A 56,588-nucleotide genomic window follows, 5' to 3' on the forward strand; every position below is an offset into this window, starting at 1 on the left:
CCCCAACCCTCTCCCCGTAAAAACGGGGAGAGGGGGAAGACAAAGCTCCCGTACTCAATTCCGGCCGTCGCAGGCCGATCCTCCCGTTAGGGAAGGCGAAGGATCATCCCCATGACCAAACCCAAAGTTCTCATTTCCGACGCGCTCTCTCCCGCCGCCGTGCAGATCTTCAAGGACCGCGGTGTCGAGGTCGACTTCCAGCCCAATCTCGGCAAGGACAAGGACAAGCTCGCCGAGATCATCGGCAATTACGACGGCCTCGCGATCCGCTCCGCGACGAAGGCGACCGCGAAGATCCTCGACAAGGCGACCAACCTCAAGGTGATCGGCCGCGCCGGCATCGGCGTCGACAACGTCGAGATTCCCGCCGCTACGGCAAAAGGCATCATCGTGATGAACACGCCGTTCGGCAATTCGATCACGACTGCCGAGCACGCCGTCACGCTGATGCTGGCGCTGGCGCGCGAGATCCCGCAGGCCGACGCCTCGACCCAGGCCGGCAAGTGGGAGAAGAACCGCTTCATGGGCGTCGAGATCACCGGCAAGGTGCTCGGCGTCGTCGGCTGCGGCAATATCGGCTCGATCGTCGCCGACCGCGCGCTCGGCCTGCGCATGAAGGTCGTCGCCTTCGATCCGTTCCTATCGCCAGAGCGCGCCAAGGACATCGGCGTCGAGAAGGTCGATCTCGACGAGCTGCTCAAGCGCGCCGATTTCATCACGCTGCACACCCCGCTCACCGAGAAGACGAAGAACATCATTGATGCTGCCGCAATCGCCAAGATGAAGAAGGGCGTGCGCCTGATCAACTGTGCCCGCGGCGGCCTGGTCGACGAGCAGGCGGTGGTGGATGCGCTGAATTCCAAGCACATCGCGGGTGCCGCCTTCGACGTCTTCGTCGAGGAGCCCGCGACCGCGAACGTGCTGTTCGGCCACCCCAACGTGATCTGCACGCCGCATCTCGGCGCCTCCACCACCGAGGCGCAGGAGAACGTCGCGCTCCAGGTCGCCGAGCAGATGTCGGACTATCTGCTGACCGGCGCGATCTCGAACGCCGTCAACTTCCCCTCGATCACCGCGGAAGAGGCGCCGAAGCTGAAGCCGTTCATCGCGCTCGCCGAGAAGCTCGGCTCGTTTGCCGGCCAGCTCACCGAGACCGGCATCCTCAAGGTCGAGATCACCTATGAGGGCCATGTCGCCGAGATGAAGATCAAGGCGATCACGTCAGCCGTGCTGTCGGGCCTGCTGCGGCCGATGCTGGGCGAGGTCAACGTGGTGTCGGCGCCGGTCGTCGCCAAGGAGCGCGGCATGGTGGTCGACGAGATCGTGCGCGCCGCCCAGAGCGACTATGAGAGCCTGATCACCGTGACGGTCGCGACCGAACGCCAGGAGCGCTCAGTCTCCGGCACCGTCTATCACGACGGCAAGCCGCGCCTGGTCGACATCAAGGGCATCCGCGTCGACGCCGAGTTCGGCAAGTCGATGATCTACGTGACCAACGAGGACAAGCCGGGCTTCATCGGCAAGTTCGCGAGCCTCTTGGGTGACGCCAAGATCAACATTGCGACCTTCCATCTCGGCCGCGTCGAGCAGGGCGGCGACGCCATCGCGCTGGTCGAGGTCGACGGCGCGGTGCCGGCGGACGTGCTCGCCAAGGTGCAGGCCCTGCCGCAGGTCAAGCAGGTCAAGGCGCTGACGTTCTGACACTCCGTCATTCCGGGGCGATGCGAAGCATCGAACCCGGAATCTCGAGATTCCGGATTCGGCTCTGCGAGCCGCCCCGGAATGACGGGCATCATACCATAAATTCCGACCTGCGGAACAACGACGCCGCCCTCTTCGCGAGGGCGGCTTTTTGTTGGTGCGGTGCCGCGCTTTATTTCTCCCCCGGCCTTCCAACTTTGTGTACCAATAGCGCCAAGACGCTCCGTACCAATCGTTCGAAAAAGGGAGAAAACAATGCGTGAAGCCGTCATCGTTTCCTATGCACGCACGGGCCTGGCGAAGTCCGGCCGTGGCGGGTTCAACATAACGCCGCCGATGTCGCTCGCGGCCCATGCCATCCATCATGCGGTCGACCGCGCCGGTGTCGAGAAGGACTATGTCGAGGACTGCTATCTCGGCAATTGCGCCCATGGTGCGCCGAACATCGGCCGTCAGGCCGCGCTGCTCGCGGGCCTGCCCAAATCGACCGGCGGCGTGTCGGTGAACCGCTTCTGCTCGTCGGGCCTCCAGACCATCGCCATGGCCGCGAACTCGATCCGCTCCGACGGCTCCGACTGCATCGTCGCAGGCGGTGTCGAGAGCATCTCGATCCCGGGCGGCGGCTCGCCGAAGGAATGGGTCGATCCGGATCTGCTCAAGACCGCGCCGGACATCTTCATGGCGATGATCGATACCGCCGACATCGTCGCCGAGCGCTACAAGCTCAGCCGCGAATACCAGGACGAATATTCGCTGGAGTCGCAGCGCCGCATGGCGGCCGCCCAGCAGGCGGGCAAGTTCAAGGACGAGATCGTCCCGATGAAGACGAAGATGAAGGTGGTCGACAAGGCGACCAAGGCCGAGAGCATCGTCGACTATGTCGTCGATCGCGATGAATGCAATCGCCCTGAGACCACGCTGGAAGGATTGGCAAAACTCGAGCCGGTGAAGGGCCCCGGCAAGTTCGTCACCGCCGGCAACGCCAGCCAGCTCTCGGACGGCGCGGCGGCCGTGGTGCTGATGGAAGCCAAGGACGCGGAGAAGCGCGGGCTCAATCCGATGGGCCGCTTCGTCGCCTGGGCGGCGGCGGGTTGCGAGCCGGACGAGATGGGCATCGGACCGATCTTTGCCGTGCCGAAGCTGTTGAAGCGTCATGGCCTCAAGATCGACGACATCGATCTCTGGGAGCTCAACGAGGCCTTCGCCAGCCAGTGCCTCTATTCGCGCGACAAGCTCGGCATCGATCCCGAGAAGTACAACGTCAACGGTGGCTCGATCGCGATCGGCCATCCCTTCGGCATGACCGGCGCCCGTCTCACCGGCCACCTGCTCCAGGAAGGTGCGCGCCGCAAGGCCAAGTGGGGCGTGGTGACGATGTGCATCGGCGGCGGCCAGGGCGGCGCCGGCCTGTTCGAGATCTATAGCTGATCCAGGCCACGTGAATGAGAAAGGCACGGCGCCGCAAGCGCCGTGCCTTTTTCGTTGCAGATCGATCGTCACGAAACTATATGTCTTCTGTCGGAAAAGGCAGACTTGGTCTGGTAAGCCCAAGTCCTTTCGGTAACGAAAGCTCTGGTCTTTGGCCTTGTGCACGAGATCCCCGCGACGAACATCGGACGCCACCAAGGCGCCCAATCGTTCGTCCGTGTGATTCTCAAGCCCAGGGAACGCTCCGGTCGAACATCGACCACAGGAGCGTCTCATGCACGATCAATCTTCGATTCCATACGACGTCGTCATTGCCGGTGCCGGGCCCGTCGGCCTTTATCTCGCATGCGAGCTGCGGCTCGCCGGTCTCCAGGTGCTGGTGCTGGAGCAATCGCAAGATTCGCATTCGGCCCTGAAGCAGCTCCCGTTTGGCCTGCGCGGTCTTTCGATCCCCACACGCGAGGCCTTTCACCGGCGCGGCCTGCTGGAGGAGATCGTGGCCGCGCAGCAGCTTGCCTCAGGCGCGATCAAGAGCGCAGCCCACTGGATGCAGCAGACGCGGCGGCCCGCGGGTCATTTCGCCGGCATCCAGTTCTATCAGGACAACGTCGATGTCGCGAAGTGGTCCTGGCGTCTGCCAACGTCGGCCGATGCCAACCTCGCCGTCGATATGGAAACGCTCGAATCCGTTCTGGCTGCGCGCGCATGCAGCATGGGCGTCGAGATCCGGCGCGGTTTTGGCGTGAATGCCATTGTCGCCTCGAGCGAAGACGTGACAGTGCAGGCGGCCGGCGCGACCTTCCGGGCACGCTGGCTTGTCGGATGCGACGGCGGCCGCAGCACGGTGCGCAAGATCGGCGGCTTCGACTTCGTCGGCACCGACCCCGAGTTCACGGGCTATTCCATCGATGTCGAGCTGGCCGATCCGGACAGGCTTCGCCAGGGTCGCAACTACACGCCCGCCGGCATGTATACCTATGCGCAGCCCGGGACGATCGCGATGGTCGATTTCGACGGCGGAGCTTTCCACCGGACCGAGCCGATCACGCGCGAGCATGTGCAGAGTGTCCTGCGTCGCGTCTCCTGCACCGACGTCACCGTCACGGCGCTTCGGCTCGCCGCCACCTGGACGGATCGGGCCCATCAGGCAACCACGTATCGCAAGGGGCGGGTGCTCCTGGCGGGCGACGCCGCCCACATCCATTCGCCGCTGGGCGGCCAGGGCCTCAATCTTGGTCTCGGCGATGCGATGAACCTGGGCTGGAAACTGGCGGCCACGATCTGCAGGCAAGCACCGGCCGATCTCCTCGACAGCTATTCGCGCGAGCGGCATCCTGTGGGCGCGCAAATCCTCGACTGGTCGCGCGCGCAGGTCGCGATCATGCGGCCGACGCCGAGCACCCGCGCGCTCCAGGCCATCATTCGCGATCTCATCGAGACGCGGGACGGTGCGACCTATTTCGCCGAGCGCGTGCGCGGCGTTTCGCTCCGCTACGATCTCGGTGGCAGCCATCAGCTTGTCGGCCGGAGTGCTCCCGATTTTGAATTGCTTGACGGGACGACGGTCGCAGAACGTCTCAGGCCGGCGAAAGGGATATTGCTGGACTTCGGCGCCCGTGCACCGCTTCGGATGCTTGCAAGCCGCTGGAGCGACCGGATCACATATGTCGCCGATGACGCAAAGGACCGGCTGGGCCTGAGTGCTGTGCTGGTGCGCCCCGACGGCTTCGTCGTGTGGGCCTGCGACGGCACGCCCGACTATGAGGAGGTGGCTCACGCCGCGTCGCGATGGTTCGGTCAATCCATGGAGGCGCGAGGATTTCCCTGAGCACCACGCAGGTCAGCGCCAACATCAGCAGCGTACGCCAGGGGCGCCACCGAGACCGGCTCGGCCTCGTCGCAGGCGCGCTCCGCGGCGCAGTCGCTGTCGAACGACAGCAATCGCCTCAAGCTCGAGCTCGGCAGGTTCCTGGACACGGTGCGCGCGGCCTGATCGTGCGCCGCCCGCGACAGCAAGACGTATCCTGGACTAGGCCGCCGACATAGTCTTCACGGTCGTCTCGGCTTGCTCAGCGAGCCAATTCACGAACAATTCGACGCTGCGATCGCCGATCAGATCGGCTGGCCACTGCGCAACCTGAATTTTCGTGCACTCGACCGTGGGGTAATTGGCGAGCGCGGACATGAGGCGTCCAGACGAAACCGCATCTGCAACCAGAAGCGAGCGCCCCAATGTCACGCCGGCCCCCTCGGCCGCAGCCGACATGCACATTCCCATGTCGTCCAGCGTCAGGCTGCCAGCGGCGGCGCCCGATTTCGGCAATCCCAGGCGTCTGAACCAGGAGGGCCAACCCCAGTCGCCGGTCGCGTTGTCGCCCTTGTGGATGAGCGGCAGGGCCAGCAGGCCGTCGGGGTCGGTCAAGGGACGCCGCCGCGGCAACAGGTGTGGCGCACAGACGGGAAAAATCCGCTCCCAGAACAGCGGCAATTGCGTCGACGTCCGCCGTGCGTCTTCGCTCGCGTTCCAGACAATTCGCACGTCGAGCGGCCGCCTTGAGCTGTCCCCTGTCTCCAGTGGCTTGAGATCAACGTTGATCGACGGATATCGCGCCGTAAAGTCCGGCAGGCGGCGGACGAGCCACCACGTTGCCAACGCCGAGCTCGCGCCCACACGCAACGTCGTTCGGTTCGAGCGCCGCCGCACCTGAGCATCCAGCGCACCAAGCGCGTCGAGTGCTGCCGCAAGCTCCTGCCTGAGCTGCGCGCCGGCGGGTGTTATCCCGATCCCCGGGTTCTGCCGCTGCAACAATGCGACCCCGAAATGGTCCTCCAGCTTTCGGATCTGATGGCTGACCGCACTCTGTGTGACGCCCAGCTCCGCCGCGGCGCGTGTGAATGAACCATGGCGGGTGACGGCGTCGAACGCGACGAGCGGTGCGAAGGGCGGCAAGCGGCGTGGCATCTCGGTCTCCTCAAGCCATGATACAGATTCATGAGCTTTTGAGGAACCATCATTCGACCAGAGCCTGTTGCCCGGCCATCCATGCGCCATGGAGGCCGCAACGACCATGCTCGACAAACCTCAGAACGACGATGAAGCGCGGAGCGCCAGTTGGCGTGCCGACGACCGCGGCAATCGCATGTCCCTCGAAACGGCGACGCTGCTTGCGGCATGCTTGAGCGGCTTTCTGTTTCAAGTCGACCTGACGGCCTTGGCAGCTGCCTTGCCCGACATTGGCCGCGACCTCGGCGCCGCTTCCGCGCGAGCGGCCTGGGCCATCGACGTCTACAGCCTCGCCTTGATCTTCTGTCTGCCGATTGCAGGCAGCCTTGCCGACAGATACGGACGCGTTCAGATGTTCACTTGGGGGGCGGGGCTGTTTGGCCTGGCTTCCCTGCTGTGTGCGTGCGCGACAACGTTCGACGTTCTGCTGACATTCCGCACATTGCAAGGTATCGCCGGTGCCTGCCTCACCAGCACCTCGTCCGCCCTCCTTGCCGGTGCCTACGAGGGGCCTCGCCGCGCGCGGGCGTTTGGACTTTGGGGCACGATCGTCGGTGCCTCGATGGTCGCTGGCCCGCCGCTCGGATCGTTGCTGGCCGATACGATCGGGTGGCGCTGGATTTTTTGGGTCAACTTGCCGCTTTGCGCGGTCCTGGTTGTGCTGGTGCTGTGCAGAATTGGCAATGGGCTCGACCAGCAGCGTTCGAGCGCCAAGGTCGATTGGCTCGGTGCCGGCCTTCTTGCGATCACGTCGGCGGCGCTCGCGTTCATGCTGCTGGAAGCGCCCGCGCTTGGCGGCATCGCGTCGGCGACGTTCCTGGCAGGACTCGCGGCTTCCGGGATTGCGCTGCTTCTGTTCGTTTGGGTGGAACACCGACACCCCAACCCGGCGTTCGATCTCAAGCTGTTCGGATCCCGGCAGTTCATCGCGATGTGCCTCGTCCCGATCGCGGGATCGACCGGATTCTGGTCGCTGCTCGTCTACGTGCCGCAATTGGCACGCGGACCGTTGGGTCTCAGCCCGCTTGGGGCGGGCTGGCTCCTGGTCGCGCTCACATTGCCGATGATGGTGTTGCCGCGCTATGGCGCGGCCTTGACGACCCGCATCCCGTCACGGACGTTCTTCTGTGGTGGTCTCGCTCTGATCGGGATGGCTGACCTGGCACTCGGTGCGATCTCCGGCGCAAATGCGGGGCCGCACACGCTGGCAATGACCGTCATCGCGTTGCTGGTCAGCGGATCAGGCTGTGCCGTGATCAACGCTCAGATCACCGCCGCCGCCGTGTCGGCGGTTCCAGGCGATCGTGCGGCGACCGCATCGGCCATTTGCGTCACGATGCGCCAAATCGGTTTCAGCTTCGGGATCGCGCTTCTGGGCGCGGCGCTGCAGCTCAGCCCGAATGGCGACTATCTCGCCGCCTTCATCGTTGCAGGCGCATCGACCCTCGCCCTGACCGCCATCGTCTATTGGCTCATGGACGGGCAACAGGCTGCATAGCGGCGGGCGCCGTGCTCTTTTTTGTGCGGCTTCTAGCTCGCGGAGGGAAGCGGACATCGCCTGACTTCGCAGATGGCCAAAGCCAGGCCTCGCGCCCACGAAGCAACTTGCACCACCCCTCACCATTAAATCGCGTAATCAACCACACGATGTCATTCTTATAAAGACAACCGCAATGGAAGATGCTAAAGTCTGCTGGCGATCAAGCTTGCAATGGGGAGGGGCGCCATGGCCTTATCGGACCCGAGCTCGGCGATCCAAACCATCATAGACGCTGCCGTCAGTGATTACATGGGGATGGCCGTGTACGTCTTCACGGACTTTGACGGCTCCGGCACCCCCTCCGCAAAGTTCTTCTCTCCCTCCCAGACTGAAGTCTGGGACTCGAACCACAACGTCGTGGCCGCTGCGAACCTGCCAAATACGCTGTTCGAAATCGGGTCCATTTCCAAAGTCTTCACATCCAGAATTTTTTACAGCCTTCAGGGCACATATGATGGGAATACGGTCGGGTCCTGCATGCCCTCGATTTCCCTGCCGGCCGCGATCAGCGGGATTCCGGTCGCCGACATCGTCACCTATGCTTCTGGATTTCCGCAGGATAACGGCTTGCCTCCCGATCCGCGGGGACCATTCTGCCCGCCGAGTAACTTGCAGAACTTCACCGAGCTCGTCGCTTGGTTCAACAGCGGACAGCACTCGGCTTGGATCTGTCCGCCGGGCCAGTGCTACACGTATTCAAACCTTGCCTGGTCCCTCCTGGCTATTGCCGGCGCCAACCCGCAGAACACCTATGTCGACGTCTATGACGAGTACAACACGCAACTCGTGGAGCTGTGCGCGGGTCTGGGCATGAACAACACCGCGTTGTTCAGTACGGGCCAGGTGCCCAGCATGGCGTGTGGATACGACGGGACGCAGCCTTTCGACGTAGGTCATAGCTATTTGCCGTGCCCACCGATGGAGTTCGGGAGCGGATCGATCGTCAGCTGCGCCTCGGACATGCTGCAATGGCTGCTCTACAACATGGGCCAACTGCAGCCTTCACCGACGGAATTCGCCATCCTGCAGACGCAGCAGCAGACCGGCTGGACCCGGGGCAAATGCGGTACGGCGACGGGCATCTGCGGGGGGCCGACGAACGGCCCCACGGTCGGAATTGGGTGGTTCTTTCCGAACATCGCCGGCGCGGCGGGACGTGTCCTGTCGAAAGATGGCGGCGTACCGGGCTTCAGCTCGTGGATGGGGTTTGAGAGCTGGGTTCAGAACGGCGCAAACGCTCCGTCGGGCAATGGCGTCGTGGTTCTGTCCGCCGGCAGCCTCGCCTCGCCAGTGGGACAGAAAATCATGTCCATTCTTCTCAACGCCGAGGTCGAGGCTGGTTTGTCGTCGAGTTGACCCAATGTCGGGCTCGTCTTTCGACGAGAGGATGACGGAGAATCTTGCGAAGGGGCCTGATCGTCGATGAGTTCGACGATCAGGGGCGGAGCGCAACCTGCCTCGTGGCAGCAATCGATCTGGCCTGATCTCGCCTCAAGCCCGCGCCAGCGCCGGTGCGAACACCACCTCGATCAGCGTGCCGGTGTTGGCCGTGCTCTTGATGTTGAACCGGGCGCGGTTGGCCTCGACCAGCGCCTTGGTCAGGGACAGGCTGAGCGCGGAATTGTCCGAGGCATCGCCCGGCGGCGGGGTGCGGAACGGCTCCATCGCGGCCGCGACTTCGCGCTCGGTGAGGCCATGGCCGGTGTCGCGGATGCGCAGCGCGATCTCGCCGCGGTCGGTGAGCGCGGTCGAGACGATGACCTGGCCGCCGGCGCTGGCAAGCCGGATCGAGTTGGAGATCAGGTTCATGGTGACCTGCCGCATGGCGCGCGCGTCCACCGTGACCTGCGGCAGCGCATGGGCGAGCGAGGTGCGGATGATGATGCGTTCGCGGTTGGCCTGCGGCTGCATCACCACGACGCAGGCTTCGACCAGGTCGTTGAGGCTGAGGTTGGCGAAGTTGAGGTCGAGCTTGCCGGTCTCGATGCGCGACAGCTCGAGCAGATCGTCGATGATGGTGATGACGCGCTCGCCGGAGGCGCGGATGTCCTTCATGTACTCGCCGTAGCGCTCGTTGCCGAGCGTGCCGAAGCGTTCGGAGATCATCACCTCGGCGAAGCCGATGATGGCGTTGAGCGGCGTGCGGATCTCGTGGCTGATCCGCGCCAGCATGTCGGCCTTGGCGTTGGCCGCGCCGTCGACGAGATGGCGGGCCCGCGTCAGCTCGCTCTCGCCCTTCTTGCTCTGCGACAGATCGCGGAACACCGCGAAGAAGTTCGGGCCGTCGGGCCGGGTGCGGCCGAGGATCATGGCGAGCGGAATGACGCCGCCGTTCTTCTCGCGGCCCAGCACCTCGCGGCCATGGTCGAGCAGGCTCGCGATGTCCTGGCTCCTGACGCTGTCGAGATAGTCGACGACGACCTGCTGGCTCTCGGGCGCGAACAGGCTCACCAGGTTCTTCTGCAGCAGGGCTTCGCCGTCATGGCCGAACAGCGCCTCGGCGCTGCGGTTGCAGGCGTGGATGTTGCCTTCGGCATCGAACATCACGATGCCCTCGGCCGTGGTGTCGAGGATCGCGGCGAGATCTTCCGCCTCGGCATCCCCGGCCTCGAGCTCCGGCTCGGGCGCGACCGGCGCCGCCACCACGGTTTCGACGATGGCGGGCGCGGCGACGACTTGTGCTGCCTGCGGCAGCGCGCAGATCAGCGCATGCGCGGGATTGCCGTCCCAGTCGATCGTGTGCAGATGCGCCTCGGTGGTCGCGAGCGGCTGTTCGCCGTTCGCCACCGCCGCGCTGATCGTCACCGGCGTGCCCGCTTGCGACGTGCTGCTGGCCGCGGACACGCCGGGCTCGACATAGAGCGCATCGAGCCCGCCGGCATCCTCCAGCGCGGTCAGGCCGGGATAGCCCATGCGCGCGAGGAAGGCGGGGTTGGCATAGAGCAGGCGGTCGAGCCGGTAGATCAGGATGCCCGTCGGCAAAAGGTCGAGCAGCGCGCGGTCGCGCACGCTGTGGCCGTGCGCGGGCGGCGCGGGCTCGGTCAGCCATTCGGCCGGCGCGTGTGGCGCATCGAGCTCCCGCATCGGCGGTTCGGGCGGACTCGCCGCGGCCGGCGGCTCGGAGGTGACGGCTGCGATCGTCTCTCGCTCGCGTTCGAGGCGCTCGGACAATTGCCGCGCGAGCTCGTTGAACGCGCTGTTCTCGACAGGGGTCAGCGTCGGCGATCGCGTGTCGCCGGGGGCGCGGAACGGCACGACATTGGGAGGCGTTTCCACTGATGTTTCCAGATCGGTTGGGTGTGAATTCGCTTCGGTGACGGGTTCGGGCAGTTCAGCTTCAGGCTCAGGTGCGGGCGGCTCGATCGGCGGAGGCGGCGCCTCCGGTTCGGGATCGGGCTCGACCCATTCGGTGGACACGCCATGCTGTGCGGCCGGCTCGGCGCGCAGCTCAAAGCGCCGGAGCGCATCGAGCCGGTTGAGGCTGTCGAGATCGCGGCAGACGCCAAAGCCCTTGAAGCCGGCAAAATGGCGCGCGTGATCATAGACCGGAAGCCCCGCGAGCTCGACCGGCAGGCGCTCACCGCCATCGGCCGGCCAGTTCACGGTGATCCCGGCCCAGGTATCGTGGCTGGCCAGCGCCTGCGCGACGCGCCCCTCGGGATCGAGCGAAAACGCGTCGGCGATCTCGCGCCAGGGGCGGCCGAAGCCCGCGGCCGTGTGTGGGCCGATCAGGCGGATGAACTCGCCGGTTGCGAGCACAAAGCGGCCCTCCACATCCACCTGCCACAGGAAGCGCAGCGGATGCTGGCGCGGTGCGGACGGCTCCGCTTGGCCCGACGGCGGCTCGACCATGCCGGCTGTGATCGGCTCACCCTGGGGCGACACAATGGCTTCGGCCAAGTTTTCAACCGGAGTTTTGGATGCGGCTTCGATCGTCTGGTCGACGGTGTCTTGGACATTGTCTTGGACCGGTGCGACGTCCGGCGCCGCTTCGCTGGCGGGCAGCGCAGGCGTGTGCGTGATCGTCTCGGTCGGCGCCGGTGGGTCGACCGGCTCGGCAAACGCGTCGAACAGCGCGATAGCGGCCGGCGCTGGGTTCGGCGGCGCGGGCTGCGGGTCGTCCGGCGGCGCGGATGCAACTGGCGGCACTGCGGCTTCTGCCGGTGGAGCGGCCGGCTCAGGCATGGTCTCCTGTGCCGTCTCGGGCGCGGCATCGTGCGCGGCCTGCGCCGGCGCGGGCTCGATCAGCGCGACCAGGCCGATATCGGCACCGAGGCCGACCCGTTGCAGCACCATGTGGCCGATGCCGATCGGCAGCTCGGCGCGGCCAAGGCTAAGCGCATCGCTGCGCGCCTGCGCGAGGCCGGCCTCGTCGAGATCGCGAAAGCCGAGCAGCGCGCGGGCGGCTTCGCTGGCGCCGGCGAACAGGCCGTCGGGCGCGAACGCCGCCATCGGCACCGCTGCGCCTGCGACCAGCCGGTGCAGGCGCTCGACCAGCGGCATGGTGCGGCCGGCTGGATTCATCGCGGTGACCAGCACGCCATGGCTGCCGTCGGCAAATTCGAGCCGCGCGCAGGCGCAGGTCATCAGGACGCCGAGCCGGGCGCCAAAGCCGCGCAGCCGTTCGAGCCTGACCGCGCCGTTGGCCGAAAGGTGGCGGGCGAGGCGGGCGACCTGGCGGCGATGGCTGTCCGCCGGCCCGAAGCTCTTGCCCGCCAGCGCGGCGGCATGGTCCGCGCCGAAGAATTTTGCGCCGACCGGATTGGCCCAGAGCACCCGCGTGCCGTCGATCGACCACAGCCAGGCGGGCAGCGGAGAGGTCGCATGCACGGCCAGCCGCGGATCGCCCACGCCTCGCAACTGGAAATCCGAACTGCTCATCCGACCGGCTTCAAGTCTCACGCATCTGGTAGGGCGGCTGCCGGGAATGACAGCCTTAAGAAAGGGTTAGTATCGCCCGCGGCTGCGGGCAGGTCCACGGCCCCGGTCTAGCGGGAAAGGCCTAAAGCCGCGATAACCTTAATGTGCCTGAGCCCGCAAGAAGCACCAGCGCAGCATCCGCAGGATTCGCGGGGGGATGGTCAGCCGCGATGGACGCGGCCAAGCCGACGCACGAAGGCCGGGATGTCCATTGGCTTGAACTGAGTGGGGCCGCCGACTCGGTCCAACCTCTCCCGCTTGCGGGAGAGCGCAGGCCGCTTTCGGCGGCCGTCTCTCAGGAAACGCCGAGGCGAAGCCTCGGCTATGCCGAAGGCGCGGGTGAGGGCTCTTTCCTCATTGGGACTGTCCCATTGCGGAAGCACCCTCACCCCAACCCTCTCCGCAAGCGGGAGAGGGAGCGGACCGCCTTCATGGGTCGCATCTTGGTACCGCAACCATGGGTTCCCGCTGGCAGGAACCTCATCCTCCCCGGGATTAAATTTTCACCGCGCAGCCCGGATCGCGTTGCGATGCACAATGTTGACATGTTACGCGGGGATACTGCTGGGCGCTGGGCGAGCCATCTCGTTTGTTTTGCGTTTCCAGTCTTCGTACCCGCTGAATTTGAAAGGCCCAGACCGGGGGCCGGCGGGCGCGCCAGAAGGCTCACTCCATTTTCCATAATCGTGAGGGACATCCATGACAGGTGCGACAGATCCATTCACTGCCTCGATCATTCCGTTCGAGGTCCCGGAACAGATGCGGGCGTTCGCCGAAAAGGGCGTTTCGCAGGCCCGCGAGAGCTACGCCAAGTTCAAGGACGCGGCTGAAAGCCAGAACGGCACCATCGAGGCGGTGTTCACCACCGCCAGCAAGGGCGCGAGCGAATACTCGGCCAAGCTGATGGAGTTCATGAAGGCCAACACCCAGGCCCATCTGGACTTCACCCAGGAGCTGCTCGGCGTGAAGTCGCCGTCGGATGCGTTCGCGCTGTGGAGCAGCCATTCCAAGAAGCAGCTCGAGACCTTCCAGGCCCAGGCCAAGGAGCTCGCCGAGATCACCCAGCGGGTTGCGAGCGCCACCGCCGAGCCGCTCAAGGCCAGCGCCGCGAAGCTCTACCCGCCCGCCGCCTGAGCGGCCGGGCCAAGGCATGATCCGGACCCGAAGGGGCCGCCAGCGCAAAGCGTGAAGCGGTTTTCCGCTAAGATCATGCCCAAACAATAGAAACCCGGGCCGCAGGGCCCGGGTTTTGCTTTGGAAATAACCTCGTCTGAAGGGCGATTCTCGGGTTTTGCGGCCTTGCCAAAAACGGCCGTTGCACCTAGTTTCCGCCCCGTCCAGCCCCCCTCGGTGACCGGCCCTTATCAAGGGCGCCCCCAGGGCGGCTCGCAAGGATGCAGTTGTAGCTCAGTTGGTTAGAGCGCCTGTCTGTGGAACAGGAGGTCGGTGGTTCGAGCCCACCCAACTGTACCAGCGTTGCTGGGCGTTTCGTCTCCAACTTTTCTACTGTGGCTATGTCATCGCTAGTACAGCGATGATCTTCCGCCGTTTCCCGGGGATAGCGAAACTCGGTCGTTGCTCGGTTTGCTGTTTTCGTGATTTGTTCTTCGCCTCAACCTTTAGGTGATGAGATGGCGGAAGAGACGTTCAAGGTTACAATCAAAGGTCCTGGGCTCGACTTCAATCAGTCCATCGAGAAGGCTGACGCTACTTTGATCATGAGCTTCGTGATGACCGGCTCCTCTTTGCCAAGTCACGGCTCGACGGGAGGCGACGGCCGCGCGGGCGCTGGTGTTAGTGGAGGTGCAGGTGGCGCAGCGAACGGCGCAAATCTCGCCGGTTTGAATCCGAAGCAATTTATCGCGCAGAAAAAGCCAAAGACGCAGTACGAGCGGATCGCCTGCCTAGGCTATTTCCTGCACGCGGCCAGACAAGTAACGGAATTCGGCGCTGAGGAGATTAAGGCTATCAATAAGGAAGCTGCTCAGCAGCCTATCCTGAATCTTCCCACGATCCTAGGCGACACGAGTTCGAAGTACGGCTACCTTTCGGCTGCTGGCGGCGGGAATAAGCAGATGACGGTCCGCGGTGATGCCGTCGTAGAGGCTTTGCCGGATCGTGAGGCGGTTAAGSCAGCCATTGCCGAGCACCGTACAAGCAAGAAGAGGAAAAAGCGCACGACAAAAAAGAGCAGCAAGTAACTCGAAATGCTCGAGCAGATCGTATCTGACCTTAAGGCGCACTTTCCAGACAAGCTCGTTGATGAGCTTCTATCCGCTTATCAGGATGCTAAGCACAACTTCTTCCTCGGCGGCTTGCGCCTAAGTGCCGTTGAGGGGGGGCGCTTTTGTGAAGCCGCCATGCGAATGCTCGAACATGCGACGACTAAGAAATTCACTGATCTTGGTCGGATGGTGGCTAGTGACAAACTATTCGAGACGTTGTCAAACTATCCGAAGGCTCAATTTCCTGAGAGCATTCGTGTGCATATTCCGCGCGCTATCCGCGTTGTGTACGATATTCGCAACAAACGAGACACTGCGCATCTAGCGGATGACATCGATCCTAATTTGCAAGATGCGACACTCGTAGTGTCCAATCTGGATTGGATCCTCGCAGAATTCATCCGCCTCTATCACCAAGTGAGTGCGGACGAAGCGACGAAAATCATCGATGATCTTGTTACGCGCAAGGTGCCGGTGATCGAGGACTTTGATGGCTTCCTAAAAGTGCTCAATCCCGAACTGAAAGTCTCCGGCTATGTGCTGGTCTTACTGTATGAGCGCGGATCCGACGGCGCGACTTTTTCCGAGTTAGAAAGGTGGGTTCGACCGCCTATGCGTAGAAACCTGCGCCGTACTCTCAATGGAATGGTGGATGATGCTTTCCTTCATGAGAATGACGCAGCGTCCTACTTTTTGACGAAGCGCGGTCGCCAAGAAGTCGAGAGGCGTAATCTCCATAATATCGAGTGATTAAATTACAGTGACAGTGCGCGGCGGGCTTCGCTGAGGTCGGCAAATGCCTTGCCGTTGATCTGTTCAGCCTTGAGCGTTTTCATGAAGCTTTCAGCCTTGGCGTTGTCGAAGGGATTGCCCGGCCTGCTCATGCCGATGGTGATGTCGCGATCGGCAAGCCGTTGGCGATAGGCGATGGACGCGTATTGCACGCCGCGGTCGGAGTGACGGATCAGGCTGCCGGGGGCCGGTGCCCGAGCCGCGATGGCTTTCTCCAGCGCGGTGATGGCAAGCGAGGGAGTCGAGCGTGTGCTCGAAAGCCCAGCCAACAGCCTTGCGCGAGAACGCGTCGAGAATGACCGATTGGTAGGCAACCGTGTCAGGTTGGCTTGCGGTCGCCACTTCCGCACTGGCGACGTTGATTTCGTTATGTTACTTAAGGGCGCATTCAATTTATTGTGCAACCTATTTTAGGATCAAATTCCATGTCCGATGCACCAAAGTATCAGAACATAGGAGGTAATGTTGGAGCGATGGGAGACGGGGCTCGTTCCGACAACAACACATTGGTCGTGCAGGCCGCTAGCGCGATAGACCTCGGTAAGTTGGCCGTAGAATTAGGGCAAGTGCGAGCGGCGATGAAGAAGCAGGGCGATCCCGATAATCCCTCGCAGGACGAGGAGATCGGCACAATCGCTCAAGCGGAGAAGGCGGCAAAGTCTGGCGACAAGTCCAAAGCCCTGGAAATCCTAAAAGGAGCCGGAACGTGGACTCTGGAAGTCGCAAAATCTGTTGCGGCCGGGCTCGTTAAAGACGCGATCGAAGGCAAGATCGGTACCTAGGCAATAAATCTCATTGTCCTTCTGAGGATTGCAAAATGAGTGAAGATTGGGACGAACAAGGATCCCGTGCCGTCGCCGAAGCTCAGCGCCCCGGAGAGTTTGTCCGACAGCACGTCACGCCATTGCTCAGTCAACGAACTAGGGCTCCAAAGGAAAAGACAAGAGAGAAGAAGGGTGATCCACCTTCGCCAGGAGATCGGGTCTTCCAATCTGAGGAGCAGTTCTGGGAGGAGGCCCAGCTCCTAACTTTTCATACCGTACAGCTTCAAGAATTTCGCCTTTCCGACTGGTTTCCTCGCACGCCTGGAGTGTACTGGTCGCGGCACGGCACCATGGCCCGGGAGTCTACCTACAGAAATTCTACTACGGTTGATCCCAAGCTTGGTCGAATTTTTTCACCGCAGTCGAAAATGTCTCTAATCGAAAAAGGAGGGATCGGAACGATACGGCTTCGGCCTCGTCGAGTGGACAATACTGATAGTTGGTTTGCCACTGCCGTGAAAGGCCCTCAGTGCGCCGGCGGAATTCCCTTATTGATTCCGCACGCCTTTGTAGAAAGTGGGGAGATCGAGTGGGGTGATGTTGTCAACATCGTCGGTAAAGTGCGATTTTTGCAGGACGCCAAATTGGACGATGTGGCGGCATATGTGCATCATGCGAGTCCTGCAATCATTTTCGTTGAGGAGATCGAGCAGAGTTTCTCGAAGAAGCGAGACAGAGAAGAGCAGAGGAAGTATTCGGGAAAGTACTTGACGATCACGCCGGTCGCGCTTTTCGACTGGTCGTCCAGTTCAAGCAGAGAAGATAGCCCGCGCCGACATGTTGACTATGGATATACGTTTGTTCATTCAGGAACTGCCGTCGGCCATCTGGACAATGCAGCAGAGTGGATAGAATTGTATGCCGAAAAACATGGCGGTAACGTTCTGACGAATTTCGACGAGCGTTCTCCAACTCTCGCAAACGCGCCACTAAGCTACCAGCGTCTGGTCGATAAGACTTACGATCGTGCGATAATAAACAATTTTCATTTGGAAAGGTTAGCTGACCGCATCGACTCGGTTAGTACCCAATACGTCAACTATGGAAACGTAGAGGCAATGGGAGATGGAGCCCGCTCTGTTAGAAACACAATTCGAAAAAACTTCCGTGGCGAGGACGATGCGCATTAGCAGACGCTTTGTCGTAGTCGATCACTCTTAGCCTATTTGGACGCGGCTCGACCCAGCTACGCTCTCCCGACGGCTCACGGCCCTACCTCACCCCCGCCCCCGCCACCACCGGCAACGTCACCGCCGCCAGCAGCGTCCCCAACGCCACCGCGCCCGACACCGGGTTCACCAGCCGCTGATACTGAACCGGGATTACACCATTACGCCATTACGGTAACAGCACACAAAACTCTCGACGCGGGGAGTGCCTCATCCGCACCGCTGCTCAAAGCCAGTTTTGTCCGCAGTCACCGTAGCTCCTCGGTTCGCAATGCGCTATCGGTAGCGAGCCAAGGACGTTCATGGACAAGCAAGCCGGGCGGAAAAGATCGTGAGTTTCTTCGAGCGTCTCAAGACAGAAGCATCCGTTGAGTGGCGGGCCTACACCGAGCATCCCTTCACGAACGGATTGGCGGACGGCTCGCTCCCCGAAGCGGCGTTTCGTCACTACCTCGTTCAGGACTACCTGTTCCTCATCGAGTTTGCCCGCGCGTACGCGCTCGCGGTCTACAAGTCACCCAGACTTGCCGACATGCGTGAAGCAGCAGCCGGCCTTTCGGCCATCCTCGATGTCGAGATGAACCTGCATGTGAAGCTCTGTGCCGATTGGGGTCTATCCCCGGCCGACCTTGAACAGACCCCTCCAGCGGCCGAGACGCTGGCCTATACACGCTACGTGCTCGACACGGGAATGCGCGGCGATCTGCTGGCACTCAAGGTGGCGCTTGCCCCCTGCGTGATCGGGTACGCGGAGATCGCAACGCGGCTCGCCTCGCTCCCCCTCGCGGACGCCGCGACGAACGCCTACCGCGTCTGGATCGCCGAGTACGCCGGCGCGCCGTACCAGGAGGTCGCTGCCAAGGCGCGGGCGCACATGGAGCATCTCGCCGATCTCTACGCCACGCCGGCCCGCGAGGCAGAGCTGATTGCGATCTTCAAGGAAGCCACCCGACTCGAAGCAGACTTCTGGGAGATGGCCTGGCGCGCGGGCCAGCCTGTTCAATAACCCTTTCGGCAGTCGTCAGGCTCATGACCTGAAGAGTTATCGAATTACGATGACGGTGCTCCTCGATCTGTCGGGTCGAGCTTCCGTCACGATTCCTGAAAGCCTAACAGAAACCACGTCTGTCGGCCGTCCCCGCTAGACCGCATTCATCATTTCGCGTAGTCTTTTCGCACAGCAACATGTTAGCGGAGGTCCTCCGTGGAACATCGCGGCGTAAGCTTCTCGATCGTTGAAATGAGCTACCCTTCCGGTTGGAAGTGGACTGTGGGAAAAGGCCGAACCGTGTCGGTCGGTGTCTGTGCCACGAGGGTGGACGCGATCCGCCAGGCTCAGACTTTCATTGACGCGATTATGGACTGGGCTGCGTAAGCGGCGCTACTTCACCCCCGCCACGATCAGCACCACCACCGGCAACGTCACCGCCGCCAGCAGCGTGCCCAGCGCCACCGCGCCCGACACCGGGTTCACCAGCCGCTTGTACTGGACCGCGAAGATATACGCGTTCGCGCCGGTCGGCATCGCCGCGAACAGCACGATCACGCCGGCTGCAACCGGGGGCAAACCGAGCAGCTTGGCCAGCAGCAAGGCGGCCGCGGGCATCACCAGCAGTTTGAGCGCGCACATCACGAGGATGCCGAGCTTCTCGCCCTTCACCTCGAACCGGAACAGATTGATGCCAAGCGCGATCAGCGCGGCCGGCGATCCCGCCTGCGCGAGCAGCTCGATGGTTCTGTCGGCCACGGGGTTGAGGCCGAGCCCCGTAAAGCGCCAGAGCACGCCAAAACCGATTCCCAGCATCAGCGGATTGCGGGCGAGATCCGCGAGCACGGGGCGGATCACCGCCAGAGGCGAGCCGCTCCCCTTGCGGCTGACAAGCTCCATTTGCAGGATGCCGCAGAGCCAGAGCAGCGGCGTGTTCACCGACAGGATCAGCGCCATCGGCCCCGCGGCCTCGTTGCCCAGCGCCGAGAGCGTCAAGGGAATGCCGAGCATCACGATGTTGCCGTAGACCGAGCCGATCGCGAACACGACGCCGTCCTCGCGGTCCTCGCGCCGCTCGCGCAGCAGGGCCGACAGCGCCAGCGCCGCGATCCAAATGATGGCGAGCGCGCCGTAATAGGCGCCCCACATCCGCCAGGGGCTGACATCGGGGAATTCCGAGACGACGATGGTGCGGAACAGCAAAGCGGGGATGGCGATGCTGAAGGCGAATTCGGAGATGCCCTTGTGCGCGGTCTCGGAGACGAAGCGAAACAGCACGGCGGCATAGCCGGCCGCGATCAGGGCAAAGACCGGCGCGACGATCAATACGGTGGCCATGCACCCCCACTCACGGGGATCCCGGCCGGCCACCCCACGCATCCTCGATCATGGCATCATGCCCCTGTTTTGCCCGACGAGTCAAACTCACTTCGTAAAATCCGTAGAGGCGATTTCACAAGGCATATCAAGGCCCCCGCTACTGTGCATGGGGTTGTTTTCGCGTTTTTTTTGCCGGACGGTCGCCGGAGGCTCGGGCCTGACCCGATCTCGCCAGTTCCGCCAACGGGTTAGCCGTACACCGCGGAGCAGCCCCACCCACCGCCGTCATCCCCCGCGAAAGCGGGGGATCCAGTACGCCGCGGCTCCTCTGGGAACTACAGCCGCCTCTGGAATACCGGGTCACCCGCCCCAGTGCGCAATTGCGCACAAGGCGGGTGACGACAGCGGAGAAACGAAATGACCCCTTTCGGGGCCTCTGGTCCGGCTGTCGTCCGCCTATCCCGCCTGTTGCCGAGACCGCACACGTCCCGGGTTTCGCTTCCGCCCTCGTTGCCAACGAACAGGCGTTCACCCACTATCCCATCGACTCGACATTTGGGGGGGATCGATGCCGGCGTTCCGCTTTAAGAAATCCTTGGGCACCGCAATCCTCGGGATTGCCCTGGCCGTCCTGGTCCAGCCGCGCGCCGGCTTCGCCTACACCCAGGAGGAGCAGCAGGCCTGCTCGCCGGACGCGATGCGGCTGTGCGGCGAGTTTGTTCCGAACGTCGATGCCATCACCGCCTGCATGATCAGGAAGAAGGCGCAGCTGTCGCCGCAATGCAAGGTGTTCTTCCGGCAGGGACCGGAGCCGGGCGAGGCCCGCGCCGGCAAGCCGACCAACATTGCGCCGAAGACCGCGAAGAAGAGCGCCAAGCCGGCGACCAAGAAGAAAAAGACCAGCGAGGGCTGAGCGCCGCCTCCGTCGAGAAGACGCGATCACCAGCTTGCGACAGCCTGGGACTCCTTTTGTTCACGGGCCAGCGCACATCCTTGCAGCAATTGCGACGCGAACGACGGAAGAGACTCGCTCCGGGATTTGCCCGGTCAGGTTGCGTTGCGGTTTTTCCCGCGGCGCTGCTCGAAAAGCCACGATTTCCTGGGTAAAAGGCGCTTCGTGACAGTTTGTGTCGAGCGTCGCGCGAAGCAGTGTGACTCAAAAGCCGCCACGCCTTGTTATTTCGTGGCTACAACGCAACTCTCGATAAATTTTTCTTTCACGAATCAGCGCGGTGATTCATTTTCGCGGCCTAGGGTCAATCTGGAGGCCAAGGTATGAACGTTATTGTTTTTGCATCGCGTAAAGGCGGCTCGGGCAAGAGTACCCTGGCTGCACATCTCGCCGCGCAGATCAAGGCGACGAAGCCTATCCTGCTCGTCGATGCGGATCCGCAGGGGTCGCTCACGCTGTGGCACRAGCTGCGTGGCACCAACGAGCCGCCGATCAAGTCTGCGGTGAATTCGGTCAGCGGCATCGTCTCCGCTGCCAAGCGCGACGGATATGAATGGGTGTTGATCGACACGCCGCCGAATCTGTCGGCCGTCGTCGACGACGCGATCAGGAACGCCACCATGGTGGTCATTCCTGCGCGCCCCGGCGTGTTCGACGTCAATGCGGTGCAGGAAACCATCCAGATGTGCCGCGCGGCGCGCAAGCCCTATGCGGTCGTGCTCAACGGTGCGCCGGCGCGCCGTGACGAGTCCGAGAGCCCGATCGTCACCATCGCCCGCGAGGCGCTGGCCAAATTCCGCGCTCCGGTGTGGGGCGGCCAGATCACCAACCGTTCGGATCTGCTGATGGCGCTGAGCCACGGCGAAGGCGCGCGGGAATATCAGGCCGAGAGCCGGGCGGCTCAGGAAATTGCAAGGCTGTGGGCGGCGATCGAGCGTTCGGTCAAGGCGATCCGTGGCACGGCGTCGGCTTCCGGCACGATGCACAAGCAGGCCGCGTAATTTTCAATAGTCCATTTGCCCGACAAGAAACGCGCGGCGGTCCGCGCGTTTTGCGTTTCTGCCTTCACCCGTCATTCCGGGATGGCGCGAAGCGCCAGACCCGGAATCTCGAGATTCTCAGGTGCGCAATTGCGCACCGTAATTCGCCCTTCGGGCGCTCCGGAATGACGAGATCAACGCTACGCCACCATCAGCATGTAGAACACGATGACCGGCGACATCGTCAGGATCACCGACCAGATGCCGACGGCCCAGAGAATGTCCCCGGTGGTAAAGCTCTGCTGTCCGGCGTCATAATGTGACGCCACATCATTCTGACTATTCACAAACGCCCCCGCGATTTCTTCGCTTATGGGCGTCAACGCTAGGCGGGATGTTTTAAAATTCCGCGTCGCAATCCCGCGCGCATTTGGACACAGGCGCTACCACGGATTAACCATCCCAGCGCGGCCGGCGTCAGCCGACCAGCCAGACGCGAAACAGCAGCACCGGCATCAGGCCGAGCATCACGGCCCAGAAGCCGAACGACGACACCACCAGAATTCCCCGCAAGAGATCGGCCGGCGCGAAATTGTCCGCGGCCGTCGGCCGGGTACGATGCCCCATGGTATTCCCCCTCTGAAAGACTTTGGACGAAAACGCTAGGCGCGATCGCGTAAACGAGTCGTGGATGCGCCATGCGGCAGCTGCGAAGGCCATTCGGGGGAGGTTAACCACGGGCACGCTCTATCACTCCCTCGCCCCGTTCTTACGGGGAGAGGGTGGGGTGAGGGGCTGCTTCGGCAAATGCGGTGAGAGTCGGATTCGCGGAGAGTCCCCCTCACCCGGAATTTGCGCATCGCGCAAATTCCGGCCTCTCCCCGCAAGCGGGGAGAGGCGAAGACAGCACCTAAAACCATCCGCTGTGCTTGCGTTTGATTTCCTCAATCCGGTCCCACGCCGATGTCATCACGTCCTCCGTCAGGCCGATGTCGCGGCGCAACCAATCGGAAGCCGGATATTTGTCGACCCATGTGTAGCGATCGGTGCGTGACAGGCGTTGCCATGTGGCCTTGAGCGCTCGGGACCACCGGCGGATTCCAGGACTGCCGGCGTGAACGCCAACAGCCTCGTTCGAGGCGTCGCAAGCTGCGCGGGATGGCGGGGACATTGGCTACGCCGCTATTTGCATGCGCCGTTCGATCTCGCGATCGAGCGTGGCGGCGAGTTCGCTGCTCACTTCCACCATCGGCAGCCGCACTTCGGGGCTGTCGATCAGGCCGCTTCGCCACAGCCAGTACTTTGCAGGCGCGGGGCTCGGCTCCGCGAACAGCAGCCGCGTCAGCTCCGCGACCTCCCGCCAGCGCGCCAGCGCCGCATCGGGATTGCCGCGCTTCAGCTCGGTGTGGACGGCGGCGAACGTCGCGGTCTCGACATGTGCGGACAGCACGATGCCGCCGTCGGCGCCGTCACAGAGCGCCTCGTGATAGCTGGCGTCCTCGCCGGTGAGCACGCGAAAGCCCTGCGGCCGGTCGCGCAGCAGCGCGACGGATTGCTCGCGGCTCGCGCCGCAATCCTTCAGCCCGACGATGTTTGGATGCTCGGCGAGCCGCAGCAGCGTCTGGTTGGTGATGGTCACCGCGGTGCGATAGGGAATGTTGTAGAGCGCAAGCGGCCAGGCGGCGTGCTCGGCGAGCGCCTCGAAATGCGCCAGCAGTCCGCGCTGCGACGGCCGCACATAATAGGGGCTCGCGATCAGGTAACCGTCGATCGGCCAGTCCGCGGTCTCGTCGAGACGGTCCTGCAGCCGCGAGGTGTCGGCGCCGGACAGTCCGAGGCAGATCGGCACCGTGCGGCGGCCGGCCGCCATCTCGTCGCGCACGATGGCGACCAGGCGTTCCAGCTCGGCGTCCCTCAGCGTCATGCCTTCACCGGAGGTCGCCCCCAGGATGAAGCCGTCGACGGCCTGCGCCGTGTAGTGCCGCGCCAGCCGCCGCAGCGACGTCTCATCGAGACGGCCGTCGCGAAACGGCGTCACCAGCGGCAGCCAGAGCCCGTGCAAATGGTTTCGTAGGTCGGTCATGTTCCTTCTCCTTCTCAAGACGACCTGAGACGGAGGGCACATGAAAAAACCCCGTCCAGGCGGCGGGGTTTTCGAAATTTAGCTCGCGATGACGAAGCCTAGTTAGCGCGCGCAAAAATCCGAGGTCCCCGGAAGGGGGCCTTTTTTCGAGACGCGTGCGCACGACTTCGTGATCATTGGCAAATGATGAGGGGGACGCGTGGAACTGTCAATACACGCGGAAAGCGAAAGCCGAATTGTCAGAAAAAAAGCCGGGCTCGAACGAGCCCGGCTTAAGGTATTGGCCACGTGAGGCCGACACAATCACCTTCCAAGAGGGATTACTGAACTCCCGCGCCACTGGAGGAGGGGGACAAATGCGCAACGCGAAGGCTCAGCGTGGAAACATTATGGGCTCGCCTCGCGCCATGCATCAACCGTCCAAGCCGCATGTCAGACATGCGGAAATCAGGACGGCCAGCGCTGCGCCTTGCTCACCACGAAGTCGCGGAACACCTGCACGCGCGCGACCGTTTTCAATTCCTCGGGATAGACGAAATACGTATCGAGCTGGATCGAATCCGACTCGCCGAACAGTTGCACCAGGCGGCTCTGCTCCTCGATCAGGTAATCCGGCAGCGCGGCAATGCCGAGGCCCTGCTGGCAGGCGCGCACGAGGCCGAGGATGTTGTTCACCCTGAAATAGGCCTCGCGCGGACCCGAGCCGTTGCGGCCGGCTTCGACCAGCCAGTTGCGGTTCTGAAGATGCGGCGCGAAGTTGCCGTCGGAGAGCGTGATGATGCGGTGGGAGTCGAGCTCCTCCAGCGTCCGCGGCGTGCCGAAGCGCTTGATGTAGTCCGGCGAGCAATAGGCGTGGAAGCCCATCGCGAACAGCTTGCGCTGGATGAGGTCCGGCTGCGTCGGCTTGCGGGTGCGGATCGCGACGTCGGCCTCGCGCATCGACAGGTCGAGTTCCTCGTCGGTGACGATCAGCGAGATCCGGATCTCCGGATAGAGCGCGGTGAATTCGCCGAGCCGCGGGATCAGCCAGTTGATGCCGACGCCGGGCGTGGTGGTGATCTTGAGATCGCCGCTCGGCCGCTCGCGGCTGTCGGTGAGTTTGGCGCGCGCCGCCTGCAGCTGCATGAACACGTCATGCGCGGTGCGGAACAGCAGGTCGCCCTGCTCGGTGAGGATCAGGCCGCGGGCATGGCGGTGGAACAGCGAGACCGAAAGCTCCTGCTCCAGTGCCGAGACCTGGCGTGAGACCGCTGATTGCGACAGGCCGAGCTGCTCGCCTGCATGCGTGAAGCTGCCTGCTTCCGCCGCCGCGTGAAATACCTTCAGCTTGTCCCAGTCCATATCGGTAAATCCGTCGCGTGTTCGAGGCATGATCTTTATTCCGCTGCCGCGCGCTCGCTGGCGCGCAGGGCCAAGAATCGTTCGGCTTCGAGTGCTGCCATGCAGCCGAGGCCTGCGGCCGTCACGGCCTGGCGATAAGTCTCGTCGGCGACGTCGCCGGCGGCGAACAGGCCGGGCACCGAGGTGGCGGTCGAGTTCGGGGCGACCTCGACATAGCCCGACGGTTTCAGCTTGACCTGGCCCTTCACCAGCTCGGTCGCCGGCGCATGGCCGATGGCGATGAAGACGCCGTCGGTCGGCACATTGGTCAAGGCACCGGTCTTGACGTTCTTCAGCCGCACATGGGTAACCTTGTTCGGGTTCTCGGTGCCGCAGATCTCGTCGACGGCCGAATCCCAGACCACCTTGATCTTCGGGTGCTTGAACAGACGCTCCTGCAGGATCCGTTCGGCGCGGAAGTGATCGCGACGATGCACGATGGTGACCTGCGAGGCATGGTTGGTGAGGTACAGGGCTTCCTCGACCGCGGTATTGCCGCCGCCGACCACCAAGACGTTCTTGCTGCGGTAGAAGAAGCCGTCGCAGGTGGCGCAGGCCGACACGCCGCCGCCCTGGAATTTCCCTTCGGACGGGAGCCCGAGCCAGCGCGCTTGCGCGCCGGTGGCGAGGATAACGGTGTCGGCGAGATAGACGTCGCCCGAGTCGCAGGTGAGGCGGAACGGCCGGTACGCAGTCTCCAGCTTGGTGACCAGGTCGGAGACGATCTTGGTGCCGACATGGACCGCCTGCTTCTCCATCTGCTCCATCAGCCAGGGGCCCTGGATCACGTCGGCGAAGCCCGGATAATTCTCGACGTCGGTGGTGATGGTGAGCTGGCCGCCCGGCTGGATGCCCTGGATCAGGATCGGCTCGAGCATCGCACGCGCGGCGTAGATCGCCGCTGTGTACCCGGCAGGGCCGGAGCCGATGATGACGACCTTTGCATGGATAGGGGCGGACATGTTCACGGACGCCTTTCACGGGGGATTGCAGCGCGGGCGCGGACAGTGCCGGGAGGCCTCGCGGAGGCGCTGAAATATCAGAGCCAATCTAAGCCTTCTGGTGAGCCATGCAAGAATTGCATTCCCAATCAGCGGAATTTTCCAACAGGGAACAAAAGTCGATTGCGCTGCACGCGCAATAAAATTGCGCACCCGGCCGGGACTCGGCTATGAGGATTGCGAGAAACCCACCCGATACCGCCGCAAGGCCAGGAGTTCCAATCACGTGTCGCGGAACCTAGACGAGATCGACCTCAAAATTCTCGCCGAGATCCAGGCCGACGGTCGAATCACCAATGTCGAGCTGGCCAAACGGGTCGGCATTTCGCCCCCGCCCTGCCTGCGCCGCGTCCGGGCGCTGGAGGAGGAGGGCTATATCCACGGCTACCGCGGGCTTTTGGACGCGCGAAAGCTCGGTTTTGACGTCACGGTGTTCGCCGCCGTGCACCTCTCCAGCCAGGCCGAGGCGGACTTGCGCGCCTTCGAGGAGTTCGTCCGCGCCGAGCCGCTGGTGCGGGAGTGCTGGATGCTGTCGGGCGAGGTCGACTTCATCCTGAAATGCGTCGCGCCCGACATGGCGACCTTCCAGGATTTCGTCACCCACCTGACCGCAGCACCTCATGTGCGCAACGTGCGGACGTCGCTGGTGCTGCATAATTCGAAGTACGAAGCCGCCGTGCCGCTGGACGTGAGGGGGCGAAGGTAGCGCGCTGCATCTTCTCCCTCTCCCCGTTCTTACGGGGAGAGGGTTGGGCTGAGGGGCTGCCTCCGCAATCACGGTGAGAGTTGGACTCGCGGAGACTCCCCCTCACCGAAAATTCAAGCTGCGCTCGAATTTCCGGCCTCTCCCCGCAGGCGGGGAGAGGCGAAGAGTCACCGCCGCAGCGCATCCAGGCTCACCGGACCGCTGCCGGCGGAGGCGAGATAAAGGCAGGCGAAGCAGAACAGGATTGCCAGCGTGCCGTCGTTGACGAGCGGGAAGAAGCTGTGCGGCAGGTGTTCGATGAAATAGGCGAAGGCCATTTCACCGGAGAGAATGAAGGCGACAAACCGCGTCAACAATCCCAGCATCAGAAGGCCGCCGAGCACGAGCTCGATCATGCCGGCGACGCCAAACAGCGAGAGCGGCGTGACCTCGGCGAACATCTCGACGGGCGGAAACTTGAACAGTTTTGCCACGCCGAACTGAAACAGCAGCAGTCCGGTCACGAACCTGAACAGGCTGAGCAGGTAGGGTTGGCTCTGCGCGGCGATACGGTCGATGTCCATCGTGTCCTCCCTTGGGCCTCGGCGTGTGGCGACGCCGAGCATGACGGAGACGCGAGGCGTTCACAATCGCGGGTAGAAACCGGCAGACACGAAAAAGGCCGCGCGGGGCGCGGCCTTTTCAACACGTCATCAGAGCTGACGGCAAATCCTTACCGCCACTCCACCTTGGTGATCTCATACGCCTTGGCGCCGCCGGGTGCGTTGACCTCGACGGTTGAACCTTTCTTCTTGCCGATCAGGGCGCGCGCGAGCGGCGAGGTGATGGAGATGCGGCCCTTCTTGGCATCGGCCTCGACCTCGCCGACGATCTGCCACACCGCCTTCTTCTCGGTGTCCTCGTCGACCAGCGTCACGGTGGCGCCGAACTTGATGGTGTCGCCGGACAGCTTCGAGATGTCGATGATGTCGGCGCGCGCGAGCTTGTCCTCGAGCTCGGCGATACGGCCCTCATTGTGGGACTGCTCTTCCTTCGCGGCATGATATTCCGCGTTCTCCGACAGGTCTCCGTGCGAGCGCGCCTCCGCGATGTGCTCGATGATGCGCGGACGGTCCTCCGACTGGCGCTTCTTCAATTCTTCCCCGAGCGCGGCAAACCCGCCCGCTGTCATCGGAACCTTTTCCATCTTCTCTCTCGTCCTTCGATCGTGCGCCCCAAATCGCGTATGGGCGCCCGAAACCTTGATTCGTCGGTCTGCCGGGGCTCAAGACACGGGCCGCCGGATGTCGACAGATAGGGGCTTGGCAACGGAACAGAACTGCCACACGCCCGGACAGTTCCTCCGGCCATTGTGGCTTCATCGCCAGTCACTTRGCGGAGGCTTTGCCCCCGCTAATGATCAGGTGTCCGAAAAATAGCTCTGCAGGGTACGAACCTCAAGGTCCCCGCCCAGATAGGCCCGGATGCCCTGCGCGGCCGCCACGGCCCCGGAAAGAGTGGTGTAATACGGCACTTTATGCAAGAGGGCCGCACGCCGCAGCGACCGGCTGTCGGCGAGCGCCTGCGGGCCTTCGGTGGTGTTGAAGACCAGCTGGACGTCGCCATTGGTGATGGCGTCGACGATATGCGGCCGTCCCTCCAGCACCTTGTTCACCTTCTCGGTCGGGATGCCCTGGTCGGTCAGGAAGCGTTGCGTGCCCGACGTCGCCAGCACCTTGAAGCCGAGCGAGTGCAATTCGCGAACCGCCTCGGCGATGCGCGTCTTGTCGCTCTCGCGTACCRAGACGAACACCGTGCCCTTGCGCGGCACCCGCGTGCCGCCGCCGAGCTGGCTCTTGGCAAAGGCCACCGCGAAGGAGCGGTCGATGCCCATGACCTCGCCGGTCGAGCGCATTTCCGGACCCAGCACGGTGTCGACGCCGGGGAAGCGGGCGAATGGAAACACCGATTCCTTCACGCCGACATGCTTGAAGTCGGCCTTCTTCAAGTTGAAGTCGGCGAGCCTCTCGCCGGCCATGATGCGCGCGGCGATCATTGCGACCGGCGTACCGACCACCTTGGCGACGAACGGCACCGTGCGCGAGGCGCGCGGATTGACTTCGAGCACGTAGATCTCGCCGTCCTTGATGGCGTACTGCACGTTCATCAGGCCGACGACGTCGAGGCCGAGCGCCAGCTCACGCGTCTGCCGCTCCAATTCCTCGATCATCTTGCCATCGAGCGAGTGCGGCGGCAGCGAGCAGGCGCTATCGCCGGAATGGATGCCGGCTTCCTCGATATGCTCCATGATGCCGACGATGAAGGTGTCCTTGCCGTCGCAGAGACAGTCGACGTCGATTTCGGTTGCGTCCGACAGGTAGCGGTCGAACAGCAGCGGGTTCTTGCCGAGTACGGTGTTGATCTGCCCAGTCTTGTCGTTCGGGTAGCGCGCCTTGACGTCGGCCGGCACCAGCTCCGGCAGCGTGCCGAGCAAATAGTCGCTGAGCTGGTTCTCCTCGCGGATGATCTGCATCGCGCGGCCGCCGAGCACGTAGGACGGGCGCACCACCAGCGGCAGGCCGAGATCGGTCGCGACCAGGCGGGCCTGCTCAACCGAATAGGCGATGCCGTTCTTCGGCTGCTTCAGGCGGAGCTTGTCGAGCACGCGCTTGAAGCGGTCGCGGTCCTCGGCGAGATCGATCGCGTCGGGCGAGGTGCCGAGGATCGGCACATCGGCGGCTTCCAGCGCACGCGCCAGCTTCAGCGGGGTCTGGCCGCCGAACTGCACGATCACGCCGTGCAGCGTGCCGTTCGTGCGCTCTTTCGCGATGATCTCCAACACGTCCTCGGCGGTCAGCGGCTCGAAATAGAGCCGGTCCGCGGTGTCGTAGTCGGTCGACACCGTTTCCGGGTTGCAGTTGACCATGATGGATTCGTAGCCGGCGTCATGCAGCGCGAAGCAGGCGTGACAGCAGCAATAGTCGAACTCGATGCCCTGGCCGATGCGGTTCGGCCCGCCGCCGAGGATGATGACCTTCTTCTTGTCGGACGGCGTGCTCTCGTCGGCCGGCGCGCCGGCGAACGGCGCCTCATAGGTCGAATACATGTAGGCGGTGGGGGAGGCGAATTCGGCAGCGCAGGTGTCGATGCGCTTGTAGACGGGACGGACGCCGAGCGCGTGGCGCTTCGCCGTCACCGCGGCCTCCGTCGTCTCCGCGAGCACCGCAAGCCGTGCGTCTGAGAAGCCCATGGTCTTGAGCGATCGCATGGCGAAGGCGTTGCCCGGCAGGCCGTTCTTGCGGACCTTCTCTTCCATGTCGACGATGCCGCGCATTTCGCTGAGGAACCACGGATCGATCTTGCAGGAGTTGAAGATGTCCTCGTTCGACCAGCCAAGCCGCATCGCCTGGGCGACCTGGAGCAGCCGGTTCGGCGTCGGCGTGCCGAGCGCGGCGCGGATCGCGTTCTTGTCGTCGTGCTGGCCCAGTCCCTCGATCTCGATCTCGTCGAGCCCGGTCAGGCCGGTCTCGAGCCCGCGCAGCGCCTTCTGCAGGCTCTCCTGGAAGGTGCGGCCGATCGCCATGACTTCGCCGACCGATTTCATCGACGTGGTCAGCGTGGTCGATGCGCCCGGGAATTTCTCGAAGGCAAAGCGCGGAATCTTGGTGACGACGTAGTCGATGGTCGGTTCGAACGAGGCCGGCGTCGCGCCGCCGGTGATGTCATTGGCGATCTCGTCGAGCGTGTAGCCGACCGCGAGCTTGGCCGCGACCTTGGCGATCGGGAAACCGGTGGCCTTCGAGGCGAGAGCCGACGAGCGCGACACGCGCGGATTCATCTCGATGACGACCATGCGGCCGTCCTCCGGATTGACGCCGAACTGCACGTTGGAGCCGCCGGTCTCGACGCCGATCTCGCGCAGCACCGCCAGCGAGGCGTCGCGCATGATCTGGTATTCCTTGTCGGTCAGCGTCAGTGCCGGCGCCACCGTGATGGAATCACCGGTGTGCACGCCCATCGGATCGAGGTTCTCGATCGAGCAGACGATGATGCAATTGTCCTTCTTGTCGCGCACCACCTCCATCTCGAACTCTTTCCAGCCGAGCACGGATTCTTCGATCAGCACTTCGTTGGTCGGAGACGCGTCGAGACCGCGCTCGATGATGTCGAGGAACTCTTCCTTGTTGTAGGCGATGCCGCCGCCGGTGCCGCCCATCGTGAAGGAGGGACGGATGATCGCGGGCAGGCCGATCTCGGACAGCGCCATCAGCGCCTGGCCGAGCGCGTATTCCTGGTAGCGCTTGCGGCGGTCACTTTCGCCGAGCGTCCATTGCCGCTCGAGCTCTTCGAGCGCGGCACCCGACGCCTTCGCGCGTTCGGCCTGGTACTTGTCGCGAAAGGATTTCTTCAGCTCGGAGGCGTTGGCGAGCCGCGACTTCGGCGTCTCGAGCCCGATCTTGGTCATGGCCTCGCGGAACAGCTGGCGATCCTCGGCCTTGTCGATGGCGTCGGCGGTGGCGCCGATCATCTCGACGTCGAATTTCTCCAGCGTGCCCTGGCGGCGCAGCGACAGCGCGCAGTTCAGCGCGGTCTGGCCGCCCATGGTCGGCAGCAGCGCGAAGCCGCCGGGAATGACGTGACGTTCCTTCTCGATGATCTTGGCGACGATCTCGGGCGTGATCGGCTCGATATAGGTCGCATCGGCCAATTCCGGGTCGGTCATGATGGTGGCCGGGTTGGAATTGACGAGGACGATGCGATAGCCCTCTTCCTTCAGCGTCTTCACCGCCTGCGTGCCCGAATAGTCGAACTCGCAGGCCTGGCCGATCACGATGGGACCGGCGCCGATGATCAGGATGGTGGTGATGTCTGTACGTTTGGGCATCAACTCTCGCCGGACTGGAATTTAGGCACAAAAAAAGGGCGCGCTACCGCGCGTCCCCTGTGGCCGAGAGCGCGGTGGTCTCCCTCGCGCGCGGGTGGGTCTTAGACCAGTTTTCGGGGCGGCGAAACCCCGAAAAACGCCCATCAACCGGCAATTTTGACCGGTTTTGGCCGCGCCTGCCAGCCACGGGCGAGATGCACCAGAAGCGAGGCCGCAACGCTCGATCCGCCGATCCAGCCGAGGTCGCTTGGCGAGAGGGTGGCCAGCACGGCGCCGCCGAGCGCCCCGCCGATGGCGAAGCCGAGATACATCGCCGACGCGTTGAGCGAGAGTGCGATCATCGAGGCCTGCGGCTCGATCCGGATGATGCCGGCGATCTGGGCCGGATAGAACGCCCAGCCCGAGATGCCCCAGAGGAAAATCGTGCCGAGCACCGCGTAGTGCGCCTGTCCTGGCATCAGCTTCAGGACCAGCGAATGCAGGATCAGCGCGGTTGCCATGCCGGCGAGCCCCAGCGCTGCGGTCATCAGCGTGCCGAGCCGGTCGGCCAGGACGCCGCCGAGCATGTTCCCGATCGCGGCCGCGCCGCCGAACACCAGCAGCGCAAGGCTGATCTGCGAGGCATCGAAGCCAAGGCCGCGCAGCGGGACCGCGAAATAGGTGAACACGGTGAAGCCGCCGAGCGCCCACAGAATCGTAATGACGAGAGCGATCAGCACGTTGCTGTGACGCGCCACGGCCAGCCGCTCGGCCAGCGAGGCCGTGTTTCGCGGCAGGCCGCGGGGCAGGCCGAGCAGCAGGCCGGCAAGCGCCACCGCACCGATCAGGGCGACCATGGCAAAGGTCGCGCGCCAGCCGAACAGGCTGCCAACGAGATTGCCGAGGGGGACGCCGATCACGGTCGCGACCGTGAGGCCCGAGGTGACCAGCGCCACCGCGCGGCCGCGCCGCTCGGGCGCGGCGACGGCGACTGAGACGCCAAGCGCCGTGGGCATGCACAGGCCCGAGCCCAGCGCCATCAACATTCGCGAGGCCAGCAGCAGGGCGTAGTTGGACGCCATCATGGCCGCGAGGTTTCCGGCGATGAAGGTCGACAGCGCCAGCGCCAGCACGGTGCGGCGGTCGATGTTGTTCATGGCCACCGCGAGGATCGGCGAGCCCACGGCATAGGTGAGGGCGTAGGCGGTCACGAGTTGCCCGGCGGCCGATACGGAAATCGAGAGGTCGGAGGCGATCGATGGCAAAAGCCCAGCTATCACAAAGCCTTCTGTGCCGATCGCAAATGCCCCCAGGGCCAGCCAGAACACGCTCATTTGGACAAATCCTTATGTTCAACGTTTATTGAACTATCGAACGCAAACGTTTTGCTGTCAATTGGTTCAAGAACTATTGAACATTGCGGTCGCTTCGCTATGATTCGGATATGAGCCGCGCACCCCTCCATCCCACCCGCGAGCAGATCGAGCTGCCGATGGTTCTGGATTGCCTGAGCGATCCGATCCGGTTGGCGATCGTCTATCAACTCGCCCAGCAGGAACGTGTCAGCAGCGAGCTGCGCTGCGGCGACTTTTATGCGCTCAGCGGCAAGTCCAACCTCGCCTATCACTTCGCCAAGCTGCGCGAATGCGGGGTCATGCAGACGCGCGTGGCCGGGACCAACCGCTTCATGCGGCTCCGCCGCGAGGATCTGGACGCGCGCTTCCCCGGCCTGCTCGATGCCGTGATCAGCTCGGCCGCCAAGGATGCGGATCGGCTTCAGCTTCTGCCGGGGTGCGAATTGGTCGAGGCAGATTGAGCCGCGGATACAGTCCGTCTACGCTTTCGCTTCGCTCAAGCTACGCCGGACACGCTTTGCGCCTGCGTGGCTGCGCCACGCGTAGCCCCGCAGGGGCGAAGCGTGGAGACCCGGCCTGGACTTGAACCAGGATAAAGAGCGATGCACTGCTCTCGCGTGGACGCTTCCGCCACCGGGCCGTCGCGATCATTGCCTGATCGGGGTGCGACAAGCCACCTCAGCCAATTGTTATGCTTAACGCATCATGGGTGGCCGCGCGATGAAGGTCATGCGCCAGCGATTATGGCCGATATTGGTGTGGGCACGCTGGACCGCGAACCCGGCCGCGGTCAGCTTGGCGGTGATCTCGTCCTCGCTGTAGCGCTGGAGCCCGATGCGCGTCCGCAGATGACGGTAGTCCGACAGCGCGGTGCTGATCAGCCCGACCAGCGCGTCTTTCAAAAAGCCGTGACGCAGGCCGAAGCCGAGCAGCGCCATGACGTCCCGGCCCATGCCGACATCGGGCTGGAGGATGTCGCCGAGCACCAGCTTGCCGGACGGCGTCAGCAATCGCCGGATGTTGCGGAGCGCGGCATCGAGCTCCTCCGGCGTCATGTATTGCGCCACCGAGTTCATCACCGCGAGGTCGATCGACTGGTCCGGCATCTTGCGGACGTCGTCGAGCGAGCGGACGCGGATTTTCGTGTTCGGGGCAAAACGCGCGATCAGACGGCCGCGCACGCCGGGGGCGGGCTCGGCGAGAATCAGCTTGCCGCAGGCGGCCGCCACCTGGCTCGCCGACAGCGCCTCGCCGCAGGCATAGTCGAGCACGGTCGCCTCAGGCGAGGAAATGTAGCCGATGATGTCCCGCGCGATGATCTGGAAGTGCAAATCGCGATGCAGCTTGCTGACATAGATCGTATGCGTGGAGTCGTAATAATCGATCCAATCGTCCATGATATTCGAAGGCCCCGGCAAACGGTTCCGGCACAGGAACCGGCGCTGCCCGCCTGCGTTAGGGGTGCGGCGGCGCGCCGTCAATGTCCGCGTCCTAACAGGAAGGTTTCCCGTGAGCAAAGTCCCCAACAAGGTCTCGCCCGATCTCGATACGCCCACCGACCTGTCGCCCCAGGCGGTCAACAAGGTTTCGGAGGCGCTCAACGTGCTTCTGGCCGACGCGTTCGCGCTTTACCTCAAGACCAAGAATTTCCACTGGCACATCAGCGGCCGGCATTTCCGCGACTATCATTTGCTGCTCGACGAGCAGTCGGACCAGATCTTCGCCACCACCGACCAGCTCGCCGAGCGCGTCCGCAAGATCGGCGGCGCCACGCTGAAGTCGATCGGCCAGGTCGCAAAACTCCAGACCATCAAGGACAACAACGAGGACTACGTCCCGCCGCGCGAGATGCTGCGCGAACTGATGCAGGACAACAAGCATGTCGCGGCCGCAATGCGCAAGGCGCATGAGGTCTGCGACGAGGCCGGCGATGTCGCCAGCGCCAGCATCCTCGAAAACTTCATCGACGAGACCGAGCGCCGCACCTGGTTCCTGTTCGAAGCCACCCGCCAGGAAGGCAGCAACGCGGCGTAGGGGGCGTTGGGGCGCAAATGCCCCCACAACGTCGTCCCGGCGCAGGCCGGGACCCCCATACCCCCAGGGAGAAGTTGTGGCGCGAGATGCGCGTTAGCGAGTCGTCGCCAAATGACGTTTCGTGGTTATGGGTCCCGGCCTTCGCCGGGACGACACCGAGTGTGTCGCGCTACGTCGCGGTCCACAACCGCATCAGCGCGCCGTTCTTGCCCGTCACCGGATCGGCCGGCGGCCGCGCGACTTTCGGAATCGTCTTCAGCGCCTTGGCATGGTTCTCCGGCGTTGCGCGCGTGATCTCCATCTTCGATCCCGGCGGATAGGCGCCGATCACGCAGAAATCATCGCTCGCCTTGATGCATTGGTGGCCGGTGCCGGCGGGCAGGATGGCGACATCGCCGGCGGAAATCTCCAGCTCCTGGCCGTGATCGCCGCCGAAGCGGACGCGCGCGCTGCCGCGCGCGACGCCGAGCACTTCGTGCACCGTCGCGTGATAGTGCAGATAGTCGTAGACGCCGTTGCGCCAGGTCCCGCCCCAGCCGTTGGCGCCGAACAGATTTTCGATGGTCTCTTCGGGACGATCGCGGTCGAGCCTGATCGCGCGCTGGTAGACCAGGAAGGGAAGGATGCTGTTCGGCACGAGCCCGTCATCGGCGAACACGATGGCGAGCGGCTCGGCATTGTCAGGGACGACCGACATGGCTGGGCTCCTGCGTGAGCGTAGCAGGGATTAACGAGGGGCGTGAGGCGGCGTTCCTTCGTCGCCCTCCTTTGTCATTCCGGGTTCGCGCTACGCGCGCCCCGGAATGACGAAGATGCCCGGGGTGAGGCCCGGGCATGATGTCGTCGTAGCGTTCGCGTGCAAGGCTTACGCGCTCTTCTTCTGCCGCATCAGATCCGCAAAGCGCTGGAACAGATAGTGCGAGTCGCGCGGGCCGGGTGAGGCCTCGGGGTGGTACTGCACCGAGAACACCGGCCTGCCGTCGAGCTGGATGCCGCAATTGGAGCCGTCGAACAGCGAGATGTGGGTCTGCGTCGCGCCCTTCGGCAGCGTGTTCTCGTCCACGGCAAAGCCGTGGTTCATCGAGGTGATCTCGACCTTGCCGGTGGTCTCGTCCTTCACGGGATGATTGGCGCCGTGATGGCCCTGATGCATCTTCTTGGTCTTGGCGCCGACAGCGAGGCCGAGCATCTGGTGGCCGAGACAGATACCAAAAGTCGGCGTGCCCGACTTGATCACGTCCCGGATCACCGGCACGGCATATTTGCCGGTCGCGGCCGGATCGCCGGGGCCGTTGGACAGGAACACGCCGTCCGGCTTCATTGCCAGAATGTCCTCGGCCGAGGTCGTCGCCGGCACCACCGTCACCTTGCAGCCGACGCCGGCGAGCAGGCGCAAAATGTTGCGCTTGATGCCGTAGTCGATGGCGACGACGTTGAACTCAGGCTTGTCCTGGCGGCCAAAGCCCTTGTCCCACAGCCAGGGCGTCTCGTCCCAGGTGAAGCGCTGGCCAGAGGTGACCATCGGCACGAGGTCCATGCCCTCGAGCCCCGGCCATTCACGCGCCTCTTCCTTCATGCCGTGCAGGTCGAACTCGCCATTCCTGGCGTGCGCGATCACGGCGTTGGGCATGCCCTTGGAGCGGATCAGCGCGGTCAGCGCGCGGGTGTCGATGCCGGAGAGGCCGATGATGCCGCGGGCCTTCAGCCACTGGTCGAGGTGCTTGGTGGCGCGATAGTTCGAGGGATCGGTGATCGCGGTGCGCAGGATCACGCCGCGCGCGCCCGGCGTCGCGGCCATGTTCACCGTCTCGATGTCTTCCTCGTTGGTACCGACATTGCCGATATGCGGGAAGGTGAAGGTGATGAGCTGGCCGGCATAGGAGGGATCGGTGAGGATCTCTTCATAGCCGGTCATCGCGGTGTTGAAGCAGACCTCACCGACGGCATGGCCTTCGGCGCCGAGACCGAAGCCTTCGAGCACCGTGCCATCGGCGAGCACGAGGAGCGCGGTCGGTTTATGGTCCGGCCAGGCGGTATCGTTGTCATGTTGTGTCATGAGCGCGTTTCATAGTCGCCGCGAACGCCGCCGTCAAAGCGGGAAACGGCGGATTCACATGCGTTTTTGCATATTTGACAGGTCGTCTCAGGCACTTAAGCTCGGCGGAATAATTTCCGGCAAATTCCGGGGCTTGGGAGGCAATAATGGACCGGACGACCCCGATTGTGCTGGTTCCGGGGCTGGCCTCCTCGGCTCGCATCTATGCCCCCGTCATCCCGGCGCTCTGGCGGTTCGGCCCGGTGATGGTCGCCAACCATATCCGCGACGACAGCATGGCCGCAATCGGCCGGCGTGTGCTCGGCGAGGCGCCGCCGCGTTTCGCGCTCGCCGGCCATTCCATGGGCGGCTACATCGCGCTCGAGATCATGCGCCAGGCGCCCGAGCGGGTGGTAAAGCTTGCACTGATCAACACCCAGGCCCGGCCCGACACGCCGGAGGCGACCGCGCGTCGGCGCGGCCTGATGGAGCGGGCGAAGCGCGGCGAATTGCGCGCGGCGCGTGAGGAGATGTTTCCCGAACTGGTGCATCCCTCGCGCCGCGATGACGCCAGCATTCGCCGGCTCGTGCACGAGCAGGGCGAGGACGTTGGCGTCGAAGGCTATCTGCGGCAGCAGACCGCGATCATCGCACGGGTGGATTCGCGGCCGACGCTGGCGACGATCACGTGCCCGACGCTGGTGCTGACGGGCGATCAGGACAACACCATTCCCAACGCCTTCTCGAGGGAGATGGCGGACGGCATTGCCGGCGCCAAGCTCGTCGTTCTCAGGAATTGCGGACATCTGCCGCAGCCGGAGCAGCCCGAGGCGACGGCAAAGGCGCTGGTCGAATGGCTTGGAACCCAGGTTGTCTCGGAGCCGCGAACGGCCTAGATCAGGCCTCGGATATTCAAAGGGATCACGATCATGTTGCGCGACGACATCAACAATGCGGTCAAGGAGGCCATGAAGGCCAAGGAGGAGCGCAAGCTCTCCACGCTGCGCATGGTCAACTCGACCATCAAGAACGCCGACATCGAGGCGCGCGGCAACGGCAAGCCGCCGCTGTCGGATGCCGACCTGCTCGGCGTGCTGCAGAAGATGATCAAGCAGCGCCAGGAGGCGGTCGAGCTCTACGACAAGGGCGGCCGTGCCGAGCTCGCCGCGCAGGAGCGCGAGGAGATCGCGGTGATCTCGGCCTATCTGCCGAAGCAGATGTCGGATGACGACGTGAAGAAGGCGATCTCGGACGCCATTACTGAAACCGGTGCGGCCGGCATGAAGGACATGGGCAAGGTGATCGCGGCGTTGCGGGCGAAGTACGCCGGCCAGATGGATTTCGGCAAGGCCAGCGGATTGGTGAAGGCCGCGCTCTCTAGTTGAGCTGTCATTCCGGGGCGACGCGAAGCGTCGAGCTATGATGCGCAATTGCGCATCAGAGAATCCATCGTGCCACCGGCTCTGTTGCGAAATGGATTCCGGGCTCACGCCAAGAGGCGCGCCCCGGAATGACAAGGAGAGTGGGGAGCCAACCGATGACCGGCGCCATCAAACCGTTCCGCATCGCCATCAGCGACGACATCCTTTCCGATCTCAAATCGCGCCTCGCCCGCACGCGCTGGCCGGAGGCGGAGCTGGTCGATGACTGGAGCCAGGGCGCGCCGCTGAAATGGATCCGGGAGATCTGCGGCTACTGGGCTGATGGCTATGACTGGCGGGCGCGCGAGGCAAGGCTCAATCGCTTCGAGCAGTTCACGACCGCGATCGACGGGCTCGACATCCATTTCCTGCATGTGCGCTCGAAAGAGCCGAACGCGCTGCCGCTGATCATCACCCATGGCTGGCCCGGCTCGATCGTCGAATTCCAGAAGGTGATCGCGCCGCTGGTCGATCCCGTGGCTCATGGCGGCAATCCGGCGGACGCGTTTCACGTGATCTGCCCCTCTTTGCCGGGCTTCGGCTTCTCCGGCAAACCCAAGGCCACGGGCTGGGGCGTCGACCGCATCGCTGCGACCTGGGCCAAGCTGATGGATCGCCTCGGCTACGCGCGCTACGGCGCGCAGGGCGGTGACTGGGGTTCGGCGGTGACGACCTCGCTCGGTGCGCAGGATTTTGAGCATTGCGCCGGCATCCACATCACGCTCGCCTTCAACGCGGCGCCGAAGGTCGAAGGTGAGCCGACGCCGGAGGAAAAGCGCGCGCTCGCCGGCCTCAAGCATTATGTCGATCTCGACTCCGGCTATTCGAAGCAGCAATCGACGCGCCCGCAGACGCTCGGTTACGGCCTGACGGATTCCCCGAGCGGGCAGGCGGCCTGGATCCTGGAAAAATTCTGGGCCTGGACCGATTGCAACGGCCATCCCGAAAACATCTTCACCAGGGATGAGCTGCTCGACAACGTCATGCTCTATTGGGTCACGGAGACGGCGACCTCGTCGGCGCGGCTCTATTGGGAAAGCTTTGGCAAGCGCCGGACGACGCCGACGGTCAAGGTGCCGACCGGCGTCGCCGTGTTCCCGAAGGAGATCATCACGCCGGTGCGGCGCTGGATGGAGCCGAACTTCCACAACATCACGCATTGGAGCGAGATGGAGAAAGGCGGACATTTCGCCGCATTCGAGCAGCCGGAACTGTTCGTGCGGGATGTCAGGAAGTTCTTCGCGACGGTGCGGTGACTCTCACCCGTCATGCCCGGGCTTGTCCCGGGCATCCACGCCCTTAAACTCGGGGCCAACAAGAACGTGGATGGCCGGAACAAGTCCGGCCATGACGATGCTGCCGGGAAACGACCATGCTCACCGAAGCCAGAACCTACGACGAGCTCTATCGCAACTTTCGCTGGGACATCCCCGCGCGCTTCAACATGGCGGAAGCCTGCTGCGACCGCCATGCCGACGGCACGGGCCGGCTTGCGCTGGTCTATGTCGATGAGAACGGTGCGACCACGCGCACGTCCTTCGACGAGGTCGCGGAGATGTCGCGTCGCTTCGCCAATGTGCTGAAGGCGGATGGGCTCAGCCGCGGCGATCGCGTCGCGGTGTTCCTGTCGCAATCGCTGGAACTGCCGATCGTGCATATGGCGGCGTTCCGCGCAGGCCTGATCTCGATCCCGCTGTTCGCGCTGTTCGGCGAGGACGCGCTGGAATTCCGGCTGTCGAATTCGCAGGCCAAGGCGATCGTCACCGACGAGGGCGGCTGGGAGAAGCTCGCGAAGATCCGCGACCGTCTGCCGGACCTGAAGACCATTTACGTGGTCGGTGAGGCCGCGCCCGCGGGCACCAGATCATTTTGGCATGCGGTGAGGGCGGCATCGCCCGACTTCACGCTGGTTGACACCTCGGCCGACGATCCCGCCCTGATCATCTACACCTCAGGCACGACCGGCAATCCCAAGGGCGCGCTGCACGCCCATCGCGTCGTGCTCGGCCATCTGCCCAATGTCGAGATGTGCCACAACTTCCTGCCGCGCCCCGGCGACCTGATGTGGACGCCGGCGGACTGGGCCTGGATCGGCGGCCTCGTCAACGGCCTGTTCGCGTTCTGGTATCACGGCATTCCGCTGGTCGGGCATCGTGCCCGCAAGTTCGAACCGCAGGCGGCGATGCAGATGATGGCCGATCTCGGTGTCCGCAACGTCTTCCTGCCGCCGACCGCGTTGAAGCTGATGCGGCAGGCCGGCGTGAAGCATGCGGGCGTCAAGCTGCGCAGCATTTTTACGGGCGGTGAATCGCTCGGCGGCGAGCTTCTGGGCTGGGTGCGCGAGACCTTCGGCATCGACGCGCATGAGGTATTCGGCCAGACCGAGTGCAATCTCGTGATCGGCAGCAACTCCAACCTGTTTCCGATCCGCCCGGGCTCGATGGGCCGGGCGACGCCGGGCTTCGATGTCCGCATCGTCAACGACAAGGGCGAGGAGCAACCACGCGGGCAGCGCGGCATCATTGGCGTGCGCCAGCCGTGCCCGTGCACGATGATCGAGTACTGGCGCAATCCGGAGGCGACGGCGAAGAAATATGCCGGCGAATTTTTGCTGACCGGCGATCTCGGCGTGCAGGATGAGGACGGTTATTTCTGGTATGTCAGCCGCGAGGACGACGTCATCACCACCGCCGGCTACCGTGTCGGCCCCTCCGAGATCGAGCATACGCTGATGAAGCATCCGTCGGTGGCGATGGCGGCGGTGGTCGGCATTCCCGATCCGATCCGCACCGAGTCGATCAAGGCCTGGATCGTGCTGCGCCCCGGCTTCGCCGGCAGCGACGCGCTCGCGCGCGAGATCCAGGAGTTCGTCAAGGTGCAGCTCGCAGCTCACGAATATCCGCGTTTCGTCGAGTTCGCCGAGACGCTGCCGATGACCGCAACAGGCAAGGTGCTGCGGCGCGAGCTGCGGGCGAAGGGTTAGGCTCTTTCAGACAATGCCAAAGACGTCTCAAGCTGCGGGGCTTCACCGCTCCTCACTTCCGAAGCTGCACGATCTCGATGCGGCGCTGGAGCTCATGTATTACGGCTGGCGCGGGATGACGCTGGAGGCCGACGAATATCTTGCGAAGCAGGGCCTGTCGCGCCCGCACCATCGCATCCTCTACGTGGTGGCGCGTCGGCCTGATATCGCGATCGGCGCGCTGATAGAGATCCTCGGCATTTCCAAGCAAGCCCTGAATCGGCCGCTCAATCTGCTGCTGGAGCGCAGGCTGCTGACATCGAAGCGAGCACCCGAGCAGCATCGCTCCAAGTTGTTGCGCCTGACGGAGGCCGGGCGACGTATCGAGCAAAAGGCATCGGATCACGAGCGCAAGGTTTTGCGCGAGGCGTTCGATCGCGTCGGGGCGCCGGGGGCGGCGGCATGGATGGCGGTCATGGGGACGATCGCCGACACCAATTGACAAGTCTAAAGTCAACATAGTTGACATGAGGCGCAAGCTTTGCCACTTTCCCGGCAACGAGCCGGGGAGGGCCGCCTCATGGGCGCACAGACAATGGACCGCGCAGTCGCCGAACGCTTTGTCGCGGCATGGTGCGCGAGCTGGTGCAAGGTCGATATCGATGCGGTCGTCGCGCATTTTGCCGACGATGCGCAGATGCGCAGCCCTCTGGCGCTGACGCTGACCGGTTCTCCGGTCGTCGCGGGCGCCGAGAATATCCGCACCTATTGGCGCAAGGCCTATGGTCACATCGAAAGCGCCGACCTGAAGATTTTGAGCTGGAGCTGGGACGAGGCGATCGCGCGCCTGACGTTGTGGTGGCAGCTCGGCGACACCCGCGCCAGCGAATTCATGGACTTCGACGCTGCCGGCCGCGTGGTGCGCAGCGAAGCCTTTTACGGAAAATAGACATGCGCCTTTCGGATATCGTTCTGCTTCTCAACGCGCTCTGGTTCGTCGGCGCCTTCATCCAGTTCAGCGTCGCCCAGCGTAACACGCTGAAGATATTGCTGCCGCGGGAAGAGCGCGGCAATCCAATCGCGCCGACCCTGGCGGCCAGCGTGGCGTTCCTGGGCGGGATCAATCTGCCGATCGGGCTGCTGTCGTTCTATCTTCTGGTGGCGCGTCCGTTCTTCTTCCAGCCGGTCGAAGCGCAGCTTGCGCTGTTCCTGTTCTTTGCCGCCTGCCACTTCAGCCAGTTCGCCTACAACCTGCCGGTCCTGATGCGCGGAGGGCGGGTCGGGGTGGCCTACTGGCCCGTGCTGAAGGGCCCGATGCTCAGGATCTTCGTCATCGACGCGGCACTGTTCGCGGCCAATCTTGGTATCGCAGTTCTGCTCGCGTCTGCATCCTGACTATCGCGACGGCGCCGACAGGGCCGACCGCAGCATCGGGGCAAGATCCTGCCGCCGGAACGGCTTGGTCAGAATGCGGGCGTCGCCGAGCCCGTCAGGCGTCTTGACGGGATTTTGGGTGTAGCCGGAGGTGAAGAGCACCTTGAGATCGGGCCGCAGAGCGGTTGCTTGCCTCGCAAGCTCCGGCCCGAACATGCCGCCGGGCATCACGACGTCGGTGAACAGCAAGTGGATATCCCCGGGCTGGCGCAGCACTTCCAGCGCCGCGGGCCCGTTCGACGTCGCGATGACGCGGTAGCCGAGCGTCTTGAGCTCGCTCTCGACGTAGGCCCGCACCATGTCGTCGTCCTCGACGACGAGAATGGTCTCGCTTCCGTCGGGGACGATGATCCGCTCCGCGGGCGGCGGAGCCGCGTTCAGCGCCGCTGCAATACGCGGAAAGAACAGCCTGACGATGCTGCCTTGTCCCGGTTGGGACTGCAACTGCACAAGTCCGCCGGATTGCTGCGCGAACCCATAGACCATGCTCAGGCCGAGGCCGGTCCCCTTGCCGATCTCCTTGGTGGTGAAGAACGGCTCGAACGCGCGGCCCGCCACTTCTGCGGTCATGCCGCTGCCGGTATCCGTCACGGCCACCATGACGTAGTCGCCGGGCCGCGGCTCGCCGTTGACGTCGAGGTCGGATTCACAGAGCGAGTTGTTGGATACCTCGACCGTCAGTCTGCCGCCTTCCGGCATCGCGTCGCGCGCGTTGAGCACCAGATTGAGCAGGGCTGTCGCCAACTGGCTGGGATCGACACTGGTCAACCACAAATCGGGTTGGAGCACGAAGCTGCACTCGATGTGCTCGCCCAGGGTCCGACGCAAAAGCTGCTCCATGCCGAGAACCTTCTCGCCGATGTCGATCTCTCTCGGCCTCAGGGGCTGCTTGCGCGCGAATGCGAGCAGGCTCCGTGTCAGGTCGGAGCCGCGCTCGGCGGCGGTCGCGATGTCGCCGGCGATCCGGTGCAATTCCGTGTTTCCCGCCAGCCTGTCGGCAAGATGCTCCGAGTTGCCGAGAATGACGGTCAAGAGGTTGTTGAAATCGTGCGCCACGCCACCGGTAAGCTGGCCCATCGCTTCCATCTTCTGCGATTGGCTGAGCTTGTGGCTGAGGTCGGCGATGGCGGCGCGTTGCTGCTCGAGCGACTCCGCGGTGCCGTTGAGCAGGGTCATCAATCCGCCCAGCTCGCCGCGCGGATGGGGAGGCGGAATCCGCGCGCTGAGATCGCCGAGCCCGAGCCTCTTCGCCATGGTGGCGAGCCGTCCGACCTGGCGCCCGACGCCCACCGTCGCGAGGATCCATACACCGGCCAGCAGCAGCAACGAGGCCACCGCAAGGATCGCCATGTCCTCGTAGAGCCGGCGGTTCGCCGCCGCGACCAGTCCGTCCTTGGACCGTCCGACCATGATGTAGAGGCCGGCCTTCCGGATCGAAGGCGAGCGGGCGACGGCCCAGACCTGCGTGCGGCCCGCGCGATCGGCCACCTCTCGAAACGCCTCGCGATCGGGCGTTGCAGCGAAGCGGAACAGGTCGGACCCCGCGATCGACGCGCCGACGGGCTCGCTCCAGCTGCTTCCCTTGGGGGCGACGAGGACCGTACCCTTGCCGTCGACGAGCAGGATCTCCTTCTCGGTGAGCAGTCGCTTATGGTGATACTCCGCGAATTTGTTCAGGTTGAAGGAGGCGAGCAGGACGAGCTTCAGCGCGCCCGCTTCCGATCGCACGGGATATGCGATCTGGAGCACCGACATTCCGGTCAGGCGGCCGAACACCGGCTCCAGCGCGACGCCGCCGCGCGAGACCAGGGCCTGCTTGAAATAGGCGCGATCGGTCAGATCGAGGGTGCGGTTGGTCCGCAGCGAGTCGCAGAACAGGCTGCCGTCCGGATCGATGGTCAGGATGCCGGTGAACTGGGGATATTCTTCGCGCACGTCCGACAGAAACGCCGAGCACGCCGCCTTGTCGCGCGTGTCGAGATCGCGGGCGCGGGCCAGACCGTAGTGAAGCTGGGCGGTGCCCTGAATCTTCTCGTCGAGATCACTTGCAATGTCGTCGGCCGACGCAGCCAGATTGGCCAGGGCGGCGTTGATCTCGCTGCTCCGGTTCTGCACGAAACGCAAGCCGACGAGGATCGCCGGCACCAGCGTGGCCGCGATGACGAGGATCAGTAGCCGGGTACGCAGGCTCATCGGTGGGGCGGTCCGTGCGGCTCATCGCGCGTGTTTGTCAGGAGGTACAATCTGCGGCACGTTCGTCAGCCCAGTCCATAGGCATCGGCTCGAAAATCGCACCGGAGAGCAAAGATTTCGAGCCGCCGGCACAGCGGCTTTTCAGAAGAGGCCCGGCGTGGCCGCTGCCGCCACCTCGGCATTACGTTGCGCGTGCGCGCGGCGGCGCTAATATCCCGGTCAGAGTGAGCGCGGCGGAGATCGCGTCGATGTGCGGAGGAAGCTGATGTCCATCTCGGGCAAAGTCGATCCGGTGGTGCGGCCGGTCACGGCCTTCGACATCGCGGAGGCTCTGGTCGAGGGCTTGCGGGATTTTCAGGCGCTGCCGCTCTACGGCCTCTGCTTCGGCGCGCTCTATGCCGGCGGCGGTATCGCCATCATGCTGTGCCTCACCGCGTTTGGCATGCTTTATCTGGTCTATCCCCTTGCGGCTGGCTTTGCCTTGATCGGGCCTTTCGTGGCGATCGGTCTCTACGAGGTCAGTCGTCGCCGCGAGCGTGGCGAGCCGGTGTCGTTTGCCGCGATCTGGGCCACGGTGCGCTCGCGCAGCGAGATCGGCTGGATGGCCTTCGTCACCCTGTTCGTGTTCGTGGTCTGGATGTACCAGGTGCGGCTCCTGATTGCGCTGCTGCTCGGCCTGCACGCCTCCTTCTCCAGCCTCCAGGAATTCATGACAGTAGTGCTGACCACCAATGAAGGCTTGCTGTTCCTCGCCATCGGCAACGCCGTCGGCGCGGCGCTGTCGCTGGTCCTGTTCTCGCTGACCGTGGTGTCGTTTCCGCTGCTGCTCGAGCGCGAGGTCGATTTCGTCACCGCGATGGTGACGAGCGTGCGCGCGGTCGTCATGAGCCCGCTGGCGATGATCGGCTGGGCGGCCGTGATCGTGTTGCTGCTGATCGTGTCGGCGCTGCCCTATCTCCTCGGGTTGATCGTGACGCTGCCGGTGCTCGGGCATGCGACGTGGCATCTCTATCGCCGTATCGTGGCGCCGGTGTAGTCGTCCTGGCGAAAGCCAGGACCCATTACCCGAGGGAGGAGTTTGGCGGGAGCTGGCCATGACCAGCCTTCGCAAAATTCTATTCGGCGGTAATGGGTCCTGGATCAGCGCTCCGCTTCGCTACGCTTGTCCAGGACGACAGTGTCCTACGGCGTCTTGATCCCCATCGCCTTCAAGGCGTCGAGCATGCGCTGCGGTGGACCCATCTTGACCACGAGCGGTTTGCCGGTCTCGAGCACGCTCTTGAGACTCGACAGGATCGCGGGCCAGCCCGAGCGGCCGCCGGAGAGAATGTCGTCGCTGAGCGGCCGGTCGTGGCCTTCGCTCATGGTGAGCCGGACCGCGTCGCCGACCGGCTCGATGTCATAGGTCACGAGAGTCGGTCCGAGCTTCTCGATCAGCTCAGGCCAGTTGACGTTGAAGGTGACGGACAGCCTCCGTGGCGGATCGTATGCGAGCACCTCGCCGCTGATGTGCAGGGCACCGTCCGGCGTGCGCACGACGAACGCGCCGCCGAGCCGCGGCTCGACTTCCACGGCATTGCCGAAAAAGTATTGGCGGCTGAACTCGGCCGAGGTCAGCGCTTCCCACACCTTCTCGGGCGTTGCAGCGATGTAGATGGTGTAGACCGTGAGCGGCTTGAATTGATCGAGGTTCATTTCGCGTCGAATCCCTTGTTGAGCGCCGCGCGCGGGATGGCGAGCACTTTGCCTCTCTCCAGGAGGCTCTTGAGCCCGGACAGGATCGCCGGCCAGCCATTGGAGACGGCCCCGAGATACTTTCCGCCTTCGATGAAGCCGTCGTGCAGCACGGTCAAACGCACGAGCGAGCCGAACGGTTCGATGGTGAAGACCACCCGCGAGATCGGTTCGCCGCGCAGCTCCTCGTACTTCTGGTGCTTGAAGCTGTAGGACAACCGCCGCGGCGGATCGGCTTCGAGGATTTCGCCGGAATCGGTGGTCTCGCCGTCGAGCAGCAGCGCGAAGGGGGAACCGACCTTCCAGTCGGACCTGACCTCGGCGCCGAACCAGTATTGCCTGGTGAATTCGCTCGATGTCAGCGCCTCCCACAGTTTTTCCGGCGTGGTCTCGATATAGGTGACGTAGACGAATTGCGGCTTACTCATCGCGCTTCTCCAACTGGCGTTTCAACTCGCTGAGCGCGGCGAGCTTGCCGCGCTCGAATTTCCTGATCCAGCGTTCGCCGATCTGATGGATCGGCATCGGGTTGAGATAGTGCAGCTTCTCGCGGCCGTGCCTGATCGCCGTGACCAGATTGGCCTCTTCCAGAATGACAAGATGTTTCGTGACGGCCTGGCGCGTCATCGCGAGGCCTTCGCAGAGCTCGTTCAGTGTCTGTCCGCTGCGGGCGTGAAGCCTGTCCAGCAGCGACCGTCGGGATGCATCGGCGAGCGCTTTGAAGACTTCGTCCATGGCCGCGATAATAGGCAACCAAATGGTTGCATGTCAAGTGCCGCCGTCAGTCCTGGGCGACGCGTCAGCGTCGAACCCGGAATCGCCGCGGACACAATCGCCCCGCTTCCGTTCCCGCTTCCGCCGTGCATTAATGCGCCAAACCGCCCTCAGCGAGTCCTCGCCATGATGTCCATGCAAGCCTATCTCGCCTTCGTCGCCGCCTGCATTGCGCTGGCGCTGCTGCCGGGTCCGATCGTGACCCTCGTCATCGCCAACGGCCTGCGCCATGGCACCCGCGCGGCGCTGACCAATGTCCTGGGCGCGCAGGCCGGCCTCGCGATCGTTATCGGCATCGTCGCGGTCGGCCTGACCTCGCTGATGGCGACGATGGGCTATTGGTTCGACTGGGTGCGCTTTGCCGGCGCCGCCTATCTGGTCTGGCTCGGCATCAGGCTGATCTGGGCGCCGGTCGAAGGCGTCAATGTCGACGAGCCGCCGGCGCCGCCGCGCGGCGGCTTCTTCCTGCAAGGTTTCCTGGTGCTGTTGTCGAATCCGAAGGTGCTGGTGTTCTTCGGCGCCTTCATCCCGCAGTTCATGGACATGAACCGTGACCACTTCCCGCAGGTCGCGCTGCTCGGGGCCACCTTCATGGTGACGGCGGCGATGACGGATGCGCTCTATGCCATCGCAGCAGGGCGCGCCCGAAAATTTTTCTCGGCCCGCCGCACACGCATGATGTCGCGCGTCTCCGGCGGCTTCATGATCGGCGGCGGCATCTGGCTGGCGCTGACCAGGGCGAAGTAGCCCGCATTCGAGCCCCCTTCGTGCTGCGGGGATCGCCGCGATCTTCGCCGCGCTCGCGCTGTTTGTCGTGGCGCGGGGTGGTTGACCTTCACCTCTCCCCGCTTGCGGGGCGAGGGAGCGCACCGTCGGCTTGGCTGGCTACGCCAGCTGCTCCGCCTTCAACTCCAGCTCGATCTCCGCAAATATCCTAGCCAGCCGCTCCGCCCATTGCTGCTGGCCGGACTGGTCCGCGATCAGATCCTGGCGGATCTCGATGCCGGTGTTGACGAGGCCGCGGGCTTCGCCGTGCACGGGGATGGTGTAGTCGGTGAGGTCGTTCACGGCATAGGGCTCGTTGTCGCCGACGATGAGATCGCTCTCGCTGCGCAGGTGCCTGAGCAGGAGGTGCGGCAGTACCCTGTCACGGTTGTAGAGCGCGCCGATGTGCCAGGGCCGCGCGACGCCGGCATAGACCGGCGTGAAGCTGTGCAGCGACACCAGCACGGTCGGCAGCTTGTCGTGCACGCGGCGGCCGATGACGGCGTCGATGCGGTGATGATAAGGCTCGAAGATCTCCCGCCGTCGTGCCTTGCGCTCCTGCTCCGAAATCCCCTCGTTGCGCGGGATCGCCGTGGCCTCGGAGATCACGGGAATCGAGCTGACGGCGCCCGGCGGACGGTTGCAGTCGATCACGAGCCGCGAATAGCGCTGCGCGATCAGGTGGGCGTCGAGCATTTTCGCGAGCCGCTCGGCGACGCCGGCGATGCCGATGTCCCAGGCGATGTGCCGCGTCAGCTCGTCCTCGGCGACGCCGAGATCGCCGAGCGCGCGGGGCAGCACCCGCCCGTAATGATCCGCGGTGAGCAGGAAGGGCGATGTCCCCCGCGCATTGACCTCATGCACTGGGGGAATGTCGCCCTCGCCGAGGAGTTGATCGGCCGCGTCGGCTGTGTCTAAAGCCATCCAGATTGCCTATGGAAGAAGCAGTCGCCCCCAGAATCGGGCGAGAATGCTATAGATTGATCCGCCCGAAATCACCATGATCGCCTGACGATGCCGCTGCTGACGATTCATCACAAGACCGAATATCGCTACAACCGCCCCGTGGCGTTCGGCGAACACAGGATTATGCTGCGGCCGCGCGACGGGCATGATCTGCGCGTGCTCGACTCCAGGCTCGAGATCTCGCCCGAGCCGATGTCGCTGCACTGGATCCACGACGTGTTCGGCAATTCGGTCGCGATCGCGAATTTCGACGAGCGCGCGGACGCGCTGATCTTCGACTGGCACGTCACCGTCGAGCACAACCCGGTGGAGGAGTTCGCGCTGACGCCGGACGATCCCGCCTATTTCTATCCGTTCGCCTATGCCGACGAGGAGTTTCCCGACCTCGTCCAGTACATCACGCCGCAATATACCGACCCTGACGGCGAGATCGCGGAGTGGGCACGCGGCTTTCTCGACGAGGACGCGCCGACGCCGACCTTCAAGATCCTGAGCGGCATGACCCACGGCATCCGCGAGCAGTTCAAATACCGCAAGCGCCACGAGCTGGGCACGCAGCATCCGCTCGATACTTTGCAGTCCGGCACAGGAACTTGTCGGGACTACGCGCTGTTTATGATCGAGGCGCTGCGCCATCTCGGCATCGCCGCGCGATTCGTCTCCGGCTACATCTTCGTGCCGGAGGATATCGAGCAGCGTCATGTCGGCGGTGGTTCGACGCATGCCTGGGTCCAGGTCTATCTGCCGAGCGCGGGCTGGATCGAGTTCGATCCGACCAACGGAATCGTCGGCACCCGCGACCTCATCCGTGTCGCGGTCGCCCGCGATCCGCGCCAGGCGATCCCGCTGCACGGCGTCTATATCGGCTCCGGGGACGCCTTCGAAGCCATGGACGTGAACATCAAGGTGGTCTCGGACGACCAGGACAACGATCAGGAGCTGGAAGCAGAGGTCTTATAGCGGAGGTCTTATAGATGGACATCAGGGTCGGCTTCGAGATCGCCTACGCGGCAGCACAGCCGACACCGATGGTGATCATGCTCAACATCCACCCCTCGCGGCAGGCCGACATCCTCGGCACTGAGACGGTGGTTGCGGAGCCCGACGTCCCGATCCGCTTCTATCACGACAGTTTCGGCAATGTGTGCGGCCGCCTCGTCGCGCCCGCCGGCGGCGTGACGCTGAAGGGCCGCGCGCTGGTGCGCGACACCGGCCTGCCCGACGAGGTGATGCCGGACGCGCAGCAGATCCCAATCGAGCAACTGCCGAACGAGCTGATGCTCTACCTGATGCCGAGCCGCTATTGCGAGACCGACAAGCTCACCGACATCGCCTGGTCGCTGTTCGCCAAGACGAAGCCTGGTTGGGATCGTGTCGCTGCCATCACCGAATTCGTGCACAAGCACGTCACCTTCGGCTACGAGCACGCCCATCACATGAAGTCGGCGCACGACGTCTACGAGCAGAAGACCGGCGTCTGCCGCGACTTCGCGCATCTGGCCGTCGCGCTCTGCCGCTGCATGGGAATCCCGGCGCGCTACTGCACCGGCTATATGGGCGACATCGGCATTCCGCCGGATCCGTCCCCGATGGATTTTTCCGGCTGGTTTCAGGCCTGGCTGTCCGGCAAATGGTTCACCTTCGACGCCCGCCACAACGTCCCCCGCATCGGCCGCATCCTGATGGCGACAGGGCGCGACGCCGCCGACGTCGCGCTGTCGACGAGCTTCGGCCGGATGGAGTTGAAGAAGTTCGAGGTGGTGAGCGACGAGGTCGTGAAGGCGGGGTGAGGTGTTGCGCCATTCACGTCATTGCGAGCGCAGCGAAGCAATCCAGAGGGCCTCCGCAGCGGTAGTCTGGATTGCTTCGTCGCAAGAGCTCCTCGCAATGACGGTGGCGGGCACAATGCCTCCTCATGTCGTCCTGGCGAAAGCCAGGACGACATCGAATGTGTAGCGCTGTCGTTCCGCACAATTGGCGGCTATAGACACCTCCATGACCTCCGATCGTCTCTTCGTCTACGGCACCCTGATGCGCGGCTTCGACCATCCGATGGCGCGGCTGCTCGCGGGCCATGCGGATTTCCTGGGGGACGCGACCTGCCGCGGCAGGCTCGTGCTGGTGAAGCATTATCCGGGATTGCTGCTGTCGGACGGGACCTCCGAGATCGTCCATGGCGAGCTGTTCCGTCTTCACGTGCCCGACGAACTGCTGCGCGAGCTCGACATGTATGAGGCCTGCGGCGAGGGCTTTCCGGAGCCGACCGAATATCTGCGCAAGCTGGTCGACGTGACGCGGCCCGACGGCACCACAGGCAAGGCCTGGACCTATATCTACAACTGGCCCGTCACCGATCTGCCGCGCATCGAATCTGGCCGCTTCCTCGAGCACTAGCGTCTTCACCTCTCCCCGCTTGCGGGGAGAGGTCGGATCGCTCTTGCGATCCGGGTGAGGGGGGTACAGGTCTCGCGGCAGTCGCGCGTGTGGAGAGACGCCCCTCACCCCGACCCTCTCAGCGCGAGCGAAGCTCGTCGCGGCCCCGTAAGAACGGGGCGAGGGAGCGCACCGTCATCGTGGACTACGCCGACAGCACTTCCTTCACCACGCGGACGTCGACCTCGCGCTCCACATAAGTCCACTCCTCGGTCCGCCTGAGCATCGCGACCAGCTCCTCGAACAGCGAGGCGTGCGTGGGGGCGAACTCGAACCAGGTGAGGAAGTCGAAGGGCCCGCCGAGGTCGCGGCAGTGATAGAGCTGGCGTGCGATCGCGGGCAGGAAGCGCAGGCTGCTGGCGATGTGGTGCGACTTGTCCTCGAAGATCCTGCGCCGCTCTTCCTGCGTCAGCTCCCACCAGGCCTGCGACTTGCGGATCGGGATCAGTGCGGCGCTGGTTGCCTCGATCCGGCCGAGCCCGGCCTGCACGGCGACGAGCTGCTGCTTCTCGGCACGCTCGGTGTAGCGCAGCGAACTGGGGACGCCGATCAGCCGCCAGGCGTTGCGCGAGGGCACCTGCGGCAACGACACCGCGTCGCTGTCGGTGACCGACAGCGCCGGCATGAAGGGCAGGGGTTCGCCCGTCACGGGCGAAATCGAGGTGACGCGCCAACCCCCGCTATGGCCGCCTCGAAACGTCCTGAACATGGCCCATGGAAGCGTGGAACCGGGCCGGGTTCAAGCTTTTCCCGTCATTCCAGGTCCTTTGTTCCGTCATCCTGAGGCGCTCACACTGCAAAGCAGTGTGAGCCTCGAAGGATGAATCGGCCCGGATGCAGCCGGGCCGTCGCCCTTTGAGGCTCGCCGAAGAGGCGAGCGCATCAGGGTGACGGACTCCTCGGGATGACGACGCTGCCTGTGCATAGGTCGAATAAGCCGGATAAGCCTGACAAACCTGACTTTTAGCCAAGCCGCACCTATATGCCTGATCCTTCGCCCGACTCACACGGTTTCGCGCTACACACATCCCATGCGCTTCACACCCCAATTCCTCGACGAGCTGCGTGCCCGGCTTTCGGTCTCCGAAGTCGTGGGCAAGCACGTCAAGCTGAAGAAGGCGGGGCGGGAGTGGAAGGGGCTGTCGCCGTTCCAGCAGGAGAAGACGCCGTCCTTCTACGTCAACGACCAGAAGGGATTTTACCACGACTTCTCCTCGGGCAAGCACGGCGACATCATCACCTTCGTGATGGAGACCGACGGCCTGCCGTTCGCGGAGGCCGTGGAGCGGCTTGCCAACATGGCGGGGCTGCCGCTGCCGGCGGTGACGCCGGATGCGGCGCGGCACGAGCAGCGGCGCCGCACGCTGCACGACGTCATGGATCTCGCGGCGAAGTTCTTTGCCGAAACGCTGGCCTCGCGGCTCGGCGCCAAGGCGCGCGGCTATCTCGCCGACCGCGCGATCTCGCCGGCGACGCAATTGCAGTTCCGCCTCGGCTATGCGTCGCCCGACCGCTTTGCGCTGAAGGAGCATCTCGGCAAGCTCGGTGTCTCCGTCGAGGACATGGTCGAGACCGGCCTGCTCGTCGGCGGCGACGACATCCCGGTGCCTTATGACCGCTTCCGCGACCGCGTGATGTTTCCGATCACCGATCTGCGCGGCCGCGTCATCGCCTTCGGCGGGCGCGCGCTGGAGAAGGACGTTGCGGCGAAATATCTGAACTCGCCGGAGACGCCGCTCTTCCACAAGGGCGACAATCTCTACAACCACCAGACCGCGCGCGCCGCGTCCCACAATGGCAGCGCCCTGATCGTGGTCGAAGGCTATGTCGACGTCATCGCCATGGTGACCGCCGGCTTCGCCGGCACGGTCGCGCCGCTCGGCACCGCGCTGACCGAAAATCAGCTCGCGCTGCTCTGGAAGATGGCGGATGAGCCGATCCTCTGCTTCGACGGCGACAAGGCCGGGCAGAAGGCGGCCTATCGTGCCGCCGACCTCGCGCTGCCGTTCCTCAGCCCCGGCAAGAGCCTGCGCTTTGCGCTGCTGCCGGAAGGCCAGGACCCCGATGATCTCGCGCGCTCCGGCGGCCGCGGCGCGATCGAGGAGGTGATCGCGGCGGCGCGTCCGCTCGCCGACATGATCTGGTCGCGCGAGCTCGAAGGCGGCAATTTCGCCACGCCCGAGCGCCGCGCCGCGCTGGAGGCGCGCATCAAGGAGCTTTCCAACGGCATCCGCGACGAGGTGGTCCGGCGCTATTATCGCCAGGATCTCGCCGAGCGGCTCCAGCGCACCTTTGCCCCCGAAGGCGGCCGCGGCGGCTTTGCCGGTCGGGGCAATTTCCGCGGCAATTCCGGGGGCCGCCAATTCCAGCCGCGCGGCGGGGGACAGGCGAATCGATTCGGCGGCCAGGGATTTGGTGGAGGGCGCCGCGGTGCGCCCGGACCCGTTGTGCTGCCGTCCGGCCCCTACCAGGCGGCCAGCGCCCAGCTGGCCACAAGCCCGATCATGAAGGGCCAACGCAGCGCCATTTCCCGCCGCGAAGCGCTGATTCTGCAAATCCTGATCAACCACCCCTGGCTGCTGCATGACCATCTGGAGGAGGTGGCCGCCCTGGAATTGGCCCATCCGGAGGCCCACAAGCTCCGGGCCGGCATCATCGCGGCGTTCGCCAACGACCATCACCACAGCCCCGATCCGTCCGAGCAGGCCGAGAAGATGCGATCCGACATCGAGAAGGGCGGATTTTCACAGCTTCTTCAAAGGGTTGAGAGCGGTATCACGACCCAGGCGGTGTGGGGCGCCCGCGAGGGCGCGGCGCGGGACGACGTTCTCTCCACCTGGCATCAGCTGGTCGCCTTGCATCGGCAGTACCATTCACTACTTAGAGAGCTGAAAGACGCCGAGCTGGCCTTGGGGGAAGACCCCAGCGAGGCCAATATGGCGTGGTTGCGTGACGTCAAGGCTCGGATAGGCGAAGTCGACGGCACCGAGGCCCTGATCGAGGGTTTTGGCGAGCTGTCGGGCCGGTTCCAGAAGAGCATGTGATGAAAGAATCATGCGGACGGCCGGGGCCGGAACCGCTAAAAGACTCGCCAAATCCAAGGTTTGGCGGCAAAAACAGGGTTAATCGAGGCTTAACGGTCTTGTAGCACTTTGGCCCCCAGGCGGCCGCAGGCAGAACAGACGCGTCAGGAATAAATCCGCGCAATCGCTGTTGGCACTTCACCTGCATCCGCTGCGACAAAGAGGCTCACGAAGCGTTAGGCAAATCCGGCGAGAGAAGGTTGGGGTGGCGACAAGAGTTCGCGCCGCCCTTTCCGTGTCGAGATCTGGCGAAGCGAGAGCGTCGAGCAACAGGTTCAAGTGATTTCGGGCAGGCGCGGCGAACGTCTGTTTGAAACGCGTTTAGGAGCAATGGATGGCCACCAAGGCAAAGACGCTGCAGGCGAAAGACAAGGAAAAAGACGACAAGGCAGCGGATGCTCCCGAGAAGGATTCCCAGGACGCGCCCTCGCCGTTGCTCGATCTGTCCGACGCGGCAGTGAAGAAGATGATCAAGCAGGCCAAGAAGCGCGGCTTCGTGACCTTCGATCAGCTCAACGAAGTTTTGCCGTCCGACCAGACCTCGCCCGAGCAGATCGAGGACATCATGTCCATGCTCTCGGACATGGGCATCAACGTCACCGAGGCCGACGATAGCGAGGCCGAGGACGACAAGGACGAGGGCGGCGAGGACGAGACCGACAACGAGCTCGTCGAGGTCACCCAGAAGGCCGTCACCGAGGTCAAGAAGAGCGAGCCGGGCGAGCGCACCGACGATCCCGTGCGCATGTACCTGCGCGAGATGGGCACGGTCGAGCTGCTCTCCCGCGAGGGCGAAATCGCGATTGCCAAGCGCATCGAGGCCGGCCGCGAGGCGATGATCGCAGGCCTGTGCGAAAGCCCGCTGACCTTCCAGGCCATCATCATCTGGCGCGACGAACTCAACGAAGGCAAGATCTTCCTCCGCGACATCATCGATCTCGAAGCGACCTATGCCGGGCCCGACGCCAAGGCCGGCATGAACACCGCGATGATCGGCGGTCCCAACGCCGAGAACGGCGAAGCGCCCGCCGAAGGCGGCCAGGCCGCGGCCGCAGTGGGCGCGCCGTCGCTCGTTGCGCCGCCCGCCGCGCCGCCGTCGCCGACCCCGTTCCGTGCCGCGCAGCCCGGCGCCGGCGGCGTCGAAGGCGGCGAGGAGAAGGATCCGGCCGAAGCCGCCGCCGAGTCCGACATGGACGACGACGAGTTCGAGAACCAGATGTCGCTCGCGGCGATCGAGGCCGAGCTCAAGCCGAAGGTCGTCGAGATCTTCGACAAGATCGCCGACAGCTACAAGAAGCTGCGCAAGCTTCAGGAGCAGGACATCCAGAACCAGCTCCAGAACGAGTCGCTCTCGCCGCACCAGGAGCGCAAGTACAAGAAGCTGAAGGACGAGATCATCGTCGAGGTGAAGTCGCTGCGCCTGAACCAGGCCCGCATCGATTCACTGGTCGAGCAGCTCTACGACATCAACAAGCGCCTCGTCTCGCACGAGGGCCGCCTGATGCGCCTCGCCGACAGCCATGGCGTCGCGCGCGAGGACTTC

The 56,588-nt window shown here is 64.0% G+C and carries 52 protein-coding genes and 1 tRNA gene (1 of these 53 running past the window's edge); 31 read left to right on the plus strand and 22 right to left on the minus strand.

The annotated features are described in order from the left end of the window. Positions 1–111: 111 nt before the first annotated feature. The 3 genes from serA to ACXJMY_RS24815 all read left to right on the plus strand — a co-directional run bounded on the left by serA (position 112) and on the right by ACXJMY_RS24815 (position 4,957). A complete protein-coding gene (gene serA, locus ACXJMY_RS24805; protein ID WP_456621973.1) occupies positions 112–1,701 on the plus strand; it encodes a phosphoglycerate dehydrogenase in 1,590 nt (529 codons plus the stop codon). Between the two features lie 255 nt (positions 1,702–1,956). Then, positions 1,957–3,129 carry a thiolase family protein gene (locus ACXJMY_RS24810; protein ID WP_456621974.1) on the plus strand — a complete coding sequence of 391 codons (1,173 nt, stop codon included), beginning with the start codon at positions 1,957–1,959 and terminating at the stop codon, positions 3,127–3,129. Between the two features lie 274 nt (positions 3,130–3,403). Further along, the gene (locus ACXJMY_RS24815) at positions 3,404–4,957 is read left to right on the plus strand and encodes an FAD-dependent monooxygenase (protein WP_456621975.1); all 1,554 of its coding nucleotides are present in this window, start codon (positions 3,404–3,406) and stop codon (positions 4,955–4,957) included. 201 nt (positions 4,958–5,158) lie between these two features. On the opposite strand, the gene ACXJMY_RS24820 is transcribed toward ACXJMY_RS24815, so the two are convergent. Then, positions 5,159–6,091, minus strand: a complete 933-nt coding sequence (locus ACXJMY_RS24820) for a LysR substrate-binding domain-containing protein (protein WP_456621976.1) — start codon at positions 6,089–6,091, stop codon at positions 5,159–5,161. 106 nt (positions 6,092–6,197) lie between these two features. Here ACXJMY_RS24820 and ACXJMY_RS24825 point away from each other — a divergent pair, with 106 nt between their 5' ends. Together ACXJMY_RS24825 and ACXJMY_RS24830 are read left to right on the plus strand one after the other, a co-directional pair. After that, positions 6,198–7,631: an MFS transporter gene (locus ACXJMY_RS24825; protein WP_456621977.1), complete on the plus strand. Its 1,434-nt coding sequence runs from the start codon at positions 6,198–6,200 to the stop codon at positions 7,629–7,631. Positions 7,632–7,859: 228 nt separating this feature from the next. Next, positions 7,860–9,029: a serine hydrolase domain-containing protein gene (locus ACXJMY_RS24830; RefSeq protein ID WP_456621978.1), complete on the plus strand. Its 1,170-nt coding sequence runs from the start codon at positions 7,860–7,862 to the stop codon at positions 9,027–9,029. Positions 9,030–9,164: 135 nt separating this feature from the next. Here the strand turns inward: ACXJMY_RS24830 and ACXJMY_RS24835 are convergent, their stop codons facing one another. Then, complete coding sequence (locus ACXJMY_RS24835; RefSeq protein WP_456621979.1) at positions 9,165–12,554, minus strand: PAS domain-containing protein; 3,390 nt, start codon at positions 12,552–12,554, stop codon at positions 9,165–9,167. Between the two features lie 738 nt (positions 12,555–13,292). Here ACXJMY_RS24835 and ACXJMY_RS24840 point away from each other — a divergent pair. From ACXJMY_RS24840 to ACXJMY_RS24855, 4 genes are all read left to right on the plus strand, one after another. Further along, positions 13,293–13,727: a phasin gene (locus tag ACXJMY_RS24840; protein ID WP_456621980.1), complete on the plus strand. Its 435-nt coding sequence runs from the start codon at positions 13,293–13,295 to the stop codon at positions 13,725–13,727. A gap of 262 nt (positions 13,728–13,989) precedes the next feature. Then, positions 13,990–14,066 (plus strand) — tRNA-His (locus ACXJMY_RS24845). A 158-nt stretch (positions 14,067–14,224) separates the two neighbouring features. Continuing rightward, entirely contained in the window at positions 14,225–14,794 is a 570-nt protein-coding gene (locus ACXJMY_RS24850) for a hypothetical protein (protein ID WP_456621981.1), read from the plus strand. Between the two features lie 6 nt (positions 14,795–14,800). After that, entirely contained in the window at positions 14,801–15,568 is a 768-nt protein-coding gene (locus ACXJMY_RS24855; RefSeq protein WP_456621982.1) for a hypothetical protein, read from the plus strand. Positions 15,569–15,573: 5 nt separating this feature from the next. On the opposite strand, the gene ACXJMY_RS24860 is transcribed toward ACXJMY_RS24855, so the two are convergent. Beyond that, the gene (locus ACXJMY_RS24860; protein ID WP_456621983.1) at positions 15,574–15,960 is read right to left on the minus strand and encodes a transposase; all 387 of its coding nucleotides are present in this window, start codon (positions 15,958–15,960) and stop codon (positions 15,574–15,576) included. A gap of 75 nt (positions 15,961–16,035) precedes the next feature. On the opposite strand from ACXJMY_RS24860, the gene ACXJMY_RS24865 reads away from it, so the two are divergent. From ACXJMY_RS24865 to tenA, 3 genes are all read left to right on the plus strand, one after another. Then, positions 16,036–16,392 (plus strand): hypothetical protein, encoded by a 357-nt coding sequence (locus ACXJMY_RS24865; RefSeq protein WP_456621984.1) that lies wholly within the window; start codon positions 16,036–16,038, stop codon positions 16,390–16,392. 35 nt (positions 16,393–16,427) lie between these two features. Next, complete coding sequence (locus ACXJMY_RS24870; protein WP_456621985.1) at positions 16,428–17,564, plus strand: hypothetical protein; 1,137 nt, start codon at positions 16,428–16,430, stop codon at positions 17,562–17,564. Between the two features lie 370 nt (positions 17,565–17,934). Continuing rightward, positions 17,935–18,609 carry a thiaminase II gene (tenA, locus tag ACXJMY_RS24875; RefSeq protein ID WP_456621986.1) on the plus strand — a complete coding sequence of 225 codons (675 nt, stop codon included), beginning with the start codon at positions 17,935–17,937 and terminating at the stop codon, positions 18,607–18,609. Positions 18,610–18,984: 375 nt separating this feature from the next. Here the strand turns inward: tenA and ACXJMY_RS24880 are convergent, their stop codons facing one another. Beyond that, on the minus strand, positions 18,985–19,929 hold the full coding sequence (locus tag ACXJMY_RS24880) for an AEC family transporter (RefSeq protein WP_456621987.1): 945 nt from the start codon (positions 19,927–19,929) through the stop codon (positions 18,985–18,987). A 550-nt stretch (positions 19,930–20,479) separates the two neighbouring features. Between ACXJMY_RS24880 and ACXJMY_RS24885 the strand changes: the two genes are divergently transcribed. Beyond that, entirely contained in the window at positions 20,480–20,824 is a 345-nt protein-coding gene (locus ACXJMY_RS24885; RefSeq protein ID WP_456621988.1) for a hypothetical protein, read from the plus strand. A 362-nt stretch (positions 20,825–21,186) separates the two neighbouring features. Then, positions 21,187–21,864, plus strand: a complete 678-nt coding sequence (locus ACXJMY_RS24890; protein ID WP_456621989.1) for an AAA family ATPase — start codon at positions 21,187–21,189, stop codon at positions 21,862–21,864. 179 nt (positions 21,865–22,043) lie between these two features. Here ACXJMY_RS24890 and ACXJMY_RS24895 read toward each other — a convergent pair whose 3' ends face one another. The 5 genes from ACXJMY_RS24895 to trxB all read right to left on the minus strand — a co-directional run bounded on the left by ACXJMY_RS24895 (position 22,044) and on the right by trxB (position 26,268). Continuing rightward, positions 22,044–22,190 carry a hypothetical protein gene (locus tag ACXJMY_RS24895; protein WP_456621990.1) on the minus strand — a complete coding sequence of 49 codons (147 nt, stop codon included), beginning with the start codon at positions 22,188–22,190 and terminating at the stop codon, positions 22,044–22,046. 130 nt (positions 22,191–22,320) lie between these two features. Next, positions 22,321–22,470: a hypothetical protein gene (locus ACXJMY_RS24900; protein ID WP_456621991.1), complete on the minus strand. Its 150-nt coding sequence runs from the start codon at positions 22,468–22,470 to the stop codon at positions 22,321–22,323. Positions 22,471–23,017: 547 nt separating this feature from the next. Continuing rightward, the gene (locus ACXJMY_RS24905) at positions 23,018–23,926 is read right to left on the minus strand and encodes a 4-hydroxy-tetrahydrodipicolinate synthase family protein (RefSeq protein ID WP_456621992.1); all 909 of its coding nucleotides are present in this window, start codon (positions 23,924–23,926) and stop codon (positions 23,018–23,020) included. Positions 23,927–24,373: 447 nt separating this feature from the next. Then, positions 24,374–25,297, minus strand: coding sequence for a LysR family transcriptional regulator (locus tag ACXJMY_RS24910; RefSeq protein ID WP_027534296.1), 924 nt, complete (start codon positions 25,295–25,297; stop codon positions 24,374–24,376). A 5-nt stretch (positions 25,298–25,302) separates the two neighbouring features. Beyond that, positions 25,303–26,268: a thioredoxin-disulfide reductase gene (trxB, locus tag ACXJMY_RS24915; RefSeq protein WP_456621993.1), complete on the minus strand. Its 966-nt coding sequence runs from the start codon at positions 26,266–26,268 to the stop codon at positions 25,303–25,305. 265 nt (positions 26,269–26,533) lie between these two features. Here trxB and ACXJMY_RS24920 point away from each other — a divergent pair, with 265 nt between their 5' ends. After that, the gene (locus ACXJMY_RS24920) at positions 26,534–27,013 is read left to right on the plus strand and encodes an Lrp/AsnC family transcriptional regulator (RefSeq protein ID WP_280968532.1); all 480 of its coding nucleotides are present in this window, start codon (positions 26,534–26,536) and stop codon (positions 27,011–27,013) included. Positions 27,014–27,180: 167 nt separating this feature from the next. Here the strand turns inward: ACXJMY_RS24920 and ACXJMY_RS24925 are convergent, their stop codons facing one another. The 4 genes from ACXJMY_RS24925 to ACXJMY_RS24940 all read right to left on the minus strand — a co-directional run bounded on the left by ACXJMY_RS24925 (position 27,181) and on the right by ACXJMY_RS24940 (position 33,190). Continuing rightward, positions 27,181–27,576: a DoxX family protein gene (locus ACXJMY_RS24925; RefSeq protein WP_456621994.1), complete on the minus strand. Its 396-nt coding sequence runs from the start codon at positions 27,574–27,576 to the stop codon at positions 27,181–27,183. Between the two features lie 149 nt (positions 27,577–27,725). Further along, positions 27,726–28,199 (minus strand): transcription elongation factor GreA, encoded by a 474-nt coding sequence (gene greA, locus ACXJMY_RS24930; protein ID WP_027534300.1) that lies wholly within the window; start codon positions 28,197–28,199, stop codon positions 27,726–27,728. Between the two features lie 213 nt (positions 28,200–28,412). Next, complete coding sequence (carB, locus tag ACXJMY_RS24935; RefSeq protein ID WP_456621995.1) at positions 28,413–31,877, minus strand: carbamoyl-phosphate synthase large subunit; 3,465 nt, start codon at positions 31,875–31,877, stop codon at positions 28,413–28,415. 143 nt (positions 31,878–32,020) lie between these two features. Further along, the gene (locus tag ACXJMY_RS24940; protein ID WP_456621996.1) at positions 32,021–33,190 is read right to left on the minus strand and encodes an MFS transporter; all 1,170 of its coding nucleotides are present in this window, start codon (positions 33,188–33,190) and stop codon (positions 32,021–32,023) included. A gap of 110 nt (positions 33,191–33,300) precedes the next feature. On the opposite strand from ACXJMY_RS24940, the gene ACXJMY_RS24945 reads away from it, so the two are divergent. Next, on the plus strand, positions 33,301–33,672 hold the full coding sequence (locus tag ACXJMY_RS24945; RefSeq protein WP_456621997.1) for an ArsR/SmtB family transcription factor: 372 nt from the start codon (positions 33,301–33,303) through the stop codon (positions 33,670–33,672). A 234-nt stretch (positions 33,673–33,906) separates the two neighbouring features. Here the strand turns inward: ACXJMY_RS24945 and ACXJMY_RS24950 are convergent, their stop codons facing one another. Then, positions 33,907–34,608, minus strand: a complete 702-nt coding sequence (locus ACXJMY_RS24950; protein ID WP_456621998.1) for a class I SAM-dependent methyltransferase — start codon at positions 34,606–34,608, stop codon at positions 33,907–33,909. 112 nt (positions 34,609–34,720) lie between these two features. On the opposite strand from ACXJMY_RS24950, the gene ACXJMY_RS24955 reads away from it, so the two are divergent. After that, on the plus strand, positions 34,721–35,245 hold the full coding sequence (locus ACXJMY_RS24955) for a Dps family protein (RefSeq protein ID WP_456621999.1): 525 nt from the start codon (positions 34,721–34,723) through the stop codon (positions 35,243–35,245). Between the two features lie 169 nt (positions 35,246–35,414). Here the strand turns inward: ACXJMY_RS24955 and ACXJMY_RS24960 are convergent, their stop codons facing one another. Both ACXJMY_RS24960 and carA read right to left on the minus strand, forming a co-directional pair. Continuing rightward, positions 35,415–35,942, minus strand: a complete 528-nt coding sequence (locus tag ACXJMY_RS24960; RefSeq protein ID WP_456622000.1) for a hypothetical protein — start codon at positions 35,940–35,942, stop codon at positions 35,415–35,417. A 168-nt stretch (positions 35,943–36,110) separates the two neighbouring features. After that, complete coding sequence (gene carA / locus ACXJMY_RS24965; protein WP_456622001.1) at positions 36,111–37,301, minus strand: glutamine-hydrolyzing carbamoyl-phosphate synthase small subunit; 1,191 nt, start codon at positions 37,299–37,301, stop codon at positions 36,111–36,113. Positions 37,302–37,447: 146 nt separating this feature from the next. On the opposite strand from carA, the gene ACXJMY_RS24970 reads away from it, so the two are divergent. The 7 genes from ACXJMY_RS24970 (at position 37,448) to ACXJMY_RS25000 (ending at position 43,058) form a co-directional block, all read left to right on the plus strand. Then, on the plus strand, positions 37,448–38,176 hold the full coding sequence (locus ACXJMY_RS24970; protein ID WP_456622002.1) for an alpha/beta fold hydrolase: 729 nt from the start codon (positions 37,448–37,450) through the stop codon (positions 38,174–38,176). A 33-nt stretch (positions 38,177–38,209) separates the two neighbouring features. Then, entirely contained in the window at positions 38,210–38,665 is a 456-nt protein-coding gene (locus ACXJMY_RS24975) for a GatB/YqeY domain-containing protein (protein ID WP_456622003.1), read from the plus strand. Between the two features lie 152 nt (positions 38,666–38,817). Beyond that, a complete protein-coding gene (locus tag ACXJMY_RS24980) occupies positions 38,818–39,957 on the plus strand; it encodes an epoxide hydrolase family protein (RefSeq protein ID WP_456622004.1) in 1,140 nt (379 codons plus the stop codon). Positions 39,958–40,073: 116 nt separating this feature from the next. Next, entirely contained in the window at positions 40,074–41,684 is a 1,611-nt protein-coding gene (locus ACXJMY_RS24985) for an acyl-CoA synthetase (protein WP_456622005.1), read from the plus strand. A 13-nt stretch (positions 41,685–41,697) separates the two neighbouring features. Continuing rightward, on the plus strand, positions 41,698–42,165 hold the full coding sequence (locus ACXJMY_RS24990; RefSeq protein ID WP_456622006.1) for a MarR family winged helix-turn-helix transcriptional regulator: 468 nt from the start codon (positions 41,698–41,700) through the stop codon (positions 42,163–42,165). Positions 42,166–42,243: 78 nt separating this feature from the next. Next, entirely contained in the window at positions 42,244–42,612 is a 369-nt protein-coding gene (locus tag ACXJMY_RS24995) for a nuclear transport factor 2 family protein (RefSeq protein ID WP_456622007.1), read from the plus strand. A gap of 2 nt (positions 42,613–42,614) precedes the next feature. Continuing rightward, on the plus strand, positions 42,615–43,058 hold the full coding sequence (locus ACXJMY_RS25000; RefSeq protein WP_456622008.1) for a hypothetical protein: 444 nt from the start codon (positions 42,615–42,617) through the stop codon (positions 43,056–43,058). On the opposite strand, the gene ACXJMY_RS25005 is transcribed toward ACXJMY_RS25000, so the two are convergent. After that, positions 43,059–45,290 (minus strand): ATP-binding protein, encoded by a 2,232-nt coding sequence (locus tag ACXJMY_RS25005; protein ID WP_456622009.1) that lies wholly within the window; start codon positions 45,288–45,290, stop codon positions 43,059–43,061. A gap of 265 nt (positions 45,291–45,555) precedes the next feature. On the opposite strand from ACXJMY_RS25005, the gene ACXJMY_RS25010 reads away from it, so the two are divergent. Next, entirely contained in the window at positions 45,556–46,326 is a 771-nt protein-coding gene (locus tag ACXJMY_RS25010) for a DUF2189 domain-containing protein (protein ID WP_456622010.1), read from the plus strand. Between the two features lie 146 nt (positions 46,327–46,472). Here ACXJMY_RS25010 and ACXJMY_RS25015 read toward each other — a convergent pair whose 3' ends face one another. From ACXJMY_RS25015 to ACXJMY_RS25025, 3 genes are read right to left on the minus strand one after another with little or no spacing between them, the layout of a single operon-like run. Next, positions 46,473–46,985, minus strand: a complete 513-nt coding sequence (locus ACXJMY_RS25015) for an SRPBCC family protein (protein WP_456622011.1) — start codon at positions 46,983–46,985, stop codon at positions 46,473–46,475. Next, on the minus strand, positions 46,982–47,452 hold the full coding sequence (locus tag ACXJMY_RS25020; RefSeq protein ID WP_456622012.1) for an SRPBCC family protein: 471 nt from the start codon (positions 47,450–47,452) through the stop codon (positions 46,982–46,984). The genes ACXJMY_RS25015 and ACXJMY_RS25020 overlap by 4 nt, the downstream gene beginning before the upstream one ends. Beyond that, positions 47,445–47,759, minus strand: coding sequence for an ArsR/SmtB family transcription factor (locus ACXJMY_RS25025; RefSeq protein WP_456622013.1), 315 nt, complete (start codon positions 47,757–47,759; stop codon positions 47,445–47,447). Before ACXJMY_RS25025 ends, ACXJMY_RS25020 begins: the two co-directional genes overlap by 8 nt. A 165-nt stretch (positions 47,760–47,924) precedes the next feature. Between ACXJMY_RS25025 and ACXJMY_RS25030 the strand changes: the two genes are divergently transcribed. Continuing rightward, positions 47,925–48,545, plus strand: coding sequence for a LysE family translocator (locus ACXJMY_RS25030; RefSeq protein WP_456622014.1), 621 nt, complete (start codon positions 47,925–47,927; stop codon positions 48,543–48,545). A 138-nt stretch (positions 48,546–48,683) separates the two neighbouring features. Here the strand turns inward: ACXJMY_RS25030 and ACXJMY_RS25035 are convergent, their stop codons facing one another. Next, the gene (locus ACXJMY_RS25035) at positions 48,684–49,487 is read right to left on the minus strand and encodes an N-formylglutamate amidohydrolase (protein WP_456622015.1); all 804 of its coding nucleotides are present in this window, start codon (positions 49,485–49,487) and stop codon (positions 48,684–48,686) included. A gap of 90 nt (positions 49,488–49,577) precedes the next feature. Here ACXJMY_RS25035 and ACXJMY_RS25040 point away from each other — a divergent pair, with 90 nt between their 5' ends. From ACXJMY_RS25040 to ACXJMY_RS25050, 3 genes are all read left to right on the plus strand, one after another. Further along, positions 49,578–50,489 carry a transglutaminase family protein gene (locus ACXJMY_RS25040; RefSeq protein WP_456622016.1) on the plus strand — a complete coding sequence of 304 codons (912 nt, stop codon included), beginning with the start codon at positions 49,578–49,580 and terminating at the stop codon, positions 50,487–50,489. Positions 50,490–50,503: 14 nt separating this feature from the next. After that, on the plus strand, positions 50,504–51,319 hold the full coding sequence (locus ACXJMY_RS25045) for a transglutaminase-like domain-containing protein (RefSeq protein WP_456622017.1): 816 nt from the start codon (positions 50,504–50,506) through the stop codon (positions 51,317–51,319). Between the two features lie 205 nt (positions 51,320–51,524). Then, a complete protein-coding gene (locus tag ACXJMY_RS25050; RefSeq protein ID WP_456622018.1) occupies positions 51,525–51,923 on the plus strand; it encodes a gamma-glutamylcyclotransferase family protein in 399 nt (132 codons plus the stop codon). A gap of 184 nt (positions 51,924–52,107) precedes the next feature. Here the strand turns inward: ACXJMY_RS25050 and ACXJMY_RS25055 are convergent, their stop codons facing one another. Then, positions 52,108–52,671: a chlorite dismutase family protein gene (locus tag ACXJMY_RS25055; RefSeq protein WP_456622019.1), complete on the minus strand. Its 564-nt coding sequence runs from the start codon at positions 52,669–52,671 to the stop codon at positions 52,108–52,110. A gap of 322 nt (positions 52,672–52,993) precedes the next feature. On the opposite strand from ACXJMY_RS25055, the gene dnaG reads away from it, so the two are divergent. Both dnaG and rpoD read left to right on the plus strand, forming a co-directional pair. Then, entirely contained in the window at positions 52,994–55,006 is a 2,013-nt protein-coding gene (gene dnaG / locus ACXJMY_RS25060; RefSeq protein WP_456622020.1) for a DNA primase, read from the plus strand. 373 nt (positions 55,007–55,379) lie between these two features. Next, positions 55,380–56,588 carry the 5' portion of an RNA polymerase sigma factor RpoD gene (gene rpoD, locus ACXJMY_RS25065; RefSeq protein WP_456622021.1) on the plus strand. Its footprint extends 939 nt past the window's final position, so only the first 1,209 of its 2,148 coding nucleotides appear in the window; the start codon lies at positions 55,380–55,382; its stop codon lies off the right edge, out of view.

Source organism: Bradyrhizobium sp. P5_C12 (genome assembly GCF_054049735.1).

Excerpts from the sequence above, each read along its gene's own strand:
- ACXJMY_RS25020 (WP_456622012.1), bottom strand. The coding sequence starts at position 47,452 with ATGAGTAAGCCGCAATTCGTCTACGTCACCTATATCGAGACCACGCCG.
- ACXJMY_RS25050 (WP_456622018.1), top strand. The coding sequence starts at position 51,525 with ATGACCTCCGATCGTCTCTTCGTCTACGGCACCCTGATGCGCGGCTTC.
- ACXJMY_RS24870 (WP_456621985.1), top strand. The coding sequence starts at position 16,428 with ATGAGTGAAGATTGGGACGAACAAGGATCCCGTGCCGTCGCCGAAGCT.
- ACXJMY_RS25000 (WP_456622008.1), top strand. The coding sequence starts at position 42,615 with ATGCGCCTTTCGGATATCGTTCTGCTTCTCAACGCGCTCTGGTTCGTC.
- serA (WP_456621973.1), top strand. The coding sequence starts at position 112 with ATGACCAAACCCAAAGTTCTCATTTCCGACGCGCTCTCTCCCGCCGCC.
- ACXJMY_RS24900 (WP_456621991.1), bottom strand. The coding sequence starts at position 22,470 with ATGGGGCATCGTACCCGGCCGACGGCCGCGGACAATTTCGCGCCGGCC.
- ACXJMY_RS25015 (WP_456622011.1), bottom strand. The coding sequence starts at position 46,985 with ATGAACCTCGATCAATTCAAGCCGCTCACGGTCTACACCATCTACATC.
- ACXJMY_RS24945 (WP_456621997.1), top strand. The coding sequence starts at position 33,301 with ATGAGCCGCGCACCCCTCCATCCCACCCGCGAGCAGATCGAGCTGCCG.
- ACXJMY_RS24835 (WP_456621979.1), bottom strand. The coding sequence starts at position 12,554 with ATGAGCAGTTCGGATTTCCAGTTGCGAGGCGTGGGCGATCCGCGGCTG.
- ACXJMY_RS24825 (WP_456621977.1), top strand. The coding sequence starts at position 6,198 with ATGCTCGACAAACCTCAGAACGACGATGAAGCGCGGAGCGCCAGTTGG.
- ACXJMY_RS24985 (WP_456622005.1), top strand. The coding sequence starts at position 40,074 with ATGCTCACCGAAGCCAGAACCTACGACGAGCTCTATCGCAACTTTCGC.
- ACXJMY_RS24990 (WP_456622006.1), top strand. The coding sequence starts at position 41,698 with ATGCCAAAGACGTCTCAAGCTGCGGGGCTTCACCGCTCCTCACTTCCG.
- ACXJMY_RS24810 (WP_456621974.1), top strand. The coding sequence starts at position 1,957 with ATGCGTGAAGCCGTCATCGTTTCCTATGCACGCACGGGCCTGGCGAAG.
- ACXJMY_RS25025 (WP_456622013.1), bottom strand. The coding sequence starts at position 47,759 with ATGGACGAAGTCTTCAAAGCGCTCGCCGATGCATCCCGACGGTCGCTG.
- ACXJMY_RS24820 (WP_456621976.1), bottom strand. The coding sequence starts at position 6,091 with ATGCCACGCCGCTTGCCGCCCTTCGCACCGCTCGTCGCGTTCGACGCC.
- ACXJMY_RS24950 (WP_456621998.1), bottom strand. The coding sequence starts at position 34,608 with ATGGACGATTGGATCGATTATTACGACTCCACGCATACGATCTATGTC.
- ACXJMY_RS24855 (WP_456621982.1), top strand. The coding sequence starts at position 14,801 with ATGCTCGAGCAGATCGTATCTGACCTTAAGGCGCACTTTCCAGACAAG.
- ACXJMY_RS24815 (WP_456621975.1), top strand. The coding sequence starts at position 3,404 with ATGCACGATCAATCTTCGATTCCATACGACGTCGTCATTGCCGGTGCC.
- ACXJMY_RS24840 (WP_456621980.1), top strand. The coding sequence starts at position 13,293 with ATGACAGGTGCGACAGATCCATTCACTGCCTCGATCATTCCGTTCGAG.
- ACXJMY_RS24885 (WP_456621988.1), top strand. The coding sequence starts at position 20,480 with ATGCCGGCGTTCCGCTTTAAGAAATCCTTGGGCACCGCAATCCTCGGG.
- dnaG (WP_456622020.1), top strand. The coding sequence starts at position 52,994 with ATGCGCTTCACACCCCAATTCCTCGACGAGCTGCGTGCCCGGCTTTCG.
- ACXJMY_RS24880 (WP_456621987.1), bottom strand. The coding sequence starts at position 19,929 with ATGGCCACCGTATTGATCGTCGCGCCGGTCTTTGCCCTGATCGCGGCC.
- ACXJMY_RS24960 (WP_456622000.1), bottom strand. The coding sequence starts at position 35,942 with ATGTCGGTCGTCCCTGACAATGCCGAGCCGCTCGCCATCGTGTTCGCC.
- ACXJMY_RS25045 (WP_456622017.1), top strand. The coding sequence starts at position 50,504 with ATGGACATCAGGGTCGGCTTCGAGATCGCCTACGCGGCAGCACAGCCG.
- greA (WP_027534300.1), bottom strand. The coding sequence starts at position 28,199 with ATGGAAAAGGTTCCGATGACAGCGGGCGGGTTTGCCGCGCTCGGGGAA.
- ACXJMY_RS24980 (WP_456622004.1), top strand. The coding sequence starts at position 38,818 with ATGACCGGCGCCATCAAACCGTTCCGCATCGCCATCAGCGACGACATC.
- trxB (WP_456621993.1), bottom strand. The coding sequence starts at position 26,268 with ATGTCCGCCCCTATCCATGCAAAGGTCGTCATCATCGGCTCCGGCCCT.
- ACXJMY_RS25010 (WP_456622010.1), top strand. The coding sequence starts at position 45,556 with ATGTCCATCTCGGGCAAAGTCGATCCGGTGGTGCGGCCGGTCACGGCC.
- ACXJMY_RS24910 (WP_027534296.1), bottom strand. The coding sequence starts at position 25,297 with ATGCCTCGAACACGCGACGGATTTACCGATATGGACTGGGACAAGCTG.
- ACXJMY_RS24970 (WP_456622002.1), top strand. The coding sequence starts at position 37,448 with ATGGACCGGACGACCCCGATTGTGCTGGTTCCGGGGCTGGCCTCCTCG.
- ACXJMY_RS25055 (WP_456622019.1), bottom strand. The coding sequence starts at position 52,671 with ATGTTCAGGACGTTTCGAGGCGGCCATAGCGGGGGTTGGCGCGTCACC.
- ACXJMY_RS24905 (WP_456621992.1), bottom strand. The coding sequence starts at position 23,926 with ATGACCGACCTACGAAACCATTTGCACGGGCTCTGGCTGCCGCTGGTG.
- ACXJMY_RS24865 (WP_456621984.1), top strand. The coding sequence starts at position 16,036 with ATGTCCGATGCACCAAAGTATCAGAACATAGGAGGTAATGTTGGAGCG.
- carA (WP_456622001.1), bottom strand. The coding sequence starts at position 37,301 with ATGACACAACATGACAACGATACCGCCTGGCCGGACCATAAACCGACC.
- ACXJMY_RS24830 (WP_456621978.1), top strand. The coding sequence starts at position 7,860 with ATGGCCTTATCGGACCCGAGCTCGGCGATCCAAACCATCATAGACGCT.
- ACXJMY_RS25035 (WP_456622015.1), bottom strand. The coding sequence starts at position 49,487 with ATGGCTTTAGACACAGCCGACGCGGCCGATCAACTCCTCGGCGAGGGC.
- ACXJMY_RS25040 (WP_456622016.1), top strand. The coding sequence starts at position 49,578 with ATGCCGCTGCTGACGATTCATCACAAGACCGAATATCGCTACAACCGC.
- ACXJMY_RS24975 (WP_456622003.1), top strand. The coding sequence starts at position 38,210 with ATGTTGCGCGACGACATCAACAATGCGGTCAAGGAGGCCATGAAGGCC.
- ACXJMY_RS25005 (WP_456622009.1), bottom strand. The coding sequence starts at position 45,290 with ATGAGCCTGCGTACCCGGCTACTGATCCTCGTCATCGCGGCCACGCTG.
- ACXJMY_RS25030 (WP_456622014.1), top strand. The coding sequence starts at position 47,925 with ATGATGTCCATGCAAGCCTATCTCGCCTTCGTCGCCGCCTGCATTGCG.
- ACXJMY_RS24940 (WP_456621996.1), bottom strand. The coding sequence starts at position 33,190 with ATGAGCGTGTTCTGGCTGGCCCTGGGGGCATTTGCGATCGGCACAGAA.
- ACXJMY_RS24925 (WP_456621994.1), bottom strand. The coding sequence starts at position 27,576 with ATGGACATCGACCGTATCGCCGCGCAGAGCCAACCCTACCTGCTCAGC.
- ACXJMY_RS24995 (WP_456622007.1), top strand. The coding sequence starts at position 42,244 with ATGGGCGCACAGACAATGGACCGCGCAGTCGCCGAACGCTTTGTCGCG.